Source organism: Duganella sp. FT27W (assembly GCF_009295655.1).
GTDB classification, from domain to species: Bacteria; Pseudomonadota; Gammaproteobacteria; order Burkholderiales; family Burkholderiaceae_D; genus Rugamonas; species Rugamonas zoogloeoides.
This window is the reverse complement of the sequence record NZ_WHIV01000003.1, coordinates 1-57,081: the sequence shown is the minus strand read 5'-3', so window position 1 is coordinate 57,081 and position 57,081 is coordinate 1. Positions and strand designations below refer to the sequence as shown.

At 62.6% G+C, this 57,081-nt stretch carries 51 protein-coding genes, 1 tRNA gene and 1 pseudogene (1 of these 53 only partly in view); 31 read left to right on the top strand and 22 right to left on the bottom strand.

All coding sequences use genetic code 11. From position 1 onward, the window contains the following. The 10 genes from F8197_RS12110 to F8197_RS12065 all read left to right on the top strand — a co-directional run. Positions 1 to 27 carry the 3' portion of a lipoprotein-releasing ABC transporter permease subunit gene (locus F8197_RS12110; RefSeq protein WP_152882105.1) on the top strand. 1,239 nt of this gene lie to the left of the window's left edge, so 27 of the gene's 1,266 nt are visible here — the last part of the coding sequence; its start codon lies beyond the left edge, outside the window; its stop codon occupies positions 25 to 27. Between the two features lie 18 nt (positions 28 to 45). Further along, complete coding sequence (locus tag F8197_RS12105) at positions 46 to 1,311, top strand: lipoprotein-releasing ABC transporter permease subunit (RefSeq protein ID WP_152882104.1); 1,266 nt, start codon at positions 46 to 48, stop codon at positions 1,309 to 1,311. After that, on the top strand, positions 1,304 to 2,059 hold the full coding sequence (lolD, locus tag F8197_RS12100) for a lipoprotein-releasing ABC transporter ATP-binding protein LolD (RefSeq protein ID WP_152882103.1): 756 nt from the start codon (positions 1,304 to 1,306) through the stop codon (positions 2,057 to 2,059). Before F8197_RS12105 ends, lolD begins: the two co-directional genes overlap by 8 nt. Before the next feature lie 28 nt (positions 2,060 to 2,087). Continuing rightward, on the top strand, positions 2,088 to 2,888 hold the full coding sequence (locus F8197_RS12095) for a TatD family hydrolase (protein ID WP_373996854.1): 801 nt from the start codon (positions 2,088 to 2,090) through the stop codon (positions 2,886 to 2,888). Positions 2,889 to 3,004: 116 nt separating this feature from the next. Beyond that, entirely contained in the window at positions 3,005 to 3,853 is an 849-nt protein-coding gene (locus tag F8197_RS12090; RefSeq protein ID WP_152882101.1) for a CsgG/HfaB family protein, read from the top strand. A 73-nt stretch (positions 3,854 to 3,926) separates the two neighbouring features. Then, positions 3,927 to 6,458, top strand: a complete 2,532-nt coding sequence (locus F8197_RS12085; protein WP_152882100.1) for a DNA internalization-related competence protein ComEC/Rec2 — start codon at positions 3,927 to 3,929, stop codon at positions 6,456 to 6,458. Positions 6,459 to 6,580: 122 nt separating this feature from the next. After that, positions 6,581 to 7,414 (top strand): alpha/beta hydrolase, encoded by an 834-nt coding sequence (locus tag F8197_RS12080; RefSeq protein WP_373996853.1) that lies wholly within the window; start codon positions 6,581 to 6,583, stop codon positions 7,412 to 7,414. A 54-nt stretch (positions 7,415 to 7,468) separates the two neighbouring features. After that, positions 7,469 to 8,035: a dCTP deaminase gene (gene dcd / locus F8197_RS12075; RefSeq protein WP_026637094.1), complete on the top strand. Its 567-nt coding sequence runs from the start codon at positions 7,469 to 7,471 to the stop codon at positions 8,033 to 8,035. 56 nt (positions 8,036 to 8,091) lie between these two features. Then, complete coding sequence (locus F8197_RS12070; RefSeq protein WP_152882099.1) at positions 8,092 to 8,823, top strand: bifunctional 2-polyprenyl-6-hydroxyphenol methylase/3-demethylubiquinol 3-O-methyltransferase UbiG; 732 nt, start codon at positions 8,092 to 8,094, stop codon at positions 8,821 to 8,823. 112 nt (positions 8,824 to 8,935) lie between these two features. Continuing rightward, entirely contained in the window at positions 8,936 to 9,307 is a 372-nt protein-coding gene (locus F8197_RS12065; protein ID WP_152882098.1) for a FlxA-like family protein, read from the top strand. Between the two features lie 111 nt (positions 9,308 to 9,418). On the opposite strand, the gene F8197_RS12060 is transcribed toward F8197_RS12065, so the two are convergent. Both F8197_RS12060 and F8197_RS12055 read right to left on the bottom strand, forming a co-directional pair. Continuing rightward, the gene (locus F8197_RS12060) at positions 9,419 to 10,966 is read right to left on the bottom strand and encodes a sensor histidine kinase (protein ID WP_373996852.1); all 1,548 of its coding nucleotides are present in this window, start codon (positions 10,964 to 10,966) and stop codon (positions 9,419 to 9,421) included. A gap of 4 nt (positions 10,967 to 10,970) precedes the next feature. Then, positions 10,971 to 11,663: a response regulator transcription factor gene (locus F8197_RS12055; protein WP_019920796.1), complete on the bottom strand. Its 693-nt coding sequence runs from the start codon at positions 11,661 to 11,663 to the stop codon at positions 10,971 to 10,973. 203 nt (positions 11,664 to 11,866) lie between these two features. Between F8197_RS12055 and F8197_RS12050 the strand changes: the two genes are divergently transcribed. Both F8197_RS12050 and F8197_RS12045 read left to right on the top strand, forming a co-directional pair. Beyond that, the gene (locus F8197_RS12050; protein ID WP_152882097.1) at positions 11,867 to 12,451 is read left to right on the top strand and encodes a Spy/CpxP family protein refolding chaperone; all 585 of its coding nucleotides are present in this window, start codon (positions 11,867 to 11,869) and stop codon (positions 12,449 to 12,451) included. 67 nt (positions 12,452 to 12,518) lie between these two features. Beyond that, a complete protein-coding gene (locus tag F8197_RS12045) occupies positions 12,519 to 13,409 on the top strand; it encodes an intradiol ring-cleavage dioxygenase (RefSeq protein ID WP_152882096.1) in 891 nt (296 codons plus the stop codon). A 53-nt stretch (positions 13,410 to 13,462) separates the two neighbouring features. Here F8197_RS12045 and F8197_RS12040 read toward each other — a convergent pair whose 3' ends face one another. The 3 genes from F8197_RS12040 to F8197_RS12030 form a co-directional block, all read right to left on the bottom strand. Beyond that, a complete protein-coding gene (locus F8197_RS12040; RefSeq protein ID WP_019920800.1) occupies positions 13,463 to 13,654 on the bottom strand; it encodes a YqaE/Pmp3 family membrane protein in 192 nt (63 codons plus the stop codon). Between the two features lie 135 nt (positions 13,655 to 13,789). Then, positions 13,790 to 16,042 (bottom strand): arginine/lysine/ornithine decarboxylase, encoded by a 2,253-nt coding sequence (locus F8197_RS12035; protein WP_019920801.1) that lies wholly within the window; start codon positions 16,040 to 16,042, stop codon positions 13,790 to 13,792. 217 nt (positions 16,043 to 16,259) lie between these two features. Continuing rightward, positions 16,260 to 16,745, bottom strand: a complete 486-nt coding sequence (locus tag F8197_RS12030; protein WP_152882095.1) for a dihydrofolate reductase — start codon at positions 16,743 to 16,745, stop codon at positions 16,260 to 16,262. A 195-nt stretch (positions 16,746 to 16,940) separates the two neighbouring features. Between F8197_RS12030 and F8197_RS12025 the strand changes: the two genes are divergently transcribed. After that, complete coding sequence (locus F8197_RS12025) at positions 16,941 to 19,832, top strand: insulinase family protein (protein ID WP_152882094.1); 2,892 nt, start codon at positions 16,941 to 16,943, stop codon at positions 19,830 to 19,832. 62 nt (positions 19,833 to 19,894) lie between these two features. On the opposite strand, the gene F8197_RS12020 is transcribed toward F8197_RS12025, so the two are convergent. The 11 genes from F8197_RS12020 to wrbA form a co-directional block, all read right to left on the bottom strand. After that, positions 19,895 to 20,596 (bottom strand): alpha/beta fold hydrolase, encoded by a 702-nt coding sequence (locus tag F8197_RS12020; RefSeq protein WP_152882093.1) that lies wholly within the window; start codon positions 20,594 to 20,596, stop codon positions 19,895 to 19,897. Continuing rightward, on the bottom strand, positions 20,593 to 21,564 hold the full coding sequence (locus F8197_RS12015; RefSeq protein ID WP_152882092.1) for a thymidylate synthase: 972 nt from the start codon (positions 21,562 to 21,564) through the stop codon (positions 20,593 to 20,595). Before F8197_RS12015 ends, F8197_RS12020 begins: the two co-directional genes overlap by 4 nt. 107 nt (positions 21,565 to 21,671) lie before the next feature. Further along, the gene (locus tag F8197_RS12010) at positions 21,672 to 23,213 is read right to left on the bottom strand and encodes a DEAD/DEAH box helicase (protein ID WP_152882091.1); all 1,542 of its coding nucleotides are present in this window, start codon (positions 23,211 to 23,213) and stop codon (positions 21,672 to 21,674) included. Positions 23,214 to 23,293: 80 nt separating this feature from the next. Beyond that, positions 23,294 to 24,382, bottom strand: a complete 1,089-nt coding sequence (locus F8197_RS12005; protein ID WP_152882090.1) for a low specificity L-threonine aldolase — start codon at positions 24,380 to 24,382, stop codon at positions 23,294 to 23,296. Between the two features lie 43 nt (positions 24,383 to 24,425). Next, positions 24,426 to 26,303, bottom strand: coding sequence for an ABC transporter transmembrane domain-containing protein (locus tag F8197_RS12000; RefSeq protein ID WP_152882089.1), 1,878 nt, complete (start codon positions 26,301 to 26,303; stop codon positions 24,426 to 24,428). A 28-nt stretch (positions 26,304 to 26,331) separates the two neighbouring features. Then, positions 26,332 to 27,423 carry a lipocalin-like domain-containing protein gene (locus F8197_RS11995; RefSeq protein WP_152882088.1) on the bottom strand — a complete coding sequence of 364 codons (1,092 nt, stop codon included), beginning with the start codon at positions 27,421 to 27,423 and terminating at the stop codon, positions 26,332 to 26,334. Beyond that, a complete protein-coding gene (locus tag F8197_RS11990) occupies positions 27,423 to 29,993 on the bottom strand; it encodes an FtsX-like permease family protein (protein ID WP_152882837.1) in 2,571 nt (856 codons plus the stop codon). The genes F8197_RS11995 and F8197_RS11990 overlap by 1 nt, the downstream gene beginning before the upstream one ends. Further along, a complete protein-coding gene (locus F8197_RS11985) occupies positions 29,993 to 30,454 on the bottom strand; it encodes a DUF4124 domain-containing protein (RefSeq protein ID WP_152882087.1) in 462 nt (153 codons plus the stop codon). Before F8197_RS11985 ends, F8197_RS11990 begins: the two co-directional genes overlap by 1 nt. Positions 30,455 to 30,465: 11 nt before the next feature. Continuing rightward, positions 30,466 to 31,884, bottom strand: coding sequence for an FAD-binding oxidoreductase (locus tag F8197_RS11980; protein WP_152882086.1), 1,419 nt, complete (start codon positions 31,882 to 31,884; stop codon positions 30,466 to 30,468). Beyond that, positions 31,881 to 32,288, bottom strand: a complete 408-nt coding sequence (locus F8197_RS11975) for a DUF2069 domain-containing protein (RefSeq protein WP_056148152.1) — start codon at positions 32,286 to 32,288, stop codon at positions 31,881 to 31,883. Before F8197_RS11975 ends, F8197_RS11980 begins: the two co-directional genes overlap by 4 nt. Before the next feature lie 11 nt (positions 32,289 to 32,299). Next, entirely contained in the window at positions 32,300 to 32,908 is a 609-nt protein-coding gene (gene wrbA, locus F8197_RS11970) for an NAD(P)H:quinone oxidoreductase (protein ID WP_152882085.1), read from the bottom strand. Between the two features lie 82 nt (positions 32,909 to 32,990). On the opposite strand from wrbA, the gene F8197_RS11965 reads away from it, so the two are divergent. Together F8197_RS11965 and F8197_RS11960 are read left to right on the top strand one after the other, a co-directional pair. Continuing rightward, the gene (locus tag F8197_RS11965) at positions 32,991 to 34,367 is read left to right on the top strand and encodes a YihY family inner membrane protein (RefSeq protein ID WP_152882084.1); all 1,377 of its coding nucleotides are present in this window, start codon (positions 32,991 to 32,993) and stop codon (positions 34,365 to 34,367) included. A gap of 187 nt (positions 34,368 to 34,554) precedes the next feature. Beyond that, positions 34,555 to 35,013: a CBS domain-containing protein gene (locus F8197_RS11960; RefSeq protein WP_056148144.1), complete on the top strand. Its 459-nt coding sequence runs from the start codon at positions 34,555 to 34,557 to the stop codon at positions 35,011 to 35,013. Positions 35,014 to 35,062: 49 nt separating this feature from the next. Here the strand turns inward: F8197_RS11960 and F8197_RS11955 are convergent, their stop codons facing one another. Further along, positions 35,063 to 37,369 carry an EAL domain-containing protein gene (locus F8197_RS11955; RefSeq protein WP_152882083.1) on the bottom strand — a complete coding sequence of 769 codons (2,307 nt, stop codon included), beginning with the start codon at positions 37,367 to 37,369 and terminating at the stop codon, positions 35,063 to 35,065. Between the two features lie 237 nt (positions 37,370 to 37,606). Here F8197_RS11955 and aroC point away from each other — a divergent pair, with 237 nt between their 5' ends. Then, a complete protein-coding gene (aroC, locus tag F8197_RS11950) occupies positions 37,607 to 38,704 on the top strand; it encodes a chorismate synthase (protein WP_152882082.1) in 1,098 nt (365 codons plus the stop codon). 6 nt (positions 38,705 to 38,710) lie between these two features. Here the strand turns inward: aroC and F8197_RS11945 are convergent, their stop codons facing one another. After that, on the bottom strand, positions 38,711 to 40,225 hold the full coding sequence (locus tag F8197_RS11945; protein WP_152882081.1) for an HDOD domain-containing protein: 1,515 nt from the start codon (positions 40,223 to 40,225) through the stop codon (positions 38,711 to 38,713). Beyond that, positions 40,222 to 41,958 carry a bifunctional diguanylate cyclase/phosphodiesterase gene (locus F8197_RS11940; RefSeq protein ID WP_227012220.1) on the bottom strand — a complete coding sequence of 579 codons (1,737 nt, stop codon included), beginning with the start codon at positions 41,956 to 41,958 and terminating at the stop codon, positions 40,222 to 40,224. The genes F8197_RS11945 and F8197_RS11940 overlap by 4 nt, the downstream gene beginning before the upstream one ends. Positions 41,959 to 42,218: 260 nt before the next feature. On the opposite strand from F8197_RS11940, the gene upp reads away from it, so the two are divergent. The 3 genes from upp (at position 42,219) to F8197_RS11920 (ending at position 43,765) form a co-directional block, all read left to right on the top strand. Further along, positions 42,219 to 42,869 (top strand): uracil phosphoribosyltransferase, encoded by a 651-nt coding sequence (gene upp, locus F8197_RS11930; protein WP_019920820.1) that lies wholly within the window; start codon positions 42,219 to 42,221, stop codon positions 42,867 to 42,869. 13 nt (positions 42,870 to 42,882) lie between these two features. Beyond that, entirely contained in the window at positions 42,883 to 43,242 is a 360-nt protein-coding gene (locus tag F8197_RS11925) for an Hpt domain-containing protein (protein WP_152882078.1), read from the top strand. Between the two features lie 319 nt (positions 43,243 to 43,561). Beyond that, entirely contained in the window at positions 43,562 to 43,765 is a 204-nt protein-coding gene (locus F8197_RS11920; RefSeq protein WP_008448165.1) for a cold-shock protein, read from the top strand. A gap of 106 nt (positions 43,766 to 43,871) precedes the next feature. Here F8197_RS11920 and F8197_RS11915 read toward each other — a convergent pair whose 3' ends face one another. Continuing rightward, the gene (locus F8197_RS11915) at positions 43,872 to 44,789 is read right to left on the bottom strand and encodes a LysR family transcriptional regulator (protein ID WP_152882077.1); all 918 of its coding nucleotides are present in this window, start codon (positions 44,787 to 44,789) and stop codon (positions 43,872 to 43,874) included. A 197-nt stretch (positions 44,790 to 44,986) separates the two neighbouring features. Here F8197_RS11915 and aceB point away from each other — a divergent pair, with 197 nt between their 5' ends. Continuing rightward, complete coding sequence (gene aceB / locus F8197_RS11910) at positions 44,987 to 46,582, top strand: malate synthase A (protein WP_152882076.1); 1,596 nt, start codon at positions 44,987 to 44,989, stop codon at positions 46,580 to 46,582. Positions 46,583 to 46,704: 122 nt separating this feature from the next. Here the strand turns inward: aceB and gloB are convergent, their stop codons facing one another. Next, entirely contained in the window at positions 46,705 to 47,511 is an 807-nt protein-coding gene (gene gloB / locus F8197_RS11905) for a hydroxyacylglutathione hydrolase (protein ID WP_152882075.1), read from the bottom strand. Between the two features lie 20 nt (positions 47,512 to 47,531). Here gloB and F8197_RS11900 point away from each other — a divergent pair, with 20 nt between their 5' ends. The 4 genes from F8197_RS11900 to F8197_RS11885 all read left to right on the top strand — a co-directional run bounded on the left by F8197_RS11900 (position 47,532) and on the right by F8197_RS11885 (position 49,737). Beyond that, positions 47,532 to 48,377 (top strand): class I SAM-dependent methyltransferase, encoded by an 846-nt coding sequence (locus F8197_RS11900; RefSeq protein WP_152882074.1) that lies wholly within the window; start codon positions 47,532 to 47,534, stop codon positions 48,375 to 48,377. Continuing rightward, complete coding sequence (rnhA, locus tag F8197_RS11895; RefSeq protein WP_019920826.1) at positions 48,370 to 48,819, top strand: ribonuclease HI; 450 nt, start codon at positions 48,370 to 48,372, stop codon at positions 48,817 to 48,819. The genes F8197_RS11900 and rnhA overlap by 8 nt, the downstream gene beginning before the upstream one ends. Positions 48,820 to 48,873: 54 nt before the next feature. Next, on the top strand, positions 48,874 to 49,590 hold the full coding sequence (dnaQ, locus tag F8197_RS11890; protein ID WP_152882073.1) for a DNA polymerase III subunit epsilon: 717 nt from the start codon (positions 48,874 to 48,876) through the stop codon (positions 49,588 to 49,590). Between the two features lie 72 nt (positions 49,591 to 49,662). After that, positions 49,663 to 49,737: transfer RNA gene (locus F8197_RS11885), tRNA-Val, on the top strand. 394 nt (positions 49,738 to 50,131) lie between these two features. Here F8197_RS11885 and F8197_RS11880 read toward each other — a convergent pair. Then, the gene (locus tag F8197_RS11880) at positions 50,132 to 50,380 is read right to left on the bottom strand and encodes an AlpA family transcriptional regulator (RefSeq protein ID WP_152882072.1); all 249 of its coding nucleotides are present in this window, start codon (positions 50,378 to 50,380) and stop codon (positions 50,132 to 50,134) included. A gap of 253 nt (positions 50,381 to 50,633) precedes the next feature. On the opposite strand from F8197_RS11880, the gene F8197_RS11875 reads away from it, so the two are divergent. From F8197_RS11875 to F8197_RS11845, 7 genes and pseudogenes are all read left to right on the top strand, one after another. Then, positions 50,634 to 51,134, top strand: a complete 501-nt coding sequence (locus F8197_RS11875) for a hypothetical protein (protein ID WP_152882071.1) — start codon at positions 50,634 to 50,636, stop codon at positions 51,132 to 51,134. Positions 51,135 to 51,138: 4 nt separating this feature from the next. Continuing rightward, positions 51,139 to 51,906 carry a DUF2971 domain-containing protein gene (locus F8197_RS11870; RefSeq protein ID WP_152882070.1) on the top strand — a complete coding sequence of 256 codons (768 nt, stop codon included), beginning with the start codon at positions 51,139 to 51,141 and terminating at the stop codon, positions 51,904 to 51,906. 208 nt (positions 51,907 to 52,114) lie between these two features. Then, positions 52,115 to 52,756, top strand: coding sequence for a hypothetical protein (locus F8197_RS11865; RefSeq protein WP_152882069.1), 642 nt, complete (start codon positions 52,115 to 52,117; stop codon positions 52,754 to 52,756). A 98-nt stretch (positions 52,757 to 52,854) separates the two neighbouring features. Further along, a complete protein-coding gene (locus F8197_RS11860; RefSeq protein ID WP_373996851.1) occupies positions 52,855 to 53,082 on the top strand; it encodes a transposase in 228 nt (75 codons plus the stop codon). A gap of 168 nt (positions 53,083 to 53,250) precedes the next feature. Further along, the gene (gene tnpB, locus F8197_RS11855) at positions 53,251 to 53,571 is read left to right on the top strand and encodes an IS66 family insertion sequence element accessory protein TnpB (protein WP_373996898.1); all 321 of its coding nucleotides are present in this window, start codon (positions 53,251 to 53,253) and stop codon (positions 53,569 to 53,571) included. Between the two features lie 29 nt (positions 53,572 to 53,600). Then, positions 53,601 to 54,672, top strand: a pseudogene (locus F8197_RS11850) (IS66 family transposase); the annotation flags it as partial. Between the two features lie 288 nt (positions 54,673 to 54,960). Next, positions 54,961 to 56,358, top strand: coding sequence for a hypothetical protein (locus tag F8197_RS11845; protein WP_152882066.1), 1,398 nt, complete (start codon positions 54,961 to 54,963; stop codon positions 56,356 to 56,358). The last annotated feature ends 723 nt before the right edge of the window (positions 56,359 to 57,081 follow it).

The following is a 57,081-nucleotide window of genomic DNA, read 5'->3' as shown; positions in this document are numbered from 1 at the left end:
CCGGCGCAGGCGCTGCGGTATGAGTAATCCTGGAATTAAAACACTATGAGCATCATGAAAAATTTGCCGTACGAATGGCTGGTTGGCCTGCGCTACACGCGGGCCGGCAAGCGCAGCGGCCGTAACAGCTTTATCTCGTTCATTTCGCTGATTTCGATGGCCGGTATCGGCCTCGGTGTGGCTGCGCTGATCATCGTGCTGTCGGTGATGAACGGCTTCCAGAAAGAGGTCACCGGCCGCATGCTGTCGGTGCTGGCGCACGTGGAGGTGTTCGACGCCAACGGCTCGATGCCCAACTGGCGCGAGCAGATCGCTGCCGCCCGCAAGAACCCGGCAGTGGTGGGCGCGGCGCCGTTTGCCGAAATGCAGGGCATGCTGGTGCGCGAAGACATCCTGCGGCCCGCCATCGTGCGCGGCGTGCTGCCGGACCTCGAGCCGACCGTCTCCGACGTGGCTGCGCAAACGCGGCGCGGCAGCTTCGCCCAGTTGCAGCCGGGCGCCTACAATATCGTGCTGGGCGTGGAGCTGGCGCGCTCGCTCCACGCCCAGCTTGGCGACAAGGTGACGCTCGCACTGGCGCAAGGCCAGGCCACGCCGGCCGGCGTGCTGCCGCGCATGCGCTCGTTTACGGTGACCGGCATTTTCGAGGCTGGCCACAGCGAATTCGATTCGTCGCTGGCGTTTGTGCACCTGACCGACGCCGAGAAGATGCTGCGTCTCGACGCCCCGGCCGGCCTGCGCCTGCGACTGGTGGACATGCACCGCGCGCCGCAGGTGGCGCAGGAACTCAAGCGCAGCATGGCGGGCGACCTGACCGTGCGCGACTGGTCGCAGCTGAACGCCACCTGGTTTGCGGCGGTGCAGATCGAAAAGCGCATGATGTCGATCATCCTGGCGCTGATCATCGCGGTGGCCGCCTTCAACCTGGTCTCGACCCTGGTGATGACGGTGACCGACAAGCAGGCCGATATCGCCATCCTGCGCACGCTGGGCGCATCACCGGCATCGATCATGAAGATATTCGTGATCCAGGGCGCGCTGGTGGGCATCCTCGGCGCCATGCTGGGCGTGGCGGGCGGCGTGCTGGTGGCGCTCAATATCGACGTCATCGTGCCATTCATTGAACATTTATTGGGAGTGCAGTTCTTGTCCAAGGATATCTACAGTAACAGCACCGTGCCATCGGACTTGCGCTGGCCGGACGTATTCAAGATCGGCGGCCTGGCCGTGGTGCTGGCCTTCCTGGCCACGCTTTACCCGAGCCGCTGGGCCGCGCGCGTAAAACCTGCGGAGGCGCTGCGTTATGAGTAATACCAATCAGCCGGTGGTTCTGTCTTGCCGCAACCTCGGTAAAACCTTCACCCAGGGCAGCTACTCGGTGCAGGTGCTGGCCGGCATCGACATCGACGTGCGCCGTGGTGAACGGGTAGCCATCGTCGGCGCCTCGGGCTCCGGCAAATCGACCTTGCTGCACCTGCTGGGCGGCCTCGATACACCCACCAGCGGCACCGTCACCTTGCTGGACCAGGACTTTGCCACCCTGAGCGAAACCGCGCGCGGCGACTTGCGCAACAAGTCGCTCGGCTTCGTGTACCAGTTCCATCACCTGCTGCCGGAATTCTCGGCGCTCGACAACGTGGCCATGCCGCTCCTGATCCGCCGTGTGAAACGCGCAGAGGCAAGCAGCGTGGCCCAGCAGATGCTGGCGCGCGTCAATCTCGCCAAGCGCGTGACCCACGTGCCGGGCGAACTCTCGGGCGGCGAACGCCAGCGCACGGCACTGGCGCGCGCGCTGGTCACGCAGCCGGCCTGCGTGCTGGCCGACGAACCAACGGGTAACCTCGACCAGGCCACCGCCCAGCAGATTTTTGATTTGATGCTGGAACTGTCGCAAACGCTTGGTACGGCATTCATCATCGTCACCCATGACGTGGAACTGGCGCGCCGCTGCGACCGCGTGCTGCGCCTGACCGACGAAGGGTTGCGGCCCTATGAGTCGGCCCCACCGGTAGCTCCGGCATCGGGCACGCCTGATACCAATTACCGGATCGTGGTGTAAAACGACGGTCCGGCTGAAGGAGCACATCGTGTGGATCGATACGCATTGCCATCTTGACGCCGGCGAGTTCGGCGACGAATCCATTGCCCAGGCGGTATTGGCGCAGCAGCAGGGCGTGGACATGATCGTCATCCCGGCGGTGGAAGTGGCCACCTTTGCCACCGTGGCGCAACTGGCCGCCGGCATTCCGAACGGCTGTTACGCGCTGGGCATCCACCCGATCTTCGTGCCGCACGCCAAAGACGACGACTTGCGCGTGATGCGCGAGCAAGTGGCCGCTGCCATGGACGATCCGCTGTTTGTCGCCATCGGCGAAGTGGGCCTCGATTTCTTCATCCCGATGCTGTGCGAACCGGCCATGCGCGAGAAGCAGGTCTTCTTCTTCCGCGAACAACTGCGCATCGCGCGTGATTTCGGTCTGCCGATCCTGACCCACGTGCGCAAGTCGCAGGACGTGGTGCTTAAGCACGTGCGCCAGATCACGCCGAACGGTGGCATCGCCCACGCCTTCAACGGCAGTTTCCAGCAGGCGCAGGGTTACATCGATGTCGGCTTCAAACTGGGTTTTGGCGGCGCCATGACCTTTACGCGCGCGCTGCAGATCCGGCGCCTGGCAGCCGAGTTGCCGCTGGAGGCTATTGTGCTGGAGACCGACGCACCCGATATCTCGCCGGCGTGGGTGCATCCGGGGCGCAATAGTCCGGATCAGATTCCCAGGATTGGCTCGGTACTGGCGGAGTTGCGGGGGATGTCGGTGGAGGACGTGGCGGTGGCCAGTACGGCTGCGGCCAGGGCGGTGTTGCCGAGGATGAAGCTGGCAGCCGATTGAGCGGTATCAAGGCCTGCCTGACGTCGGTATAAGCGCCACATTTGGCGCGCGTGGGCCGGAGCATAATGGTTCTTTGACTATTGTCATAAATGAATCATTGCTCACGGAAGACTCTCATGATCGCCTATCCCCGCCTGCTGCTCTGCCTGCTGTTCTGCTTGCTGCACCGTGTGTCGCGCTGCCTCCTGTGCAGCCTGTTGCTGCTACCCGTCCTGTGCCTGGCCGACCCCAGCGATGTCTCCGAACGCCAGATCGATGTCCCCAAGTGCGCCACGCCGGCGGCCAAGGTGGTTTTCACCGAATTCAAGTGCAAGTCTGCCGATTGCAGTTCGGGCGCCGGGCAGCAGGATCCGCGCCAGTATCGCTGGTGGCAGTCGGGCGGCACCGTCTCGCAGCCGCATTACACCGGGGTGGGTACCGGCATGACCGAAATGCTGGCGACCGCGCTCACGCAAACCGGCTGCTTCGACGTCCAGGAGCGCGCCGAGCTCGAGGAAATCCACCGCGAAATGGCGCTGATGGGTAAGCGGGTGGAGGCAGAAGCCGCCGATTACATGATCACCGGCTCGATCACTTCGCTCGGCTTCGAACAAAGCTCCACCGGCCTCGGTGGACTGAGTTTTCTCAAGGGGCCGCTCGGCCTGATAGCCGGCGCCGTGGACTACAAGCAGTCGAAAGTACATATGAACATCGACATTCGCGTGGTCGATGTGCGGCGCGCGCGCATTATCGCTTCCAAGACTTTTCAGGCGAACAACCAGAAGAACGGTTTCGGCGTCTCGGCCATGGGCTGGGGTGGTGGTACCGGCCTTGGTGGCAATCATGCCAGCATCAGCGGTTCACCGCTGGAGGAAGTCGCGCGCGATTTGCTGGTCAAATCGACGGCCTTCCTGACTGAGACCATCGCCGCCAGGAATATTACCGAGCACGTGGTGGTCAAGGCCGGGGAGGTGGCGGCGAAATAGCTCGCAGCACTTGACCCTGTGTTTGAGCTGATGGCTTCGAAGCCGACAATCCGTTGACTGACGGGGACGCGCGATGAGGACGGCAATCATCGGATTTGCCATCGGTACGGCCTGCTTGCAGCAGCAGGCAGCGCTGCCGGAACCCGCTGTCCTCGTCGCTGGCGTGGCTGGTTTAATAGTTTTCCTGGTCGCCGGGCATTGCCTGTTCAGGATACTGTCGCAGCATGGCAGCGCCTGGGCCGTGGTCTTTATCAGCCAAGGCAGCGCCGTGTGGCCCAGAGGTTTGATCAAGCTGGCGTCTGGCGTGGCGGGATTTATTGCCGGCTTTTTGTGGGCCGCGTGGCTGGCCCACCGCGCCATGGCGCCGTCGTTGGCGCCTGACGACGAGGGCCGCGACTTCATCGTCATCGGCACCATCGATAATCTGCCCTACCGTTTCGCCCAGGGCGTGCGCTTCAACTTTGCCGTGGAGCGGGTGGAAGATCGTAATGGCACCGCCATCCTGCCGAAGCCGGTGCCACCGCGCATCGCCATCTCCTGGTACAGCGGCTTTCGCGATCAACGGACCGACGTGGTCGGTGACGTGCAGCCAGGTGAGCGCTGGCGCCTGACGGTCCGGCTGCAACGCCCTCACGGCAACGCCAACCCGCACACCTTCGACTACGAAGCGTGGCTGCTGGAGCAGGGCGTGCGCGCCACCGGCTACGTGCGCGCCGACCGCGACAACCGCCGACTCGAGGCGTTTGTGGTCAGCGCCGGCAATCTGGTCGAGCGCAGCCGCGCGGCGTTGCGCTCGCGCATCGAGCTGGCCCTGGACGGCAAGCAGTACGCGGGCGTGATCGTCGCGCTGGTGGTGGGAGACCAGCGCGGCATCGGGCAATCGGACTGGCAGGTGTTCAACCGCACCGGCATCGGTCACCTGGTCAGCATCAGTGGCCTGCATATCACGATGGTGGCCGGGCTGTTCGCGCTGGTGGCCTTGACGCTGTGGCGGCACTCGTTTTTTACCGGCGCCCAGTTGCCGTTGCTGCTACCGGCGCAAAAGGTGGCGGCGCTGGTCGGAGCGGTCAGCGCGCTGTTGTACGTGCTGCTGGCCGGCTTTGGCGTGCCCGCGCAGCGCACGCTGTACATGCTGATCGTGTTGGCGGTGGCGCTGTGGTGCAACCGCTTGGCCGACTTTTCGCACGTGTTGTGCACGGCGCTGGGCGTGGTGATGGTCATCGATCCGTGGGCCGTGCTGTGGCCGGGCTTCTGGCTGTCGTTTGGTGCGGTGGCAATCATCGTGTATGCCACGGCGGGGCGGACCACGGCACGGCCAGTGCGCCTGCAACCGGGCGAGGCGCAGCCCGCCGAGCCGATTTACACGCGCGCACAGGCGTGGGTGAAACAGCTGTGGCCGGCGCTGAGGCTGGGCGCGCATACGCAATATGCCGTCACGCTTGGTTTGCTGCCGCTGACGATGCTGCTGTTCTCGCAGGTGTCCATCATCAGCCCGGTAGCCAACGCGGTGGCGATCCCGTTGATCAGCCTGATCATCACGCCGCTGGCGTTGGCTGGCAGCATGTTGCCGGCTGTGCTAGGTACGCCGTTGCTGGTGCTGGCGCATGCGCTGGTCGAGTGGCTGGCGGCTTGCTTGGTATGGTTCAGCGGACTGCGCTACGCGGTGTGGACCGCGCCGGTGCCGCCGTGGTGGCTGTTTTGCCTTGCCATGTCCGGTACCCTCTGGCTGCTGGCGCCGCGCGGCTGGCCGGCGCGCTGGCTGGGGCTGGCGACGTGGATACCGTTGCTGGCGGCCGAATCCGTGCATCCGGCACCGGGACGGATGACCGTCACCGCCTTCGACGTGGGGCAGGGCATGGCGCTACTGATCGAGACCAGCGGCCACCGGCTGCTGTACGACACCGGCCCCGCCTATGGCCCGGACAGCAATGCGGGCGGACGCGTGCTGGTGCCGTATCTGCGGGCGCGCGGCATCGGCAGGATCGATGGCATGGTGGTGAGCCATAGCGATGTCGATCATGCGGGCGGTGCGCTGGCGGTGCTGGACAATGTTCGCGCGGACTGGGTGCTGTCGTCGTTGAGTTCCGGCCATCCGATTGCCCAGGCGGCGCGCCGGCATGTGCGGTGCGCGGCTGGCCAGCGCTGGACCTGGGACGGCGTGCTGTTCGAAGTGCTGCACCCGTTGGCCGCCAGCCATGCGGATGCCGCGCTGAAATCGAACGCGCGCAGTTGCGTGCTGCGTATTACGGCAGCCGGTAGAGCGGTACTGCTGGCTGGCGATATCGAAGCAGCGCAGGAAGCGCAACTGCTGGCGCGCGACGCCGGACGATTGCGTGCCGACGTGCTGCTGGCGCCCCACCACGGCAGCGGCACCAGTTCCATGCCCGCATTCTTGCGGGCGGTACAGCCGCAGACGGCGATCTTCCAGGTCGGACGTCGTAATCGCTACCAGCACCCCAAAAAAGAAGTCTATGAGCGCTATGGCGAATTGGGCATCGAACGCCTGCGCACCGACCGCACCGGCGCGCTCACGCTCGACTTCGGCCCCAGGCTGGAGATCCGCGCCTACCGGCAAACCAACGCCCGCTACTGGCATGACCGATAGAATGGCATAGCTGGCGCACAGCGTCGGGGCAAGCGGCCGTTTAGAACCTTTCCACCAAGCAGGGCAGACATCCACCCGTTACAATTGGCAGCTAACATAAAAACAATCTACGGAGATCGCCCGTGAGCCTGCCCAAGCTTCATTTTGCCCACGCCAACAGTTACCCGGCCGGTGTGTATCGCCAGATGTTCGGCCGCCTGGGCGAACACTTCGACCTGCAGGCGCTGGACATGCACGCCCACAACCCGCATTACCCGGTCACCGACTGCTGGCCGCACCTGGTGGACGAGTATATTGCCGAGCTGGTGGCGCGCTACACCGAGCCGGTGATCCTGGTCGGCCATTCGCTGGGCGGCATGCTCAGCCTGTTGGTGGCGTACCAGCGGCCCGACCTGGTGCGCTGCGTGGTGATGCTCGATGCGCCCGTCGTGGCCGGCTGGAGGGCGCTGGTGTGGCGCCTGATCAAGCTCGCGGGCAAAGAGTACGACATGCCGCCAGCCAAGTTCTCCAAGCGCCGTCGCTTCGTCTGGCCCGATGCCGAGACCGCTTATCAACACTTCGCTGCCAAGGATATTTTTGCCGCCTGGGCCCCGGGCGTGCTGGCCGATTACATCGCCTGCGGCCTCAAGCCGCACCCGGATGGCGTGCAACTGCGTTATACGCGCGAAGTCGAAACCAAGGTGTATGCGACGCTGCCGCATCACCTCGGTGGCATCCTGCGTCGCGGGCTCAAGGTGCCGATCGGCTTTATCGGCGGCGCCGATTCGTGGGAAACCAGCCAGTCGGGCCACCAGCACACCAAGGCGCTGGTGGCATCGCACTTCCGCATCGTGGCCGGCGGCCACTTGTTTCCGATGGAGACGCCGCTGGTGGCGGCGGACGCCACCATAGAAATGATCGGCGAATTACTGATGGAGCAGCCTAAAAATATGTTGAAGGCCGGTGCTTTCGCGTAAAATCTCGTCCATTCGGCGCAGCCGCGCCCTCCCAGCACTCAGGATGACTTTGCGATGACGATTAAAAGCGATAAATGGATACGCCGCATGGCGCAAGAGCACGGCATGATCGAGCCGTTTTTCCCGGACCAGGTGCGCATGGAAGAAGGCCGCAAGGTCATCTCCTACGGCACCTCGTCGTACGGCTACGACATCCGCTGCGCCGACGAATTCAAGGTGTTTACCAACATTAACAGCACCATCGTTGATCCGAAGAACTTCGACTCGAACTCGTTCGTCGATATCAAGAGCGACGTCTGCATCATTCCGCCGAACTCGTTCGCGCTGGCCCGCACCGTCGAATACTTCCGCATTCCGCGCAGCGTGCTGACCGTGTGCCTTGGTAAATCGACCTATGCCCGCTGCGGCATCATCGTCAACGTCACCCCGTTCGAACCGGAATGGGAAGGTTATGTGACCCTGGAATTCTCCAACACCACGCCGCTGCCCGCCAAGATCTACGCCGGCGAGGGCTGCGCCCAGGTGCTGTTCTTCGAAAGCGACGAGCTGTGCGACGTCTCGTACAAGGACCGCAACGGCAAATACCAGGGACAACACGGCGTGACCCTGCCGCGCGCATAACTGTGCGCGAGCCTGCAATCGATTAAAATTTGCTTTTTAATTAATCAGGCGACCAGATGGCAACGCAAGGCGAGCACGAGTATTTCGAAAAAATTGGCCATGACGGCATGCAGCATGCCACGCACAAGCCGTGGTCCGATGCCGAATGCGGACTGTACCTGATGGAGCTTGGCGCCATGCTCGGCTTGATGCCGGAGCGCGGCCGCTTGCTCGACATGGGCTGCGGCACCGGGTGGACCAGCGTGATGTTCGCCAAGCGCGGCTACGATGTGGTTGGTACCGACCTGGTGCCGCAGGCGATTGCGGCCGGTTACCAGCTCAAGGAAAAGGAAGGTCTGGAAAACCTCCAGTTCGTGGCGGCGGACTACGAGTCGCTTTCTTTCCGTGAAGAGTTCGACGTGGTGGTGTTTTTCGACTGCCTGCATCACGCGGTGGACGAAGTGAGCGCCCTGCAGAGCGCCTGGCGCGCCCTGAAGCCGGGCGGTATCTGCATTACCTCGGAACCCGGTTTGGGCCATGCGCGTCGGTCTGCCGCTGTGATGGCGGAATTCGGCACGACCGAGCGCGATATGCATCCGGCCAAGATCATCCGTTCAGGCAAAAAAGCAGGCTTCCGCGAATTCAGCGTACATCCGCATGCCTCTTATCTCTACATTGCCTTGTACCGCCAGACCGCCAACAGCCGCCTCGGCAAACTGCTGCGAATACCCGGCATGCGTACCTTGGTCGGCTTGTTTACCGTGCTGCTGTCGAAGCACCAGGCAGGGATCGTGGTGCTGCGAAAATAAACGCCAGCGGCCGGCGGTCTTAACGCTGCTTTACATCGCTTTACATGACGCGGGCTTCGGCCCGCATTTGCTTTGCCGTTAACTGTTTAACAGAAACGTCAGGGAGCAAAAAATGGTATCAGCAGTAGGATCGAGCACGGCAGCGGTGAGCACGAGCGGCGCATCGTCGGAAAGCAGCACCATCGCCAACCTGCAAAAGCAGATGCAGGCGCTGCAGAAGGATTTGACGGAGGCGAACAAGGATACTTCCGAGACGGGCCAGGCCAAGGCCAAGCTGCTGCAAACGCAGGTGGACGCGCTCCAGCAGCAAATCGCCCAGTTGCAGGCGCAGGCCGCGCAGAAGGCACAGCAACAGCAGGCCGCATCGGCTGCCTCGGCCACAGCAGCCGATACCGCCACCACCGACACGGCAACCGCCACCAGTACCAGCGCCGTCAAGTCACGCTACGACACGCTCGGTTCCATCATCGATACGACGGCTTAAACTACACGCTCCATGACGGCGGCCACCAGCGCCGCCGACGCCCGGTACAACAGCACATGGCCGCGCAACAGCACCGTGGCGCAGGCGCGAGGCGAATGATTCATCCATGGCTCAAATCGGCTTGACCGGCAAGATGATCTCCACGCACAGCCCGCCACCTTCGCGATTGCTGGCACGGATGACACCGCCATGCGCTTCGATCACGTGCTGGGCAATGGCCAGGCCCAGGCCGTGGCCTTCGGTGCTGGCGTTGCTGGAACGGAAGAACGGTTGGAAGATGGTGTCCAGGTCGGCTGGCGCCACGCCGGGGCCACGGTCCAGCACGCGTATCGACAGGCGTTGCGCACCGGGCAGTGTCTGCACTTGCAGTTGCACCTCGCCACCCTCGGGGCTGTGCTTGATGGCGTTGCGCACCACGTTTTCGATGGCACGGCCCAGCAGGTCGGTCTGGCCGATCACGATCACGTCGGCTTCGCCGTGCTGCGTGACGCTGCGCTGCTGGCTGGTCGCTTCGAAGCGGGCGTCATCGGCAATCTGGTCGATCAGGTCGGCCATGCTGATTTCTTCCTGGCTGGCCTTGATGGCGCCCGCTTCCAGGCGGGCCAGCGTGAGCAGCTCACCGACCAGCTTGTCCATGCGTACGCTTTCGCGCTCGACTCGCTCCATCGACGCTGCCATCTTGTCGGGCTGCTGGTGGGCCAGGCCGATCGCCGCCTGCAGGCGCGCCAGCGGCGAGCGCAGTTCGTGCGAGACGTCGTGCAGCAGGCGGGTCTGGCCGTCGATCAGGCTGCGCAGGCGCGCGGTCATGCGGTCGAAGTCGCGGCCCAGGTCGTTGAGTTCGGTACCGCGCTTGCCGGTGGCATTGACAAAGCGCGGCGACAGATCGCCGCCGGCGGCAGCGTCGAACGCCTGGCGTAGCGCCTGGATCGGACGCGAAAAATACCAGGCCAGCAGGAACGAGAACAGCAGGCTGGCCAGCACGGCCGCCACCAGCGGCACCCACGGCGTGAGCGGCTGGAAGCGCGGGCCCATCGGTCCGCGCATGTCGCCGCCGGGCGGCCCGCGCAGCTCGGCGCTAGGCGCTCCACCCGGATTCATCTGGCCTCCTGGTCCGCCTTGACCGGTCCGGTTCGGTTGCCCCGGCTGCTCCCAGCGTGGCGGCGGCTGGCCACCGGGCATGCCCTCGCGGTTCATGAACATGCGCACGTCGCGGTCGTTAATACCAAGCAGCGAGCGCTCCTTGTCGTAGCCGCGCATCCGTTCCGACGACGGCAGGAACAGCAGGTAGCGGTTGCCTTGCGGATCATAGACATGGCGCACCACGCGGCGGCGCTCTTCGTCGCGCAGCAGGGCGCGCGATTCGCGCAGCATGGCGTCGCTGACGATGCGCCCCAGCAGCTCACGACCGGCATCGTTGACGGCGTACACGCGGCGGCGGTCCATGTTTTCCAGCATGCGCTTGAGGGCGTTGGCGCCGCCAAACTCGAGCGTGGCGGCAGCGGAATTGATTGCCATCTCCGCCGGCGGGCTGGTGTCAATGTCGGTTTGCTCGGCCTGCTGGTTGCGGTTCTTGAGCCACACCGCGCCGCCGATGCCCACGGTGGCCGCCAGTTGCGCCAGCAGGATGCACACGAAGAACTTCCAGAACAAACGGCCCACAGGCTTACTCCTTGATCAGCTGATAGCCCAGGCGGTACACGGTTTGCAGGCACGAGCGGCCGTCGGCGATGGTGCCGAGCTTGTGGCGCAGGCTCGAGAGGTGAACGTCGATGTTGCGGTCGAAGCGCGCCAGCGGGCGGCCCAGGCCCTGTTCCGACAGGGTGTTCTTGCTGACCGGGCGGCCGGCGTTGCGGGCCAGCACTTCGAGCAGGTTGAATTCGGTGCTGGTCAGCTCCAGCTTGCCGCCGGCCCAGGTGGCGCGCCGCTGTTCCGGCCACATGGTCAGCTGGCCCACCACGATGGCCGAGGCGTTGCCGCTATCGGCCGGCACGCTGTGGGCGCGGCGCAGGATGGCGCGGATGCGCGCAGTCAGTTCGCGTGGGGTGCACGGCTTGGCGACGTAATCGTCGGCGCCCAGCTCCAGGCCCACGATGCGGTCGGTGTCGTCGCCGCGGCCGGTCAGCATCAGGATCGGCAACTGGCTGTTGGTGCGGATGCGGCGCAGAGTTTCCAGGCCGTTCATGCGCGGCATCATGACATCGAGAATGGCGATCGCATAGGCACCGGTACTCGCCTCGATGGTGCCGGCCTCGCCATCGTGCACGGCCTTGACGTCGAAACCTTCCTGTTCCAGGTATTCCTTGAACATACCGACCAGTTCGATGTCGTCGTCTATCAGCAGTACTTTGCTCTTCATGTGCAGCGATTCTTTCTATGGGGATCGCCCATCATAACAGCGCCTTCGGCGTGCCAGCGCCGTTTTACCCGGTTTTACAACGCGTTACTTTGCGGAAATGGGCTATCAAAACAACATCTTTACCTTGTTTTACCGGAGCTTTACGGCACTTAAACCGGGGCGACCGGAAAATACTGGTTCGCTTAGCAACCATGGATGAACGCATGAAAAACTCCACGCACCGTTTGAACCACCTCCTGCTGGCTGCTGCTGTCGCGCTGCTATTGTTGTCCGTCACCAGCGCCGTGCGCTCGGCCGATATGAGTGCCGACCATCGGCCCGCCATGGAAGAAGGGCGGGGCGGCGGCCACGGTGGCGGTCCTGATGGTCCCGACGGCGGCGCCGGCGGCCGTGGTTCGATGGGCCCGCCGCCAGGCGCGGGTTTCAGCTTCGGACCTGGCCCCGGCCCAGGCTTCGGCCCGCAGGCGCCGCTGTTCCGTGGCGTCGAACTGACCGAGGCCCAGGAAGACAGGATCTTCGCCATCCTGCACGCCGAAAAACCGTACCTGCGCGAGCAGGCCAAGGCGGCCGGCAAGGCCCACGAAGCGCTGCGTGCCTTGGCCGAGACTGACAAGTACGACGACGCCAAGGCTGCCGCACTGGCCCAGGCGGCGGCCACGGCCAGCGCCAACATCGAATTGCAGCACGTGCGTACCCGACAGAAATTGCTGGCCGTGCTCACGCCCGAGCAGCGCAAGCAACAAGACCAGGAACGCCCCGACGACCGGCCACGCCGCCAGCGTCCCTGATCGCGCAGCCGTCGCAGCGAGCCACCTTCAGCAGAGCACATTAAACGAAAAACAGGGAGCAAGCCTCATGCATAACCACGATAGCCACGATAGCCACCACGACCACAGCCTGGCCGCCGACCTGGCCGCCATGCTCAACCTGAACAGCGACCGCCGCCAGACCTTGCGCTGGCTGCTGGCCGGCGCGTCGGCGCTGCCGATCCTCGGTTGCGGCGGTGGTTCGGATGGGGACACCTCGACCGGCACGACCACCACTACGCCGGCAACCGGCACCACCACCACGCCCGTGACCACTACCACGCCGACCGGTTCGTGCTCGGTGATTCCGGAAGAAACCGGCGGTCCGTATCCGGCCGACGGTACCAACAGCAACGCCAGCGGCGTAGTCAACGTGCTCACGCAGTCGGGCGTGGTGCGCAGCGATATTCGCAGCAGCTTCAATGGCGCCACCGGCACGGCGGCCGGTATCCCGCTGACCATCAAGCTGCAGATCGTCAATGTAAACGGCAGTTGCGCCACGCTGGAAGGCTTTGCCGTGTACCTGTGGCACTGCGACCGCGATGGTAACTACTCGCTGTACTCGAGCGGCGTGACCACGCAAAATTACCTGCGCGGTGTGCAGGTGAGTGACAGCAGTGGCAATGTGAGTTTTACGTCGATTTATCCGGGTTGCTACTCAGGCCGGGTGCCGCACGTGCACTTCGAGGTGTACCGCACGCTGGCTTCCGCTACCAGTGCCTCGAACCGCCTCAAGACATCGCAGTTCGCGTTCCCGGATGCGCCCAGCAATGCCGTTTACGCCACCACCGGCTACAGCGCCAGCGTGCGCAATATGGCGGCGATCAGCCTGGCGACGGACAATGTGTTCAGCGACGGCGCAACGCTGCAAACGGTGACCATCACCGGCGATGTCACCGATGGCTACGTGGCGACGCTGACGGTGGGTGTATCGGCCTGACGACGACTGAACTTCAGCAGCACGATAAAGGCAGCCGAGGCTGCCTTTATTGTTTACCGTCCGCCCATGGCGTTGCGGATTTTCTGGTCGGTCTTGTACTGGCTCAGCGCGTACACAGCCCAGATCGCGGCGGGCAGCCAGCCGATGACCGTGACTTGCAGGATCAGGCAAATGATGCCAGCCATCGGACGACCGATGGTGAAAAAGGTGAGCCACGGCAGCAGCAGTGCAATGATCAGGCGCATACGTTTATCTCTCTTGGCCTGCGAACGACAGGGGCGTTCGGACAACATGTCCGTAGAACCAATTTAGCATAAAAAAAGAGCGGCCGAAGCCGCTCTCTCTCGTGCAGTGTGAGGCAGTAAACACTGCCTGCTACATCACTGTTTCACGCAATCGACGAAGTAACCGCGCTTGCCGTCCACTTCGCGTTTCACCAGGCCGTGCACGTCGGTTTCGAAGCCGGGGAAGCGCTCGTTGAAGTCACGCGCGAAGCGCAGGTAATCGACGATGGTCTTGTTGAAACGCTCGCCCGGGATCAACAGCGGAATGCCCGGTGGGTAAGGCGTCAACAGGATCGACGTGATGCGGCCTTCCAGGTCTTCGATCGCCACGCGCTCGATTTCGCGGTGCGCCATCTTGGCAAACGCGTCCGACGGTTTCATGGCCGGGATCATGTCCGACAAGTACATCTCGGTGGTGAGGCGCGCCACGTCGTAGGCTTTATAGAAGTCGTGGATCTGCTGGCACAGGTCGCGCAGGCCCATCGACTCGTAGGTCGGGTTGGCCGCCGCGAACTCGGGCAGGATGCGCCACATAGGCTGGTTCTTGTCGTAGTCGTCCTTGAACTGCTGCAGCGCCGTCAGCAGCGTGTTCCAGCGGCCCTTGGTGATGCCGATGGTGAACATGATGAAGAACGAGTACAGGCCGCACTTCTCGATGATCACGCCGTGTTCGGCCAGGTACTTGGTGACGATCGATGCCGGAATGCCGCTGTCGGCAAACTGGCCGTCGAGCGACAGGCCCGGGTTGACGATGGTGGCCTTGATCGGGTCGAGCATGTTGAAGTTGGGCGCCAGGTCGCCGAAGCCGTGCCAGTCGTCTTCCGCCTTGATCACCCAGTCTTCGCGCGAGCCGATGCCTTCTTCGGCAAATTCCTGTGGGCCCCATACCTTGAACCACCAGTCTTTGCCCCACTCGGCGTCGATCTTCTTCATGGCGCGGCGGAAATCCAGCGCTTCGAGGATCGATTCTTCCACCAGTGCGGTGCCGCCCGGCGCTTCCATCATGGCAGCTGCGACGTCGCACGAAGCGATGATCGAGTACTGCGGCGACGTGGACGTGTGCATCAGGTACGCCTCGTTGAAGGCGTCGCGGTCGAGCTTGACCGACTCCGATTCACGCACCAGCACTTGCGAGGCCTGCGACAGGCCGGCGAGCAGCTTGTGGGTCGATTGGGTCGAGAAGATCATCGACTCTTTCGCGCGCGGACGGTCCTTGCCGATCGCGTGCATGTCCTTGTAAAAATCGTGGAAGGTGGCGTGCGGCAGCCAGGCTTCGTCGAAGTGCAGGGTGTCGATCTGGCCGTCGAGCAGCTCGCGCAGCGTTTCAACGTTGTACACCACGCCGTCGTAGGTCGATTGCGTGATGGTCAGGATGCGCGGCTTCTTGTTGACGGCTTCGCGCGCGAACGGGTTGGCTTCGATCTTGCGGCGGATGCTCTCCATCGAGAATTCGGCCAGCGGGATCGGGCCGATGATGCCCAGGTGATTCCGGGTAGGCATCAGGAACACGGGGATCGCGCCGCACATGATGATCGAGTGCAGAATCGACTTGTGGCAGTTACGGTCGACGACCACGATGTCGCCCGGCGCCACAGTGGAGTGCCATACCATCTTGTTTGACGTGGAGGTGCCGTTGGTCACGAAATAGCAGTGGTCGGCGTTGAAGATGCGCGCGGCATTGCGCTCGGACTTGGCCACCGGACCGGTGTGGTCGAGCAGCTGGCCCAGTTCTTCGACGGCGTTGCAGACGTCGGCGCGCAGCATGTTCTCGCCAAAAAACTGGTGGAACATCTGGCCGATCGGCGATTTCAGGAACGCCACGCCGCCCGAGTGGCCGGGGCAGTGCCACGAGTACGAACCGTCGTTGGCGTATTCCACCAGCGCGCGGAAGAACGGCGGCGCCAGGCCGTCGAGGTAGGACTTGGCTTCGCGGATGATGTGGCGCGCCACGAATTCCGGCGTGTCCTCGAACATGTGGATGAAGCCGTGCAGTTCGCGCAGAATATCGTTGGGGATGTGGCGCGAAGTGCGGGTTTCGCCGTACAGGTAGATCGGGATGTCGGCGTTTTTATGGCGGATCTCTTCGACGAACGCGCGCAGCGATTTGAGCGCCACGTCGGTTTCCTCGAACGAGCCGGCGCCGAATTCCTCGTCGTCGATCGACAGCACGAAGGCCGACGCGCGCGACTGCTGCTGGGCGAACTGGGACAGGTCGCCGTAGCTGGTCACGCCCACCACTTCCATGCCTTCTTTTTCCATCGCATCGGCCAGGGCACGAATGCCTAAACCGGACGTGTTCTCGGAACGGAAATCCTCGTCGATGATGACGATGGGGAAACGAAATTTCATGCATGTCTCCAAAAAAGCAAGCCGCCCAACTCTTTGTATAAGGGGCGGCCCTGGGCGCGACCACTGTAGTACAGCGTCGCCGAAAAAAATAAGAACGGGATTCTCGCAGAAATGCAGCCGCTGCGGGGAAAAAATATCATATCTAAATACGGCCAAACCCGGGCAGAATGCCGCACCGGTGTGACCGCATTGTTACATTATGCGGTACAAGCGGCATTTATCCGCGCCGGCTGTACGTGACAAACGCGTAGGGCAGGCCGGATGCGGCCGCAACATGGCTTTCGCGGGCGGTTTCCTGCCAGGCGGCGGCGTCGATTTCCGGGAAAAAGGCGTCGCAAGCGAAGGTCTGGCCGATTTCGGTGACGACCAGGGTGGTAGCCAGCGCCATCGACTGGGCGTAAATCTCGGCGCCGCCGATGACATAGCCGTCTGTGCCATCCAATAACGCTACTGCCTCCTCGAGCGAGGCGACCGTCTCGGCGCCGTCGTGGCGCCAGTCCGCGTTGCGGGTGACGACGACATTGCGGCGGTTGGGCAGCGGGCGGCCGATCGATTCGAACGTCTTGCGGCCCATGATGATCGGATGGCCGGTGGTGAGGCGCTTGAAATGCGCCAGGTCTTCCGGCAGCTTCCAGGGCAGGGTGTTGTTGATGCCGATGCCGCGTTGCTGGTCGGTGGCGACGATGATGGTCAGGTTACGCATGAAAATACCGGTTCTGGGATGGAATAGCCGACATTATCGCGGAAATCGGCGGGTGCGGCCATTCGACAGCGAGGCAGCTGCACCCGGTCGTACGCCTTGTCCGACGAGATTGCCGATCTGCGTTACACTGTGTGATACGTACCACCCTCTGAAATCCGGCTTTTTTAGCCTAACGAAAAGCCCAACCGAGTGCCTATGACGACGACTTTTGAAAAAATCGGCAGCCGCGTGATCCCCGCGCTGCAAGCCACCGTAGAAGAATACATTTCACCGCGCACCGGTGCGCGCCACATTCACCTCGCCAGCGACCAGGCTGAAAAGGTGTTTCTCGTGGCGTTCCCCACCGTGCCCGATGTCAGCGACGGCCGTGCCCACATTCTGGAGCACCTGTCGCTGTGCGGCTCGCAGCGCTACCCGGTGCGCGACCCCTTCTTCTCGATGATGCGCCGGTCCACGGCCACGTTCATGAACGCGTTCACCTACGCCGACCGCACCGTCTATCCGTTCTCGAGCACCGACAGCAAGGATTTCTACAACCTGCTCGACGTGTACCTCGACGCCACGTTCTTCCCCAACCTCGACTACCTGAACTTCCTGCAGGAAGGCTGGCGCTACGTTCTCAAGGACGGCAAGCTCGGTTACCAGGGCGTGGTGTTCAACGAAATGAAGGGCGCCTTCAACGATCCGATCCGCGCGCTGTACAGCGGCATCGAGCACACGCTGCTGGCCGGCACCACGTACGAAGTCGAATCGGGCGGCGATCCGTTGGTGATCCCGGAACTGACGCACCAGATGCTCAAGGACTTCCACGCCAGCCATTACCACCCGTCGCAAGCCGTGTTCATGACCGCCGGCGATATCAGCGCGGTGGAAGTGCAGCAGCAGATCGAGGAAAAAGTGCTGTCCAAGCTGCCGGCATCGACCGCGCCGCGCATGCTGCCCGAACTGGCCGCCGCCTGGACTGAGCCGAAATCGAACGAAGTGCGCATCCCGTCGCAAACCGCCAAGCCCGACGAGCACGGTGTGCAGCTCACGTGGCTGATGGGCGAATCGTCCGACATCGATGTGTTCTTCAATACCTACCTGCTGTCTTCCGGCCTGTTGGGCGACTCGTCGTCGCCGGTCATGAAGGCCATGGAATCGGCCGGCTTCGGTCGTCCGTCCGCGCTCAATGGCCAGGACAACGGTCCGCGCCAGATGATTTTCCACCTCGGCATGGAAGGCCTGACCGAACCGCAGATCGAAGAAGCGCGCGCCCGCATCTGGGCCGCGCTGGAGCGCGCCGCGGAAGAGGGCGTGCCGACCGAATCGTTGCAGGCGGCCTTGCGCGACGTGCGCTACAGCCAGCGCGATACCGCATCGGGCCGCATGCCCAACGCGCTGTCGCGCCTGCTGAACGCGCTGCCGATCTCGATGCGCGACGGCGACGTGTTCCTCGCCTTCGACAACGAAGAGCACCTGGTCAAGCTGGAACAGGCAATCGCGGATCCGGCTTACTTCAAGGGCCTGGTGCGCAAGCTGCTCGACAATCCTACCCGCCTGATCACCCGCGTGGTGCCGGACGCCGACTACTTCAAGAAGCGCGACGCGGTCGAGGAAGCCCGCCTGGAAGAGCGTACGCGCGCCCTGACCGACGCGGAGCGTGCCCGCATCGAGCAGGAATCGGCCCAACTCGAAGCGCACCAGCAGCTGCCGTCGAACTCCGACGTGCTGCCGCGTATCCGCCCAAGCGACGTCAGCGCCGAGCCGCGCGCTGCGTTGCCGCTGCCGTCGCCATTGGCCGACGCCGGCGACGCCATCGTGCTGCCGTTCGCGATTGCCTCCAATGGTCTGTCGTATCTGCGCGTCAGCTATGACGTTTCCGGCTTCGCGGTCGAAGACTGGCCGTGGCTGCGCCTGTGGGTGGACCTGGTCACGCAACTGGGCGTGGGCGACATGGACTACGAAGACGCCGATGCCTGGCGCCAGCGCATGGCCCCTTCGTACGACCTCAATTTCGACGCCACCCAGCACCCGGGCGGCCACCTGAGCATGGAACTGTGGTTCTCCGCCAGCGGCCTGCGCGAAGAACACGCGAACATCGCGCAACTGGTCTCGCGCAGCCTGGCCGAAGCGCGCTTCGACGAGCATGAGCGCCTGGCGTTCCTGATCGACAGCCAGGTGCAGGACCGCCTGAACGGCCTGGCGCAGTCGGGTAACCGCTACGCCATGCTCACTGCCGCTGCGCCATTGTCGGTGCTGCGCCGCTTCGAGGATATCGTCAGCGGCGCCGCCAGCCTGGCGTTCCAGGGCGAGCTGCTGGAACTGAGCAAAACGCCGGAAGGCCTTGCGCACATCGCCGGTCGCCTGAATGCACTGCACCAGCGCGTGATCGCCATCACTCCGACCGTGCTCGCTGCCGGCGCCGGTAATGACGGTGAAGCGCTGGGCCGCCTGCTCAAGTTGCCGGCCTCGCAAGCGGCCGTACCCGCCGTGGCGCCCAAGCTGGAAGCCATCGCGCTGGAAAACGCCGGCCTGCACGCGGTCAGCCAGATCAACCACTGCGTGGTGTCGTACCGCGCCCCGATGATGCAGGAAGATGGCGCCGCAGCGTTGGCAGTTGCCGCCGAACTGATGACCAACCAGCTGCTGCACGTGGCGCTGCGCGAAAAAGGTGGTGCCTACGGCGGCAACGCCGGCTACAACGGCGGCACCGGCACTTTCCTGATGGCGTCGTATCGCGATCCGCGCCTGGGCGAAACCTATGCCGACTTCGATACCGCCATCGACGACCTGCTCACCGGCGAGTTCTCGCAGGAGATGCTGGAAGAGGCGATCATCTGCGTGATCAAGGGCATGGACAAGCCCAACTCGCCGTACGACCAGGTGCTGCACGCCTGGGGCCTGAAACGCCGTGGCATCGACCAGGCCCTGCGCCAGCGCTTCCGCACCGAGGTGCTCACGTGCAGCATGGACCAGATCCGCACTGCGGTGCGCACCTGGCTCAAGAACGGCGAACCTAGCCGCGCGGCGTTTGTCGGCGATGTGACCAAGGATGTGGCGGGGTTGAAGGTCGTGGATTTGCTGAGCCTGGCCAAGAAGGCCTGATGTAATCAGGCCCGAAAAAAAAAGCCTGCGGTGATCGCAGGCTTTTTTCATGGTGCAGTCGTTCAGCGGTAGAACGCGTTCAGCAGGTCTGCCAGCGGCTCGGGCGCTTCCAGCGGAATCATGTGCCCTGTGTCTTGCGCAATCATCTCCAGCCGCGCAGCGGGCAGGCGTGAGGCCATGTCGCGCAGATCGGCTGCAGGTACCAGCTGGTCGCCGTCGGCGCCCACAATCAGCACCGGGAACGGCAACTCGTGCAGCCGGTCCATGTAATCGACGCGGTCGATGGTGGTGGTGAACTGCGCCAGCAGCACCTCTTTACCCAGGTCCACGGCCATTTGCTGGATCACGCCGGTGATCGACTCGTCGGCCATGTGAGCGGGATGCAGCAGCTCGCGCAGGCGCTGGCGCGTCATGCCCGAATAGGCATTCTTTTCCAGCATGGCGACAATGCGCTTGCGCGCTTGCGCTTCCGTCGGCAGCAAACCCTTGCAGGAGTTGGCGATCAGGACCAGCGTCCCGATGCGCTCCGGGTGCGCCACCGCGTATTCCACGGCCAGGTAGGCGCCCAGCGAAAATCCCACCAGGTTGGTTTTTGGGGCGCTGTGCGCGGCGATCAGTTCGCGCATCTGCTCGCGCGTGCGTGCCTTGTGCAGCGGCACGTGATTCAGGTCGAAACCGCCCAGCAGCGGCGCCACGCGCGACCACATGCGCTCGTCGCACAGCGTACCTGGGATCAGGTCGAGACGATTTTTCCGGTCCGTCATACCGCCATGGGCGCGGTGAGCGGCGCGTGGTGTTGGTAGCCTTCGAGCGAGAAGTCGGATGGTTCGATTTTTTCCAGCCATTCCGGCTCGTACTTGCCGGTGCTGGCGAAGTCCGGCACGCGGTCCGAGATGCGCAGCTGCGGCGCCGCGAACGGCGTGCGGGTGAGCTGCTCCTTGACCATGTCCATGTGGTTCTCGTAGATGTGCGCATCGCCGATGAAGTAGCTGAACCAGCGCGGCGTGTAGCCGGTGAGGCGGCCCACCAGGTGCATCAGCGCGGCGCCCTCGGCCAGGTTGAACGGCGTACCCAGTCCCAGGTCGTTCGAGCGCACGTACAGGCACATCGACAGCTCGCGCGTGGTCGGATTCGGGATGAACTGGTACAGCAAATGGCACGCGGGCAGGGCGACCGAATCGAGCACCGCCGGGTTCCAGCCGTGGAACAGGATGCGGCGGCTGCCCGGGTTGTTGATGATGGTGTCGAGGCATTCGCGCAGTTGGTCGATCGACTTATGCAGCAGCACCTTGGTCGCGCCGTTGTCTTCGAATTGCGAGATCAGGCGGAAGCCGTTCTTCTGGGCGTCGGCGATTTGCGCGTGCTGCTCCACGTCCAGCAGCTTGAAGCCGGGCCACTGGCGCCACTGCACGCCATACACGGGACCGAGGTCGTCTTCACCGAGGCGGTACGGATTATCGAGCCACTGCTGGTTTTCGTTGGCATTCTGATCCCAGACCTTGCAGCCCAGCGCGCGGAACTCGGCCGCGTTGCGCGAAGCGCGCATGAAGGCGCACAGCTCGCCGATCACGGACTTGAACGCCAGCCGCTTGGTGGTCACGGCCGGAAAACCCTCGCGCAGGTCGAAGCGCATCATGGCGCCGGGGACGCTGAGCGTGCGGATGCCGGTGCGGTTGTCCTGCCAGCTGCCGGTGTCGAGGATGGTTTGGATCAGGTCCAGGTATTGCTTCATTTGAATCTCCAACGTGGTGCGGAAGCACGCTTTGTCGGTGCCATCCCGGGGATCGGGAATACCCGAAGGCGGGTATTTTAGCAGGACCGCACCTCCAACGTCGAAGCTTAGCGTGGGCCAGCCTTGGGCTTGCGGCTTCCTGCCTGCGCCATGACCTTGCCGGCAGCGCGCGCCAGCGATTTGGCGCCGCGCCCTCCGGTGACCACGATGGCGCCTTGTGGCGCAGCCGCCTTGGCCGGCGACCGGGACCCAGGCTTGCTGCCACCAGCGGCCGGGCCGGACGGCGCGCGCGCCGCTGGCTTGCCACCGCCGGCAACCCCTTTGGCGCCGCCAGCCGATGCCGCTGCCTTGCCGTTGCGACCAGCCGCAGGCGAAGGAGCTGCTGAAGGCGCACGCGCCGCCTGCTTGCCACCCGCCGGCCCCGTAAACGGCCGCTTCTTCTTGCCCGGCGGCGCCGCAGCAGCTTTTTTAGCCGCCGCTGCCGCCGCTGCGGCAGGCGCGGTTTCCGGCACCCGGTGGTCGGCCTCGAAGCCCGGCTCCTCGAAGCGCGCGATCACCTGGCGTGTCATGGTTTCGATGGCTTTCAACATGTCCGCTTCATCGGCGCACACCAGCGAAATCGCTTCGCCTTCCAGTCCGGCACGGCCGGTGCGGCCGATGCGGTGGATGTAGTCTTCCGCCACCGAGGGCAGGTCGAAATTGACCACTTGCGGCAGCGCCTCGATATCGAGACCGCGCGCGGCGACATCGGTGGCCACCAGCAGCTGCACTTCGGCCTTTTTAAAACGGGCCAGTGCCTTGAGGCGCGCCGGCTGGGTCTTGTCGCCGTGGATGGTATCGGCCGTGACGCCGTGGTCGTGCAGGGTTTTGACCAACAGCTCGGCGCCCTTGCGGGTTTTGACGAACACCAGCACCTGGCGCCAGCCGAATTTGGCCAGCAGGTGCAGCAGCAATTCCGGCTTCCTGCGCTTGTCGGTCGGGATCAGCCATTGACGTACCGACTTGGTGATCGAGTTGCTGGCCTCGACCTGCACGGTGACCGGGTCCTTGAGCAGGCCCTTGGTCAGCTTGCGGATCTCGTCCGAGAACGTGGCGGAAAACAGCAAGGTCTGGCGCTGTTTCGGCAGGGCAGCGAGCAGGATATCGAGGTCGCGCTCGAACCCCAGGTCCAGCATGCGGTCCGCTTCGTCGAGCACCAGCGTTTGCAGCTGCTTGAAGCTCACCGCACCCTGGTCGAGCAAGTCGATCAGGCGGCCGGGCGTGGCCACCAGCACATCGAGCCCCTTGCGCAGCTTGGCGATCTGCGGCTCGATCGGCACGCCGCCGTAGGCGACAGCGGCGCGCAGCGGCAGGTTGCCGCCGTAGCTGCGGAAGCTCTCGAACACCTGTTCGGCCAGTTCGCGGGTAGGCGCCAGCACCAGGCAGCGCACGGCCGTGGGCGCATTTTCGCCTTCCAGGGTCAGGCGTTGCAGGATGGGCAGGGCGAAGCCGGCGGTCTTGCCGGTGCCGGTTTGGGCGGCGGCCATCAGGTCGCGGCCCGCCAGCACGGCGGGAATCGCCTGCTTCTGGACCGGCGTCGGCTGCTTGTAGCCCAGGGTGTCCAGCGTTTGCAGGAGGGGGGCGATCAGGCCCAGTGCTTGGAAAGTCATGGTATGTGCAGTGATATCGTTCAACAGCGCGCAGTGTAGCCGGTCAGGCCCCATTACGCGAATAAAGATCGGAAGCCACGTTATTGATCGGCCAGGGCTTGGGACCACAGGGCAAGGATCTCGTGCACCCGCGCGTCCGGCAGGTACAGCAGGTTGTCGCCCACGTACAGCTCCACATAACAGCGCCCGGGCAGCGCCGCATGCTGGGCGCCGTTGAACAGCCACACGCCGTGCTGGCCGGCGATGCGGTTGCGGATGTCGAGTGCATGGTCGCGCGCCACCGGCAAATGCAGGTGCAGCATATTGGCGTGCGGGCGCGCCGGATTCGGTACCAGCAGTGGGTACTTGCGCAACTGCTGGTACAGCCATTCGGTGCGACGGAAGTAGTCGGGCATGGCGGCCAGGCGGGCGTCGAACTGCATGGCGGCGGCCACCACGTACGGCGTGCGTTGATAGACATTGCCACCCTGGCGACGGAACCACTCGCGGGCGCGGTCGATGAAGGCGGCATCGCCCGCCAGCATGGCGCCGGCCATGCCGCCGATGCCCTTGTACAGCGACACATAGACGGTGTTGAAACCGGCGGCAATCTGCGCCACGTCTCGGCCGTAGGCGGCTGCCGTCTCCCACAGCCGGGCGCCATCCATGTGCAGGTGGATGCCTTGATCACGGCAGTAATCCTTGATGGCGGCCAGTTCATCCCATGCCGGGCACTGGCCGCCGATTTCGCGCATCGGCAATTCCAGCAACGCCGCGCCCAGCTTGTCGGGTACGCCTTGCAGGTCCTCCACCGACCATGGCCGGTGCGGGTCACCGATCTGCAGCGCCTGGAAGTGGTCGAACAACTGGTGATTGCCGCGTTCGTGCCTGAGGATGTGGGCAGTGGGGTGCAGCGCCACCAGCCGGCTGCCGCGTTCCATGCAAGCCAGGCGCAGCGCGGTCGCCTGCGCCATGGTGCCGGTGATGCAGAACAGCGCCGACTCGAAGCCCAACAGGCGCGCTACTTTCGCTTCGAACTCCTGGATCAGCGGTCCGCAGCCGTAAATATCATGGGTGACGTCATTGGCATTGCACCACTCGGACATGGCGGCGAACAGCTGCGCCGGCGTCGGTTGGCGGTGGCCGGGCAGCAGGGTGTGGCAGGTCTGGCGCAGTTCCGTGTCGTTCAAGGGGTTCCCCTTCGAGATCGGGCAATCCCCGCATGATACCGGATCAGTGGACCGTGTGAACGTTGTGAAATTGCAGCGCCGCCAGGTTGGCGTAGATGCCGCCCAGCGCCACCAGCGAGGCATGGGTGCCGGTTTCGACGATTTTGCCGTCTTCCATGACGATGATGCGGTCGGCGCGCTGCACGGTAGCCAGGCGGTGGGCGATGATTACCGTGGTGCGGCCGATCATGGCCGCTTCGAGCGCGCTTTGCACCAGGCGTTCCGACTCCGCATCCAGCGCGCTGGTGGCTTCGTCGAGCAGCAGCAGCGGCGGGTTTTTCAGCAGCGCGCGGGCAATCGCGATGCGCTGGCGCTGGCCGCCGGAGAGGCGCACGCCGCGCTCGCCCAGGAATGACTGGTAGCCCTGCGGCAGGCGTTCGATAAATTCGTGGGCGGCAGCCATGCGGGCGGCGGCGATCACTTCGTCGTCGGTGGCGTCGGCGCGGCCGTAACGGATATTTTCCATGGCGTTGGCCGAGAAGATCACCGTGTCTTGCGGCACGATGCCGATGGCGCCGCGCAGCGTGTGCAGATCGAGCTGGCGGATGTCCACGCCATCGAGCTTGATGGCGCCGTGCTGCGGATCGTAAAAGCGCAGGAACAGCTGGAACAGCGTGGTCTTGCCGGCGCCCGACGGGCCGACCACGGCCACGGTTTCACCGGGCTGGATGTCGAGCGAGAGGCTGGTCAACGCTGCCGACTCGGGTCGCGACGGATACAGGAAGGTCACGTCCTCGAGGCTCAGCGATGCGCCGTTGGCCGCGCGCGGCGGCAGCGCCAGCGGTTTGACGGGCGCCTCGATGGCCGACTTGACCGCCATCAGTTCCAGCAGGCGCTCGGTGGCGCCGGCTGCGCGTTGCGCTTCGCCCATCACTTCCGACAGCGCGCCGATGGCGCCAGCCACGATCGACGCGTACAGGATGAACTGGCCCAGATCGCCGCCCGTCATTTCGCCGTTGATCACCGCGTGGGCGCCGAGCCACAGCACGAACACGATGGCGCCGAACACCAGCACGATGGCGATCATGGTCAGCATGGCGCGCGCGCGGATGCGGCGCATGGCGGTCTGGAAGGCGCCTTCCACCGATGCGCTGAAGCGGTTCGATTCGATCTTTTCGTGGGTAAAGGCCTGCACCGTGGGCATGGCGTTGAGGATCTCGCCGGCCATGGCGGAGGCGTCGGCCACGCGGTCTTGCGAATCGCGCGAAAGCTTGCGCACGCGGCGGCCGAAAATGATGATCGGCAGGACGGTGAGTACCAGCAGGCCGATGATGATGGCCGAGAGCTTGGGACTGGTCACGAACAGCATCACCAGGCCGCCGATGAACAGCAGCGAGTTACGCAGCGCCATCGAGATGCTGGTGCCCACCACGGCCTGGATCAGCGTGGTGTCGGTGGTGATGCGCGAGAGGACTTCGCCGGTTTGCGTGGTTTCGAAAAACTCGGGGCTTTGCTTGACCACGTGGCTGTAGACGGCGTCGCGGATATCGGTGGTGACGCGCTCGCCGAGCCACGACACGGTGTAAAAGCGCGCGGCCGTGGCCAGCGCCAGCACGGTGGCCAGGCCAAACAGCGCCAGGAACACCAGGTCCACGTGCTTGATGCTCTTCTCACCGACTGCGCCCGGCACGCTGGCGGCGCTGCCGAAACCGAGGTCGATCATCTGCTTGAAGGCGGCGGGAATGGCCAGTGTGGCGGCGGCAGCGACCAGCAGCGCCAGGCCGGCCATGACGAACTGCCGCTTGTACGGCGCCAGGAACGGCAGCAGGCCGCGCAGGGTGGCAATGCTGCCTTTTTCGGCGATGCGCGCGGTGGAAGGCGCGGTGGACTGCGCGGGGGCGGGCTTGCTGTTGCCAGTGCTGGCGGTGGTGCTATTGGTCATCGTGTGGCTTATCTGGTTATTCCAACTACTACAATTTCATGGGGCGGACATAGCCCGTCAGTTCGAGGTACGCGCGGCCGACGCGCCGGCCGTCGCGGCGAAGCAGCACCGCGCCTTCCCAGTACACGGCGCCAGTCGAGCGGCGCGAGTCGAGTTCCTGGTCGTCCTGTAGCGGTTCCACCTGCCAGATGGTGGCGCCGGTGGTCAACCGCAAGGCCACCGGATATTCTGCCTTGGTACGTGGCGAACGCCAGCGCCGCTGCGGTGTGAAATCCACCTGTTCCGGCGCGAACTGCGTGATCTTACCGGAAGCGTCGCGCCATGTCGCGTGGGCCCATAGTTTACCACCTGTCTTGCTGCGGATCTGGAAAGCCATCAGGGCGCCCCCGTCGTCGAGATTGGCGCCGATCCATTCCCAGCCCGCCGCCTCGGCATCGAGCACCTGCGACGACCATTCGTGGTCCAGCCACGAGGCGCCCTTGACCGCCATCGCCTTGCCGGCGCGGGTGATGGTTCCGGTGGTGGTGAGCTGCGGTTCGCTGTAATAGTAGCTGGCCTGGGCGGGGCGCGGTCCCTTGCGCGAAAAGCCGCCCACGCCTTGCACCAGTACCGGCTGCGACGGCGCCAGCTTGAGCTGCAAAGTAAAACCGGAAGCCTCGACGTGGACCGCGTAGCTGCCATCAGGCTGGCGCGCCATGCGCCAGTCTTCGAGCTTGATGTCGGTGTCGCCGACCTTGGCCCAGGCCAGGCCCAGGCCCTCGCGGGCGCTGCGCTGGTCGTGCAGCAGCTTGCCGTTGCCGGTGTCGGACAGCGCCGCGTGGCCGATGATCAGCTGCTTGGGTGCGAACTGGCTGGGGTTGGCGCGGTCATGGTCGCTGGCGCTGCGGAAGAACGTGACCTGGTAGCCGAGCGACTTGCCGTCCGCGGTCTCGACCCAGCCGGTCACGTACCACCATTCGGTCTTGTAGTCGGGGTGGGCGCCATAATCACGCGGGAATTGCAATGCCGTGCCGGGCGCCAGCGGGGTGACGGTCGCGAACTTTGGCGCGGCGGCCCATGCGGGAACAGTACCAGCCCACAGCAGCGCCACCATGGCCAACAACAATCGTACGAGCGGCATCACCAGTCCTCCCTGACGGCGCGGATCGGACCACCGGACAGCGATTGCCGGCCCGCCAGCAGCGCCGTCAACGCGGCAGCCGACAGCAGCAGCGCAGCGACGGCAGCCAGCAAGCCCCACGGCAGGTGCAGCTGCATGGTCCAGTGGAACGACTGCGGATTGACCACGAAAACCAGGATCAGGCTGATCACCCAGCCCAGCACGAAACCGGTGGCGATGCCGAGCGCGGTGAGCGACCCGCCTTCGATGGCCAGGATGGCCAGGATCTGGCGCCGCGTCACGCCCACGTGGCGCAGCATGCCGAACTCCTTGGCGCGCGCCAGTGTCTGCGCCGAAAAATTAGCGGCCACGCCAAACAGGCCGATGACGATGGCGATCGCTTCCAACAAATAAGTGATGGCGAAGCTGCGGTCGAAAATCTTCATCGACATGTCGCGGATATCCGACGGGGTGCTGATGTCGAGGGTGGCGGCGAACGGCAGCGCCTTCAAGGCCCGTTCCACGCCGGCGTGGCTGGTGCCTGGCGCCAGCCACAGCGCCACGCTGCTGGCGTCCCGGTCGCCGGTGATGGCGCGGTAGTCAGCCAAACGCATCTGGATCGAGCCGGTGGGCCGCGCATAGTCGCGCCACACGCCGGCCACCGTGAACGGCTGCTGGCGGCCTGCCAGCGGCAGTTCGATGCGGGCGCCCACCTGCATGCCGTACAAATCGACTATTGCTTCCGAAATCCACACCGGCGGCGGTTCGCCTGACACTGGCGGACGGATATCTCCGACCATCGCCAGCACCTTGCCGGGGGCATTCGCATCGACGTCGCGCGCAATCAGCGCCACGGCGGGCCGGTCGGCCGCCAGCGCGATGGCCTGCACGCGCAGGAAATCGGTGCCATCGACGCCGGGCAGCGCCGCGATGGCCTGCTGTTCGGCCGGCCGCAGCCCGGCCGTGGTGCCACCGCTGACGGTGCTCACGTAGATATCGGCCGGCAGGATGTGGCGCATCCAGTCGTCGAGCGACACCCGGAAGCTCGACACCATGATCGCCATCGCCACCATCAGGCTAAAGCTAGACAGCACGCCGCCGAGCGCAATGCCAGCCTGGCTCGACGCATTGGCCAGCCGCGCCAGCGTGAGTGTGAGCACGGGCGAGGCGCCCGGCCGGCTGGCGACGACCGCGCTCCAGCGCCGGTGCGCGGCGCGAAACACGCCGGCGGCCAGGCGTGGCATCAGCGCGATCACGCTCACCAGCAGCAGTGCGATCGACAGGTAGCCGAAGATGGGCAGCTCGAACACGGGCGGCGCCTGCGACAGCAGCGCCGCCACCGCAATGCCGGCCAGCGGCGGCCACACGGTGGCCAAACGTGAGATTGCTGCTTCCTCGGTGCCGGACTTGAGCGCCACGGCCGGCTTGGCGCGTGCCGCATCCCAGGCCGGCGCGGCGCAACCCAGCAGCGCGACAACGACGCCCAGCGCAAAGTACACGCCAGCGGCCACCGGGGTGAAATGCACGGTCGGACGCACGCCGGAAAAGAAGCCGGCGCCCAGGTCGGCGCCCATGAAGTGCAGGGCAGTGGCCGCCAGCGCGTAACCGGCAGCGATGCCGAGGGCGGAACCCAGCACGCCCAGGCACAGGCCTTCGAGCAGGATCTGGCGCAGCAACTGGCGCCGCTCCATGCCCAGCACGCGCAGCAGCGCAAACTGGCTGCGGCGCCGGATCACCGACAGCGCCTGGGTGGAAAATACCAGGAAGGCGCCGGTAAACAGCGCGACCAGCGCCAATACCGTCAGGTTGACGCGGTAGGCGCGACTCATGCCCTCGTTGCGGCTGCTCTGGTCTTCGTCGTTGGGCTGGTTGACCAGGAAACGGCCCGGGTAGTCGCTGTGCAGGCGCTGCTGCAGCCGGGTTTTGAATACGTCGCGGTTGACGCCGGCGCGCAGCTTGAGGTCCACGCGCGACAGCTTGCCCAGCCGGTCGAAGCGCCACTGCGCCGCGCCGATGTCCATCACGCCCAGGCGCTGGCCGGCGCGCGCGCTTTGCAGGGCGCCCGCGTAGCGCAGCGCCACCGTGCCCACGCCAAGCTGGAAGGGCAACGGCTGGTCTGGCTTTGCCGAGAGCCACTGCTGCGCGGCTGGCGACAGAAAAATCGCGTCGTCGGCGAGGGTGTCCTGCAAGTGTTCTTCCGAGGGGGCGCCCACCAGGTCGGGCGAGATGAAGCCGGCGCGGAACACGTCGATGCCGATGATCTTGAGCGCGCTGCGTTGGCCCGGAATCGAGGCTTCCACTTCCAGGATGGGCGAGGCGACCGCCACTTCCGGCAGGGCGGCGAGCACCGGGTAGACCGCTTCATCGAAAGTGGGCTCGGTGCCGCGTACCTGCACATCGGCCACGCCGGACAGGCCCTTGATGGCCGACGAAAATTCGTTGAAGGCGGCAGCGTTGATCAGGTGGATGGCAAAGCCAAGCGCGATGCCGATGGCAATTGCCGCCACCGCCACCAGCGTGCGCACCGGGTGCGCACGCCATTCGCCCAGCAGCAGCCAGCTTCCCAACCGTCCCGGCGCCAGCACCGTCATCAGCGGTTGCACTCCAGGGCCAGCAGTTCGGCGGCGCGGCGGGCCTTGAGGCGGGCGGCATCGACCGTGGCGGCCGTGGCGCGGCGCGCGTCATCATCGGCCCACTGGCGATTGAGGCGCAGCTTGCCGCATTTGCGCTCGTGCGTGGCGGCGACCTGCGCGGCCCTGGCGTCGAGCTTTGCTTCGCGCTCCTCGCGCGCTACGCGGGTCTTTTCCAGCGCCGCTGCTTCCTTGCGGGCCCGGGCCAGGCTGGCTGCGGCTGCTGGATCGACTCGCGGTGCCGCCGGCCGGGCAAGGGTGCTGGCCGAGGTGGCCGTGGCAGGGCAGGGCGTGTCGCCGTAGCTGACCTTGCCGTCGATAACGCATTTGTGGATGTCTTGCGCATGCACCGTATGCAGGGTGGTCGCGCATAACAGGGCCGTGGTCATCACGCTGACCGGCCCGTAAAGATGAGGTTGCATGGCTGTCCCGTTCACAAAATTTTCCCGGGATTCATGATACCGAGCGGGTCCAGCGCACCTTTGATGGCCCGCATCATGTTCAGCTCCACCGCCGATTTATGGTGCACGAGCTCGTCTCTTTTCAGCACACCGATGCCGTGCTCTGCCGAAATCGAGCCGCCAAAAACTTCCACGCTGTCATACACCACGCGGTTGACCTCGTCCTGTTTGTGCAGGAATTCGTCGTTGGACACACCGTCGGGCGGCGCCACGTTGTAGTGCAGGTTGCCGTCGCCGAGGTGGCCGAAGCACACCAGCTGGCAGCCGGGGAAGGCGGCCTCGAGCTTCGGCCCGGTGGCGGCGATAAAGTCGGCGATGCGCGAGACCGGCAGCGAGATGTCGTGCTTGATGTTCTTGCCGGCCTTGGCCTGCGCCAGCGGGATATGCTCGCGCAATTGCCACAGGCCGGTCGATTGGGCCATCGACGTGGCCACCACGGCGTCGTCGATCACGTTGCCGTCCAACGCCGCGCCGATGGCCCGTTCCAGCAGGCCCACGGCATGGGCTTCGGACTCGCTGCTCGAGAGTTCCAGCAGCACGTACTGGGCATGCGGCGTTTTGAAAGGCTGCGGCAGTTGCGGGAATTCGCGCGCCACCAGCGCCAGGCAATACTGCGACATCAGCTCGAAGCCGGTCAGGCTCGCACCGCAGTGATCCTGCATCAGGTTCAGCAGCCGCAGCGCGTGGACCGGCGAGGGCAGCGCGGCCAGCGCGGTAATCGCGGCTTTCGGCTGCGGGTACAGCTTCAGTACCGCGCCGGTGATCACGCCCAGCGTGCCCTCGGCGCCGATGAACAGGTCGCGCAGATCGTAGCCGGTGTTGTCCTTGCGCAGCCCGCGCAAGCCGTTCCATATCTCTCCCTGCGGCGTGACCACTTCCAGGCCCAGGCACAGGTCGCGCGTATTGCCATAACGGAGCACGGCGGTGCCGCCCGCGTTGGTGGCCAGGTTGCCGCCGATGGTGCATGTGCCTTCGGCCGCCAGCGACAGCGGGAACAAACAGCCTTGCGCGGCGGCCGCTTCCTGCGCGTGTTGCAGGATGCAGCCGGCATCGACGGTCATGGTGCGGTTGACGGCATCGACCTGGCGCACGGCATTCATGCGCGCCAGCGACAGCACCACGGCGCCGCCTTCGGCGTCGGGCACGCTGCCCAGCACCAGTCCGGTGTTGCCACCCTGCGGCACGATCGGCACGCGCCACTGCGCGCAGACGCGCACCAGGGCCGCAACTTCGGCCACCGTGGCGGGCCGCAGCACGGCCAGTGCCCGGCCCGTGTAGCGTCCGCGCTGGTCGGTGAGGAACGCGGCCTTGTCGGCGTCGAGGTCGAGGACGTAATCCGCGCCAACGATGGCGCGGCACTGGTCGAGGAAAGCGCTAAGTGTCTCCGTCATTTGACCGTGGTGACCTTTACTTTGTCGAGCAGTTCCTTGGCCAGTTTTTTCGCCGCCCGTTTATACGGGCGCAGATACAGCAGCGCGCAGGCGAAATACACGCAGACGATGATCGCCTCGCCCCAGCCCAGCCAGGCCGAGTCGCGGTCGGCGTCGCTCCAGCCGCGCACGATGCCCTCGGTGAAGTACAGCAGTATCATCATCGACGTCCACTGCAAGGTGTAGATGTCACGCTTCCACACGCCGTACAAAGGCAGCAGCAGCGGCGCGGCCTTGAGGACCAGCCACGAACCGCCCGGTTTCAGCGGTGCGATCACCATCTCCCACAACACGCACCACACGATCAGCAGGCCCAGGCTGCCGACGGCGCCCCAATGAAAATACTTGTGCAAGGTGGTGTGCATGGAGTCGTCCTCTAGCGGGTTGCGAGCTTGACGGCTGTTTCGGCCAGGCGCCGGCCCTGGGCGATGGCCAGGCGCTTTTCGTCGTCGGTGATCGGACGGGCGCCATCGAGACCGGCCCAGTGGCTGGCGCCGTACGGCGTGCCGCCGCTGGCGGTGGTCATCAGTTCCGGGTTGGTGTAGGGCAGGCCCAGCACCATCAGGCCGTGGTGGAACAGCGGCACCATCATGGTGAGCAGCGTGGATTCCTGGCCGCCGTGCAGGCTGCCGGTGGACGTGAACACGCAGGCCGGCTTGCCCGCCAGCGCGCCGGACAGCCACTGGCTCGACGTGCCATCCCAAAAATACTTCATCGACGCGGCCATATTGCCGAAGCGGGTGGGCGAACCGACGGCGATGCCGGCGCATTCGGCCAGGTCGTCAAGTTCCACGTACGGCGCGCCGTCAAGCGGCACCTCGGGCGCCGTGGCTTCGGTGACGGTGGAGACGGCGGGCACGGTGCGCAGGCGCGCATCGCAGCCCGGTACGCTCTCGATGCCCTGGGCGATCAGCTCCGCCAATTTGCGCGTGGCGCCGTGACGCGAGTAGAACAGGACAAGAATAATCAGATTGGGTTGGCTCATCGCAGGTATTATAGGGGGTTAAAGCGGGCGCGGGCGGTGTGAAAAATCGGCCGCCGCCGCTCCTGAAATCCGATTATCGCTCATGTTCCAAAAATATATACAACCGATTTTCTTCTACCTGCTGCGCAGCTGCCGCAACGGCGTTAATACCGTGCGCGCGCTGTCGTGGTCCGAGGTGCGCGACCTGGTGCTGTTCGCCCACCGCCGCCTGCGCGAGGAAAGCCTGCCGCAAGTGGCTGGCAGCCTCACTTTCACCACCGTGTTCGCGCTGGTGCCGCTGCTCACCATCGCGCTGGCGATCTTCACCACCTTCCCGATGTTCAATACCTTCCGCGCGTCGCTGGAAGCGTATTTCGTCCAGAGCGTGATGCCCAAGACAATCTCGGCCACCATCCTCAACTACCTAACCATGTTCGCGTCCAAGGCCACGCGGCTGTCGGCGGTGGGCGCGGTGGCGCTGATTTTTACGTCGATCGCCATGATGAACCTGATCGAGCGCGTGTTCAACCGCATCTGGCGCGTGCGCGGGGAGCGTAGCTGGACTCGGCGCATCCTGGTCTATTGGGCCATTATCACGCTCGGGCCGCTGCTGATCGGCGTCTCGCTGACGCTGTCGTCCACCGTGTTCATGGCCACGTCCGACCTGTTCGAGCAGTTCCCGGTGGTGGGCGCCATCGTCTACACGTTCGCATCGCTGGCCGTGACCACCGCCAGTTTTACCTTGCTGTACGTGGCGGTGCCCAATCGCGACGTGGACTGGTACGACGCCGCCTGGGGCGGCCTGGTGGCCGGTGTGGCGTTCGAACTGGCCAAGCGCGGCTTCGCCATTTTCATCACGCAGTTCCCCACGTATTCCAAGATCTACGGCGCGCTGGCGGCCTTGCCGCTGTTCCTGGTGTGGATTTACGTGTCGTGGGTGATCACCCTGATCGGCGCCTTGCTGGTGGCCGCGCTGCCGGTGGTCAAATACGAGCGCTGGTGGCACGAGGCCAAGCCTGGCGGCGAATTTGTCGATGCCATGGCGATTCTGAAAGTGCTGTTCCTGGCCTGCAAATGCGGCGACACGGCACTGGTCAGCGCCGGCACCATCCGCACCCGTACCCGGCTGGGTTTTGACGAGATGGATACCCTGCTTGAAAAAATGCTGGCCGAGGGCTGGGTGGGGCGCGTCAACGTGCCGGCGCCGCGCCGGGTGCAGTGGGGCAAGCGCGTGTCCGACGGCAGCGACCACTGGGTATTGCTGGCCAATGTAGAGAAACTGACGCTGGCCGAGGTGTACCGGCTGTTCGTGTTCGGCGGCATGGCGGTCAATGCCGGCGTGGTGGACGATGACACGGACGAGCGCGACAAGCTGTCGGCGCGCGAAGCGGCGCAACTGGCGCGCGAAGTGGAAAACGCCGTCGAAACCGGGCTCGGCAAAAGCCTGGCAGACCACTTCGGCCCCATCGATTGCCGTTAATAACCACGCTTTGGTTGCGGTGCAGCATAAGAGTGTTGCAACACTCTTATCAAATTCTTGCGATATCGTGGGGCGTGGCGCTGGATTTTTCGCCATGCATAGGCTACATTCGGCTTAGGCTTAAACATTAAAATTAATAATGACATCATCTACCCACGAAGCCTCTCAGCGGACAGGACGGTCAAATATGAAAGTCTCCGAAATCCTGCAGGTCAAAGGCAGCATTCTCTACACCATCTCACCCGACCAGCCGTTGGCCGAAGCGGCCGACATCATGGCGGAAAAAGACATCGGCTCGCTGGTCGTCATGGAATTCGGCGACCTGGTTGGCATGCTCACGTTCCGCGAAGTGCTGCGCGCGTTGCATACCAACGAGGGCAATGTCGGCGCCGGCACGGTGCGCAAGCACATGGACGACTACCCGATCACGGTCACGCCCGATACCGAAGTCAACGAAGTGCGCCGCATCATGCTGGAAAAACATGCGCGCTATCTGCCCGTGATGAACGCCAAGACCATTCTCGGCGTGATTTCGTTCTACGACGTGGCGCGCGCGGTGCTGGAAGCGCAAAGCTTCGAAAACCGCATGCTCAAGGCCTATATCCGCGACTGGCCCGGCGACCAGGCCGAGCCGCATCCGGACTGACTCTCCCGCGCTCCCTGCGCCCGGCGTGACCGGGACAGGGAGCTACCTTTTATTTTTCGCCGTTGAGCCACACCTGCAGCGCATCGGCCTTCATCGGCCGCGCGAACAGGAAACCTTGCGCCAGCGGACAGCCCAGCGCGTGCAGGATCTGCGCCTGGCGCTCGTCTTCCACCCCTTCCGCGATCACCGTCAGGCCCAGGTTGCGGCCCAGTTGAATTACCATCTCGGCAATGCTGCTGCCGCGTGCCGAGCCGGTAATTTCGGTGACAAACGCGCGGTCGATTTTCAGGCGGTCCACTTGCAGGCGCTGCAAGTACGACAGCGACGAAAAACCGGTGCCGAAGTCGTCGATCGCGATCGAGACGCCGGTCTGCTTGATCTGGTCGAGCATCTTGATCAGCAAATCCGGTTCTTCCATCGCCATCGATTCGGTGATTTCCAGTTCGACGTTCTGCGGCGGCGCGCCGGTTTCCTCCAGCGCGCGGCGCAGCATCTCGAGGAAGTGCGGGTGGCGGAACTGCACCTGCGAGACGTTGACCGACATGACGAAGTCGAGGTGGCCGGCCGCGCGCACGGCCATCAGTTCGCGGCACGCGGTGCGCAGCACCCATTCGCCGAGGTCGATGATCAGGCCCGAATATTCGGCGATCGGGATGAAACGGTCGGGCGAGACGAAGGTGCCGTCTTCGGTCTGCCAGCGCAGCAGCGCTTCGGCGCCGACCGGCTGCCGGGTTTCGAGGTCGATCTGCGGCTGGTACATGACGAACAGCTGGCGCTGGCCAAACGCGGTGCGCAGCGCGTGCATCATGCGTACCCGCTCGCGGATTTCCACGCCCATCGAGCGCGAAAAATAGCAGTAGCCGGCGCGCTGCTGGCTCTTGGCGCGCTTTAAGGCGATGTCGGCATCCTTGAGGGCGTCGCCGCCGCTGCCTTCATGTTCTTCCAGGCGCACCAGTCCCAGCGTGGCCGACAGTTGTACATCCTGGCCGTCGATGCGGAACGGCTGCTGGAACAGCGCCAGCAGCGCGGCGGGCGTGACCAGGTTGGCGTCGCCCAGCAGCGCGAAAATATCACCGCCAATGCGCGCCACCGTCACTTGCCGCCCCAGGTCCGCCTGCAGGCGGTTGGCGACTGACACCAGCAGCAGGTCGCCGAACTGGTGGCCCAGCGCGTCATTGGTTTCGGCAAAGTGGTCGAGATCGACGAGGGCCAGCGTGGCCTGTTGGTCCGCTGGCGCCACCGTACTGGATGCAGCCAGCCGTTCTTCGAGCATTTCGAGCAGGCGAGTGCGGTTGGGCAGCTTGGACAGCTGGTCGTAGAACGCTGCGTTGTGCAGATGGCTGACCAGTTCCACGTTGTCCAGCCCCACCGCCACGTTGCCGCAAAAGACGTCGAGCAGGCGTTCGTTGATGTCGGAGGGCGGCGTTGCAACGTCGAGGTAGGCGACGAAGTCGCGGCTGGCCTTGCCGGCGAAGTACAGGGTGATGGAATCGGGACCGTACACATTGCCGCGTTGTGCCAATGCCTGCTCCATGACCGCCCTGATGCGGGCGTCGGCCAACGGTGCGTGATGGACGTGGCGGGCGTGGGCATGGGCGCCGTGGTCGAGGTGAGTATGCTGGCCGCAGGCCGCCATCACCATCAGTTCGTGGCAACCGCCGTCGCCAGGGCAGTCCTTGACGCACAATACGCCGCTGGCGGGAATGCCCAGCAGGTCGCCGATCTGCGTCAGCACGCCGGAGGCGAAATTCTGCACGCCGTGCAGCGCCATCAACTCGGTGCTGGCGTGGACGATCTGGTTCAGGCCGCGGCGGCTGTCGTCGATCTTGCGGATCTGTTCATACGAACGGATGGCCGACGTGACGGTGGTATAGAGCTTGATGCGCGTGAGCTCGGACTTGGTCTTGTAGTCGTTGATGTCGAAATCGCGGATGGCGTCGATTTCGGGCGCGTAGCCGGGCTGGCCGGTGCGCAGGATGATGCGCACATCGACAAGCTTGAGCGTTTCGCGGATATGGCGCACCAGGTGCAGGCCGGCGTCGTCCTGCTCCATCACCACGTCGAGCAAAATCACGGCGATGTCGGTTTCGGTGGCGAGCAACTGGCGCGCCTGGGTGGCGGAATAGGCGTGGACGAATTCCAGCGGCCTGCCTTGCATGTCGAGGTTGCCGAGCGCGAAGGTGGTAGTGGAATGGACGTCCTCGTCATCGTCGATGATCATCACGCGCCATACGCCGGTGGTGCTGGTGTCTGTCGTTGCCGCCGGATGTTCTTCCAGGAATACCAGGTCGTCTTGATCATCCTTGGCCACAGACGTAAGCTGTCGGTAGCCAGGAGGGGTGATCGGTTGGGGCATGTGTCGCGTCTCCAGGATTGCTCGGTGTTCTTCTGGGTAAGTATATAGCGAATTGTTAAAATGAACTCGAATTTCCCCTGCGATGGTCCACCGGCCGTTGCGTTGCCGTTGCACATGCGTCTGTATTGCAACAAAGAATCGACCAGGCCTAGGGATGGGCCATCGCCCCGGCACGCGCCGGGCGTGCGGTAGCTGTTAGAATATAGAAATCCCTATAATTCCAAAGATTCTCTTCCTATGTCCGGTAATACATTTGGTAAATTGTTTTCTGTAACTACTTTCGGTGAATCGCACGGTCCCGCAATTGGCTGCGTGATCGATGGCTGCCCGCCGGGCCTGGCCTTGTCCGAGGCAGATATCCAGCCGGAACTCGACCGCCGCAAACCGGGCACGTCGCGCCACGTGACCCAGCGCCAGGAATCGGACACGGTGGAGATCCTGTCGGGCGTGTACCAGGGTGTGACCACCGGTACCCCGATCGCGCTGCTGATCCGCAACGAAGACCAGCGCAGCAAGGACTACGGCAACATCGCCGAGAGCTTCCGCCCGGGCCACGCCGACTACACGTATTGGCACAAGTACGGCGTGCGCGATCCGCGTGGTGGTGGCCGCTCGTCGGCGCGCCTGACCGCGCCCATCGTCGGCGCCGCCGCCGTGGCCAAAAAGTGGTTGCAGCAGCAGTACGGCACCACGTTCAAGGGCTGCATGAGCCAGCTGGGCGACATTCCGGTGCCGTTCCAGGACTGGACCCATGTGCACGACAATCCGTTTTTTGCCGCCAGCGGCGATGCCGGCCTGATCGCCCACATGGAAGCGACCATGGACGAACTGCGCAAGGCTGGTGACTCGATCGGCGCACGCATCGACGTCATCGCCCAGAATGTGCCGGTGGGCCTGGGCCAGCCGATCTACGACAAGCTCGATGCCGACATCGCCTACGCGATGATGGGCATTAATGCGGTGAAGGGTGTGGAAATTGGCGCCGGCTTCAAGTCGGTGGCGCAAAAGGGCACCGAGCATGGCGACGAACTGACGCCGCAAGGCTTCGTCGGCAATAACGCCGGCGGCGTATTGGGCGGCATCTCCACTGGCCAGGACATCACGGTGTCGATCGCCATCAAGCCAACGTCGTCGATCCGCACCCCGCGCCATTCGATCGACAAGGAAGGCAACCCGGTGCTGGTGGAAACCTTCGGGCGCCACGACCCGTGCGTGGGCATACGCGCCACGCCGATCGCAGAAGCGATGCTGGCGCTGGTGCTGATCGACCACGCGCTGATGCACCGTGCCCAGTGCGGCGATGTCAAGGTGGCTACACCCGACATCTCCCGGTAAGCTTCTTCAGGCGCGGGTGGGGGCGGTGATGGTGGCCACCGTCTCCTGCTTGTGGCGCCGTTCGGCGGCGCGCACCACCATCATGCGGATGTCGTTGAGCAGCGAGAACTCGGTGGGGCTGAGCTGGATCGGCGGGAAGGTGTCGTCCCAGTCGCCATACAGGAAGCCGGCCGCCTGGCCGTTGTACGACAGCGGAATGATGACGAAGCTGTGCGCCTCCGACAGCGAGGTTTTCCACCACTGCGGCAGCTTGGCCGCGAACTTGGCGTCGCGCGCATTTTCGATGAAGATCACGCGGTCGCTGTTGAGTGATGCGTGGAACACGTTCGGTTCGTAGGCGTCGTCAAAGCTCATCGCCGCCAGCAGCTCGCGGCTGTCATTGCCGAAGCAGATGCGCGCTGCGTACAGGCTTTCGCGGCGGTTGCGCACGAACGCGATGGCGCGCGAAAACTCCAGTCCCTTGTAAATGGTCTCCAGTGCGATCTGCACCATCTGGCCGGGGCTGGCCGTGTCCAGCACGTCGCGCATATCGGCCAGGCCGCTGAGCAGGATCTTGTTGCCGGCCGCGCGCTGGCGGTTTTGCGCCTGCGCCTTCGCGCGTCGCTCGGCCGGGCGCGAAAGCGGGGCGATGGTCAGATCGTTGGCCGCTACCACCTTGGCCTGCTCGATGGCGATCATCAGGTTGTCCGCTTCCATGCCCAGCAGCGACGAATAGCTCTCGGTCAGCGCCTGCACCTCGGCTGCGCCGACGGCGTCGTCGTGCCACAGCGATTCGGCGCACATGGCGGACATGGTAGACAGGCCCGCCACCCAGTCGGCCGGCTCGATGGCGGCGCCTTCTTCGGGCGGATCCATGCGGCGCATGCCGTCGACCAGCTGCGCGGGCAGGCGCCAGTGTAGGGCTGCGGCGTGGCCCAGCTGCTCCATGCTCAGCCCCAGCATGTCGGGGGCAACCGCTTCGATGCTGGTGCCGTCGTCGTCGGCGCGGCGTTGCAGCTCGAGCCAGCGCTCGGGCATGTAAAAGGTGAGCATCATGCGGCCCAGCGTGTGCAGCATCGAGCACACCACGGCTTCTTCGCCGCGCGGGTTGTGGGCGGCCGTGGCGATCTGCTGCGCCACGATGCCTGCCAATACCGCTTTTTCCATTTCGATGTGCGCCACCGTGGCTTCGCCATCGGCCGTGTCGGCGCCCATTTCCTCGATCAGTTTGAGCCCCAGCGCCAGGTGGCCGATGGCGTCGGTACCCAGCACCACCACGGCTTTCGAAACCGTGTTGACGTGCTGGCCAAAGGCCGAATACATGCTGCTGTTGGCCAGCCGCAGGACTTTTTGCGTGAGCACCGGATCGGACAGCACGGTGCTGGTCATGTTGAATGCCTGGTCGTCCTCGCCGCGCATGGCGCCCAAGATCGACGTGATGGCCTTGGCGAAGCCGGGCATGTCGCCGCGCCGGCGCGTGCACTCCCACAGCTTCGCCAGGGTCTTCTCGCCTTGCTCTCCAATGACTTCCAAGTCGGTCATGGCGTCACCTGCATGGCCTGGGCCGGCACTGCATGCGGTAGCAGCTTGGCGTGGATGCTTTCGCGCAGCGCCGCCATGGCGACATTGGCGGGCATGGGTTTGCCGGTCAGGTAGCCCTGGATGTACTGACAGCCCCGGTCGTTGAGCCAGCCCATCTGCTCTTCGGTTTCCACGCCTTCGGCCACCACGGACAGGTCCAGGTGGCGCGACAGGTCGAGCACCGTGCTGCAGATCGCGCCATCCTTTTGTGAGCCGGGCAGGTCGCGGATGAAGGCGCGGTCGATCTTCAGCACGGAAATCGGGAAGCGCTTGAGATACGCCAGCGACGAATAGCCGGTGCCGAAATCGTCGATGGCGATGCGCGCGCGGCGCTCGGCCATCTTGGACAAGATGGATTCCGCGTGGACCGGGTCGATCATCAGCGTTCCTTCGGTAATTTCGAGCACCAGCTGTTCGCCGGGCAGGCCGGAAAAGGCCAGGGCGTCGTCGAGCACGTCGAGGAATTTATCGTTGCGGAACTGGCGCGGGCTGATATTGACCGATATGTACAGGCTGCGGCGCGCCACTTCCTCGAACTGGCGCAGCTGCACGCACGCCGCCTTGAGCGCCCAGGCGCCCAGCAGGTTGATCAGGCCATTGGCCTCGGCGATCGGAATGAAGCGCACCGGCGGCACCATGCCGAGCGTGGGGTGCTTCCAGCGCATCAGCGTCTCGAAGCCCTGGATTTCGCGCGTGGGCGCATCGACGATGGGCTGGTAGTACAACAGGAATTCGCCTTCGCGCACTGCCTGGAACATCGCCGCCTCGAGCGAGATATCGTGCTGCGGCGGTCCCGCATGCGAGGGGCTGTAGACCACGCAGCGCGCCTTGCCGGTTTCCTTGGCGCGCGACATGGCGGCATCGGCCAGCGCCACCAGGCGTACCTCGTCCTCCGCGTGCAGCGGGTAGATCGACACGCCGACCGAAGCGCCCACGTAAATGGTGTGCTTGCCGATGTCGAACGGCGACTGCAGCGAGGCGATCAGGCGCCCGGTGACCAGCTTGATCTGCGCCTCGGTATGGGTGCCGGGCAGGATGGCGACGAATTCGTCGCCGCCCACGCGCGCCAGCGTATCGCTGTCGCGCAGGGTTTTACGCAGGCGCGCGGCGGCCATTTGCAGCAGCGCGTCGCCCACCGGGTGGCCGAGGCCATCGTTGACTTTCTTAAAACTGTCGAGGCCGATGGTGGCCACCGAGAAGCCCTGGCCGGAACGGCGCGCGTTGGCGATCACCATGCGGATGCGGTCCGACAGCAGCAGGCGGTTGGGCAATTCGGTGAGCGCGTCGTGGGTGGCCAGGTGGCGCAGGCGCTCTTCGGTGGCTTGTTGTTGCGACATGTTACGGCCCACCACCAGCATGCCGCCCGTCTGCGGCAGGAAGGAAACGCGTAACTCGTGCCAGACTTCGCTCTCGGGCGCCTTGATGCGCACTTGCAGCAGCTGCGGCGTGTGCGTGGCCTGCGCTTCCGCCAGCGCCGCCGTGATCGATGCATGATGATCATCGCTGACCAGCCGCGCCAGCGACAGGCCGGCAAGCGGCGCCAGGCGCCCGATCAGCGTGGTGGCGCGCTTGCTGGCAAAGGCGACCGCGCCGGCGGCATCGAGGCGAAACACCACATCGCCAGCTTCTTCCATGAAATGGTCCAGCTCGTGGAGCAAATCGCGTGGCGTTTGAGGTGTGGAGGGCTGTTGCATTGCAAAAATCTAAGCTTTCTAATTTGTATATGTGACACGCGGATTATGTGAATCTTGCAAATCCATAAAGCACTTTATCACTTCTGCGCGGGGTTTTACATGGTTAAAGACAACATTCTGTTGGGTTTCATTAATTTCTCTTGAGAAATCTCTAAAACCGCACAGATAGTTGTTTCGCCATGTTGCCACGGCTGCACCGCCGCCGCGCGAGCGCCGCTTGTATAATGGCGTGCATAAACGTCTTCATAGAGCAAACAATAATGAAACAAGATCCGCGCTTCCCGAACCTGTTCATCACCGACCATCCGTTGATCCAGCACAAGCTGAGCCATATGCGCGCCAAGGATACGTCCACCCGGACTTTCCGCGATCTGCTCAAGGAAATCACGCTGCTGATGGGCTATGAGATCACGCGCGACTTGCCGCTGACTACCCGCACCGTCGAAACGCCGTTGATGACCATCGACGCGCCGGTGATCGCCGGCCGCAAACTGGCCATCGTGCCGATCCTGCGTGCCGGCATCGGCATGAGCGACGGCTTGCTGGACCTGGTGCCGTCTGCGCGCGTGGGCCATATCGGCGTGTTCCGCGACCCGGCCACCCACTTGCCGGTGGAATACCTGGTGCGCTTGCCGGACACCGTCGAGCGTACCTTTATCCTGTGCGACCCGATGGTTGCCACCGGTAACTCGGCCGTGCATGCGGTTGATGTCCTCAAAAAGCGTGGCGTGACCGACGAGCAAATCATTTTCCTGTCGCTGGTGGCGGCGCCGGAAGGCGTGGAAGTGTTCCAGAAATCGCACCCGGGCGTGAAGCTGTATTGCGCCTCGCTCGATTCGCACCTGGACGACCATGCCTACATCATCCCGGGCCTGGGCGATGCCGGTGACCGCATCTTCGGCACCAAGTAATCGCCGCATATATATGAACGCCTCGACCGATCCTGATTTTCGCGCCCGCCTGGCGGCGCTCAACGCCAAGTTCGCCGCCACCGTGCCAGGGACGATGGACAAGATTGCGCAGGCGCTCGCTGCCTGTCGCGATAGTGACGTGGGCGCCGCGCCCTCCGCAGCAGCGCTGCACCAGTTGCACGAACTGCTGCACGGCGTGGCCGGTTCGGCCGGCACCTTCGGATTCGCGACGTTGGGGCAGGAGGCGCGCCGTATCGAGCAGCAAGTGCGCACGGTCATGAAAGAGGGCGCCGACTGGGAGCCTATCCCAGCTCAGGTGGAGCGCTTGCTGGCATGGGCGGCGCGCGACGCGAGTGCTGCCGAATACGATTGAAACACGTAGTCCACTTGATCTATCGCAAATCGGTTATGATCTAGTTGTCTATAATGACATGTACGCTTTGAACGAGAGAGTTGCTGTTCATGAGCAGCGGTAGGCGAAGCGAAAAACGGAAGATTGTTCACGCTGTCTTCCGGCTTTTTCTACCAAAAAATGCGGTCTTTTGCATTTATTTTTGTGAACACGTGCTTTTCTCTAGTAAATGGGTATAATACGGAATCGTTTAGATTCAAGAGTACTGCAGTTTGTATGTCTTTCTTGCCTCAAACGATATCACGGGCGCAAGCCCAACTTAACTGAAATAGGAATTGTAATGGCAACTGGTATCGTAAAATGGTTCAATGATTCGAAGGGCTTCGGCTTTATCACCCCTGACGAAGGCGGCGAAGATCTGTTCGCTCACTTCTCGGCGATTCAGTCGGCAGGCTTCAAGTCGCTGCAAGAGAACCAACGCGTTTCTTTTGAAGTGACCGCTGGCCCTAAGGGCAAGCAAGCTTCGAACATTCAGCCTCTGTAATACGCTGGATCTAACGAAATAAAGAAATCCTCGGTAACCGAGGATTTTTTTTCGTCTATACGTTTGGCAAACCGCAAGTCTCAGCGCGGTTACGCCTTCCTCATGCTCACTGCTGCAAAGGTTTACGCCGCCAGTAGTCGGGCTGCGCATACGCCCGCCGCAAAAAATCCACGAACGCCCGCACCCGTAGCGGCAAATGCCGGCGCTGCGCGAACACCGCGTGGATATCGTTGCCCGGCGCCGCAAAATCGGCTAGCACCGTGCGCAATTTGCCTGCTTCGATCTCGCTGCCCACTTCCCACATCGACCGCCATGCCAGCCCCTTGCCAGCCAGCGCCCATTCGTGCAGCACCTGGCCGTCGTTGCAGCCCATATTGCCTCCCACTTTCAGCACCACGTTCTTGCCGTTTTCCCGAAAAGTCCAGCCGCGCTGGCTGCCTTCGCTGCTGATCGCCAGGCAGTTGTGACGCGCCAGGTCGGCCAGGGTTTCCGGCGTGCCGTGGCGCTTGAGATAGGAGGGCGCCGCCACCACCACCCGTTCGTTATCGGCCAGCTTGACGCTGACCAGGCTGGAATCGGCCAGGCTGGCGATGCGGATCGCCACGTCGATGCCTTCGCCGACGATGTCGGTCACGCGGTCGGTCATGTTCAGGGTGGCGGTGAGGTCCTGGTGCTCGGTCAGGAATGATGGCAGCAATGGCGCCACGTGCTGGCGGCCGAAACCGGCGGGCGCCGAGATCATCAGGTGGCCGGTGGCGCGGGCGCTGCGTTCGGCCACGGCTGATTCGGCTTCCTCGAGCTCGGCCAGGATGCGCTGACAATCCTCGAGAAATGCCGTGCCCTCGTCGGTGAGGGCCAGTTTGCGCGTGGTTCGTTGCAGTAATTTGACGCCGAGGCGCGCTTCGAGCGCATCGAGCCGGCGGCCAATCATGGCCGGCGCAATGCCTTCCGCGCGCGCGGCAGCCGACAGGCTGCCCCTGGCCACGACCTCGACAAAGGTGGAAATCTGTCTGAATTGGCCCATCGTGAACTCTCTATCTGTGACAAAAACGCATGGATGAAGTGATATTTAGTCTCGTTTGCGTAACTAAAGAGTGAATATACTGGAAAAAAGACCATGGTGTCACCGAGCCGACACACTAAAAAAGAAACCGGCGTGCGCACTGTGGCGATGCTTATAATTTGGTATGGAAGTTAACTTTTCTCTTGGAGATCTTGCACATGACGCTGTCCATCAATCTGCCCCAGGACATGGAAATTACCGGTGACATCAAACCCGGTTACGAAGCCATTCTCACCACCGAGGCGTTGAGTCTCGTGGTCAAGCTCACGCGCGAATTCGAGGCGCGTCGCCAGCAATTGCTGGCCGTGCGGGTGGAGCGCGCCAAGCGTCTGGACGCCGGCGAACGTCCCGACTTCCTGCCCGAGACCGCAGAAATCCGCAACGGCGACTGGACCATCGCACCGATTCCCGCTGCGCTCGAATGCCGCCGCGTGGAAATTACCGGCCCGGTCGAGCGCAAGATGGTGATCAACGCCCTCAACTCGGGCGCCGACAGCTATATGACCGACTTCGAGGATTCCAATACGCCCAACTGGGACAACCAGATTACCGGCCAGATCAATATGAAGGATGCGGTACGCCGCACCATCTCGCTCGAGCAAAACGGCAAGTCGTACAAGCTCAATGACAAGGTCGCCACGCTGGTGGTGCGCCCGCGCGGCTGGCACCTCGATGAAAAACACGTGCTGGTCGATGGCAAGCGCATTTCCGGTGGCATCTTCGACTTTGCCCTGTTTATGGTGCACAACGCCAAGGAGCAACTGGCGCGCGGCGCCGGCCCATATTTTTACCTGCCGAAAATGGAATCGCACCTGGAAGCGCGCCTGTGGAACGACATTTTCGTCATGACGCAAAACGAGTTAGGCCTGCCGCAGGGCACCATCAAAGCCACCGTGCTGATCGAAACCATCCTGGCCGCGTTCGAGATGGACGAGATCCTGTACGAGCTGCGCGAACACAGCTCGGGCCTGAACGCCGGCCGCTGGGATTACATCTTTTCGTGCATCAAGAAATTCAAGCTGGACAAGGACTTCTGCCTGGCCGACCGCGCCAAGGTGACGATGACCGCGCCGTTCATGCGTGCTTACGCACTGTTGCTGCTCAAGACCTGCCACAAGCGCAATGCGCCGGCCATCGGCGGCATGGCGGCGCTGATTCCGATCAAGAACGATCCTGAGAAAAACGATGTCGCCATGGGCGGCGTGCGCAACGACAAGGCGCGCGACGCTACCGACGGCTACGACGGCGGCTGGGTCGCACATCCGGGCCTGGTCGAACTGGCAATGGGCGAATTCACCAAGGTCCTTGGCGACAAACCCAACCAGATCGACAAGCAGCGCCCCGACATCGAGGTCACGCGCGAACAACTGCTCGACTTCAAGCCCGAAGCGCCAATCACCGAGGCTGGCCTGCGCTACAACATCAATGTCGGCATCCACTACCTGGGCAGCTGGCTGGCAGGCAATGGCTGCGTGCCGATCCACAACCTGATGGAAGATGCTGCGACGGCCGAGATCAGCCGTTCGCAAGTGTGGCAATGGATCCGTTCCGACAAGGGCGTGCTGGAGGACGGCCGCAAGGTCACGGCCGACATGGTGCGGGCGATGATTCCGGAAGAGCTGGCCAAGGTGCAGCGCGATGCGCCTGGTGGCGATGGCCCGACCTATCCGCGCGCCGCGCAAATCTTCGAAGAGATGTCCACCTCGACCGAGTTTGCCGAGTTCCTGACCTTGCCGCTGTACGAAGAAATCTGATCCGGATCGACAACCTTCAAGTCATCGTCCCCGCGCACGCGGGGATCCATGCTGAGTACGCAGATACGCCACACATGGATCCCACTGGCGTGGCGGTCTTCCCCGCACTCGCTGCAGTCACCTCAAAAATCGTTCTTCCACAAGCGCAAAGCCGTAAACGTCGCCAGCGGCGTGTCGATCTTGTCGAGCTTGCCAGCCTTTACCAGTTCCTTTGCGATTGCCGGTTCGCGATAGCGCAGGAACGGGTTGGTGGCCTTTTCGATCGCGATCGTGCTGGGCACGGTGGGCAGGTTGTGCTCGCGCTTGTCGGTCTCTACTTTTACCCTTTCCTGCAGCGCCACGTTATCGGGCTCGACCACGCGCGCGAAGCGCAGGTTGGATAGGGTATATTCATGGGCGCAGTACACCTTGGTATCATCGGGCAGCGCGGCCAGCTTGCCGAGTGAGCTGATCATCTGCGCGGGCGTGCCTTCGAACAGTCGTCCGCAGCCACCTGCAAACAGAGTGTCGCCGCAGAACAGCCAGGTGGGCTCGGCATCGAGCGGTGCGCGCACGTAGGCGATGTGGCCCATGGTGTGACCCGGCACATCGAGTACGCTCACGCGCAGCGCCAGGCCCGGCACGTCGATCTGCTTGCCTTCACCGACGGGCAGGGTGACGGTGGCGATGCTCTCGTTGCGCGGTCCATAAACGGGAACCTGGTAATGCTGTAATAATTCGGGAACGCCGCCGATGTGGTCAGCGTGATGGTGGGTCAGTAGAATGGCGGTGAGCCTGAGGCCGTGTTCCTTGAGCGCGGCCAGGACCGGCTTGGCTTCACCGGGATCGACGACGGCAGCGTGTACGCCGTCATGGATCAGCCACAGGTAGTTGTCTTTGAACGCTGGAATCGTAAGAACACTGAGAGCTTGTTGAGAAGATATGGTCATTGGATCGCTAAAGGCTGGACATGGATAAAGCAGGTTCGGAGCAATCCATTATAGCGCTGGAAGGCTGGCTGCAAACGCCCGCCGGTGTGTACATGCGTGCGTGGGAACAAACGTGTCTTGATAATTTAACGGTAGATATTTTCGGCTACAACGCGGTGCAGATCGGCCTGCCGCAGATTGACGCGCTGGCAGCCAACCGCATGCCCAACAAGTGGTTGGTGGACCGCAAAGTACGGCCGGAAAACATCGTGCCAACCTCGCTGTCCGCGCCTGCCGGTACGGCGGCCACGATGACCGCGCCGGTGATTGCCATACCGCCGGCGCGGCCCGTCTCGCTCACCTGTGATTTCACCGAACTGCCGTTCGCCTCGCACAGCCTGGACCTGGTGGTGCTGCCGCATGTACTCGAGTTTTCTACCGATCCGCACCAGGTGCTGCGCGAAGTCGAGCGCGTGCTGATACCCGAAGGGCAGGTGATCATTTGCGGTTTCAATCCCACCAGCCTGTGGGGGGCGCGCCATGTGCTGCGACGCGTGGGTGGCGCCTCGTTCCTGCCGCCTACGGAATCGTTGATTACCATGCCGCGCATGAAGGACTGGCTGAAATTATTGAATATGGGTGACAGCCACAGCCACCTCGGCTGCTACGCGCCCGCCTGCCGCACAGAAAAATGGCTGCAACGCTACGCATTCATGGATAATGCCGGTCCGCGCTGGTGGCCGTTCTTTGGCGGCGTGTACGTCATCCAGGCCATCAAGCGCGTGAAAGGCATGCATCTGATCGGCCCGGCGTGGGCCAAGAAATCGGCAACGGCCCCGGCGGTCGTGCCGGCAACCAACAAAAGACGGGAACAGCAGGATGGATAAGGTCGAAATTTTTACTGACGGCGCATGCAAGGGCAACCCTGGCCTGGGCGGCTGGGGCGCATTCCTGGTGGCCGGCAACTCCGAGAAGGAAATCTGCGGCGGCACGCGCGACACCACCAACAACCGCATGGAATTGCAAGCCGTGATCGAAGCCCTGAGCATCCTCAAGCGGCCCTGCGACGTCGTGCTGCACACCGACAGCCAGTACGTGCAAAAGGGCATTAGCGAGTGGATCCATGGCTGGAAAGCACGCGGCTGGAAAACCGCTTCGAAGGAACCGGTCAAGAACGAAGACCTGTGGAAGGCGCTCGATATCGCGCAAGCGCTGCACACGGTGGAATGGCGCTGGGTGCGCGGCCACAACGGCCACCCCGGCAACGAGCGCGCCGACATGCTGGCCAACCGCGGCGTGGAAGTGGCGCGCGCCGCCAGTAAAAAGTAAAACCGGCAGGCCTGTTATACTAGTCTGCTTGTCTGTAGCAATCACCGAAACACTATGCGCCAAATCGTACTCGATACCGAAACCACCGGCATCAACCCCAAACTGGGCAACCGCATCATCGAGATCGGCTGTGTCGAACTCGAAAACCGCATGCTGACGGGGAACAACTTCCACGTCTACATCAATCCCGACCGCGATTCGGAAGAGGGCGCGCTCAACGTCCACGGCCTGACCACCGAGTTCTTGAGCGACAAGCCGCGTTTCCACGAAATCGTCGAAGACTTGCGCGCCTACATACAGGGCGCCGAAGTCATCATCCACAACGCGCCGTTCGACCTGGGGTTCCTGAACCACGAATTCAAGCTCCTTAACCTGCCGGACTTCAGCAGCCACATCGGCAGCGTGATCGACACCCTGGTGCAAGCGAAAGAACTGCACCCCGGCAAGCGCAACTCGCTGGACGCACTCTGCGACCGCTACGGCATCTCCAATGCCCACCGCAAACTGCACGGCGCGCTGCTCGACTCGGAGTTGCTGGCCGACGTCTACCTGGCCATGACACGCGGCCAGAACAGCCTGGGCATGGATGTGGAAGAAGTCAAACCGGCCGGCAGTGAATTGCTGGCGCCAGTGGCCATGGCCGACATCATCTTCCTGCCAGCGTCGGACGACGAACTGGCAGCGCACGTGGAAGCGCTGGCCGGCCTGGACAAGGCGGTCAAAGGACAATGCATCTGGACCGCCGCGATGGCGCCGCAATTATCGGCGTGAGAGACAACGGAAGAATTTTCACGTTGACCCTTCCATTTTGCCTGGGACGTATCGTATAATTCGCCTCGCTTCGGGAGGTTAGCTCAGGGGTAGAGCACTGCATTCACACTGCAGGGGTCGCAAGTTCGAAACTTGCACTTCCCACCAAGATTTCGTTTTATATCAAAGGCTTACGCGATTTTCTGCGTAGGCCTTTTTTGTTTGGTATGAAAAAAGTATGAAAAACTTCACGGGATTTTCGTGGCTTTTAGTAGCTTCTGGTGGACAGAAAAATTTTTGACTTCGTCGCGATTTCACGACGTTCAAGACATGCCCCACGTTGCTGGCGGAAATCAGGTGAGGGAATTGGCTACGAGAGTGAGCGGCGGTGAATGGCGGCAGGCAAACCGCCTCCGAGCCGGCCATGGCGACTTGCGCGCGGGACGGCCGGCCAGTTGCCCAGTTACGTCTGACCGCGATTCATAATTCGGGTCAACAGTATTGCAGCAGTTACGATTGGCCATCGTGTGCTTCTCACCGCAGCTAGTTGCGGTTAAGCTGCTCAGTCTGGCTTGATGCCTTTTCGGCGGCTGATCGCGATACGCTGCTGAACCCATGCATCGACTTCCTCCTTCACCCAGGCGCTTGCGCGCCGTGTGAGCTTAACGGGCGGAGGAAATGTGCCCAGCTTAATCGCGCTATAAATGCTGGCCCTAGAGAGCCCACAGATGCGCTTTACTGCCTCGAGTTTGATGAGGTTTGGCTCGGTGAGGCGTGGTTGAGTTCGCCGTTCTTTCGTTTGACTGTCCATGATGGCCTCCTTGCTCTAGTTTGAGAAGGCTGAGTTCGCGGGTCCTGCGGCGGCTCAATACTGGCAACGCATTTCTTCATGGAAGATAATGGCTCACTGTCGTTGGTGACACTTGGCGGAGGTAGCTCACACCTTGCACGAGCTAATACGATACCGAGATTTTGCGCTGGTGGAAGATCAGACTGGAGCCGTTGTCGATTTTCCAGCGGGGGGGAAGACGTGCTAAGCTTTTTCAAACTTCTCAGAGGTAAAGATGGTTGAAAATAATCAAGCATTAGAAGCGTACAAAGTGTGGCTCAACGCCAGTGAAAAGTACGACTATCACATCGTCGGTATTGCAGGTGCGCTCACCGCGTGGGGTGTGCAGACGCTTCAGTTGAAAGCGTTGGACTGGACCGTCGCTGTTGAAGTTGCAGGTTTAGCGGCGCTTGCAACTTCCGCCGCTTTAGGTCTGTATCGTATCGAGCGCTCAATACTTATTCACAGCCTTTCGCTACAAAAAGCGCAACTCACAATAAAGTCTAACGAGAAGTGTGCGCGCGAGCGACGGAACCAAGAAGAAATCGGTAGCGCGGATTACGTTGGAGTCGAAAAATGGGAGGCTAAGCTACGCGAAGTCGACGGGCTGCTAGCAAAGCAAAAACCAGTTGCACTTCGTCTCTATAAGTGGCGCAACTTCACGCTCATCGCAGGGCTGGTAGCCTATTCCGGCGGCCGCGTCGCTCATCAGTTGTTGCACTTTACACCTACCTAGCGTTATGCACCGCCCCGCATTTTTGTACAAATATCGTAAAGACGAGTACTACTCGCTTGACGCCTTGTTTTCCTGCAAAGCCATTTTCGGCGGGAGGAAAGCTTTTAATGACACATTCGACGCGAGAGTTGCACTTGTTGCGCCGACAATCGAAGAACTTAAGCGTATCGATTCCTCAAACCTGCGGTCGCTCCACCCATTGGCTCGAGGAACTCCAACATTAGTAGACTACCAAGGCATCACGCGGAAGGGGAAGAAGTATCTACAAAACTTCTACAAAAGCACAGAAGCACTCATTGACTCATACCGATTCTATTGCCTATCTGCCAATCCTATATCTACGCCGATGTGGTACCACTACTGCGCTGACCACACCGGATTTTGCATTGAATTTAAATCAGAATTCATAGGCGGCGATAAAGTAACTTACAAAGACGAGCTTCCCGAAATTCGCTTAGCGGAATTCTTGCTAGACTACCGGCATCAGTTCGGTATCGATATTTGGGAAGCGCTTCGAACAAAGCACACGGACTGGGCACATGAAAAAGAGTATCGCATCCAGACTGGCAATGGGATGGCACCGCGATTAGTCTTCATCAATGAAAATACCGATTCTGTTCATTACGAGCCGGTTTGGGTAGAGGCCATAATTTTCGGGAAGGATATGCCCGATGAGCGAAGACGCGACATAGTCGCGAAATACCAATTCCCAGTAAAATTTAAGCAAGTGGTGGTTGGGCGCGGTGCCTTGGAAATTATTGATTTTCTGTAGTGACAAACCCGGCGCACGAATGTAACCGGCGCCAACACCCAAAGAATAACAAGCTGCGCAAGAAGGCTTTGCGTTGACACTTACGTTCTACAGGTGCCCGGTTCCAAAAAAAGGGATAATGCGAATCGCCCTGTTATACTGTATGCATGCACAGTAAATGGGGGGTGTAGTGAGGGTATGGGTCTGGAGGCGGCGTGATGGCGGGGCGATGTTGTCAGTGGCCGAGCAAATTGGCGATTCTGGACACTCGCTCGAGCTGGTGGTGGTCGAAGTGACCGACCAGGGGCAGCGCAGGCCCACGAAAGTTGCGCGCCTGATTCCGCCGGGCAGCCGGGTTGCGGTGTCGGAACTCGCCGCGCCGAAACTGACCTGGTTCCGGAACGACACGTTCGTGCTGAGCGGGGAAGAGTCTTTAACTTGGGATAGCAAAACAATGCGCGCCTCCCAGTCGTGGTTATGCCGATTTGACCTGCCGGGCTGCGAAGCGCAGTTCAAGGTATGGACAAGCCATCAGGAAGGCGTTGAAATGTCGCGCCATCGCGTGCTCAATACGGGCCCCAATCTCACTGCGTCGAGGATTGCGCTGAGCAACGTAATGCACGAACAATTGGGGCGCCACACCACGCAAGCTTCGGTCAGGCGCACCACCACCACCCACCTGACGCTGCTGGACTGTGACATTGCTTGGATGTCCGAAGAGCGTTTTTGTTTGACGGGATTTCAGCATTATCCGGAAAGTGGACAAGGGCCGGCGCGCTTGCTCAAGCAAGGCTGGTTTTGTGAACCCGACATCCCGGTCGCGCTCCACGCTGTATCGGAGCGCCTGCTGCGCAAGATGTCTTTGCGGTAAGGTGTTGGACGCCGCGTAAGCGTCTTCCTTGCACCGTCTGTTCGTAGCGAGTAGCGTCTGCCAAAGTAGTTCCCGTTACTTTTTTGGCGGGAACTACTGTGGACACTGAAGTGGTGTCGGGTAATCGTAGAGGGCGACCAAACTACTCGCCGGAGTTTAAACATCGCCTGGCAGTGGCGGCCTGCGATCCCGGTGTGTCGGTATCGAAGCTGGCCCAGGATCACGGCATCAACACCAACATGTTGTTCAAATGGCGTCGCGATCTGCGCTCAGGTCTGCTCACTGGACCGCTACGGATGAAATGCGGCTGCTCCCGGTGGTGCTGAAACCGTCCTCGCCAGCAAAAAAGCCGGCAAGCGGCGCCGCGCGCGGGAGCGCTATTGAAATCACCATTGCCGACGCTACCGTGCGTGTCTGTGCTGGCACGGACGCGGCGTTGCTGCGGCTAGTATTGCAAATTTTGCGCGCATGATCGGCTTCCTGCTGGCACCCGGATCTGGCTCGCCGCCGGCATCACCGATATGCGCGCTGGCATGAACGGGTTGGCGGCAAGAGTGGAGATGGCGCTAGCTGAAGATCCTTTCAGCGGCCACGTCTTCGTGTTCCGTGGCCGGCGCGGCGACATGCTCAAAGTGCTGTGGTGGACCGGCGACGGCCTGTGCTTGCTGGCTAAGCGTCTTGAGCGCGGACGTTTCGTTTGGCCGCAGGCCGACAGTGGCAGCGTGGCGCTGACGCAAGCCCAGCTCTCGATGCTGTTGGAGGGAATCGACTGGCGTCGTCCAGAGCGAACCTGGCGGCCGACGTCAGCCTTGTAAACGTCATCGGCCTCGCGTAAACTCGCCTCATGCTGACCGTCGCCGACCTCCCTGACGATATCGCCGCCGTCAAGGCATTGCTATTGGCAAGCGAACGTCGCGTTCAAGAACGCGATGACCAGGTGGCCGGACTGGAAGCGCAGTTGAACACGCGCGCCGCAGAGATCGAGCATCTCAAGCTGTGGATCGCCAAGCTGCGGCGCATGCAGTTCGGCCGCAAGTCCGAGAAACTGGACCACCAGATCGAGCAGCTGGAACTGCAGCTGGAGGATCTGCAAGCCGATGAAGGCGAGGTGACGAAGGCGATACCTGAAACTGACCGGGCACCACGCAACAAGCCCGTACGCAAGCCGCTGCCTGAGCACCTGCCGCGCGATGAAAAGGTCCACATGCCCGCCGCCGACGCGTGCCCGTCTTGCGGTGGTGGACTGCGCTTTCTGGGCGAGGACGTGGCCGAACAGCTCGAATATATACCGGCCAGCTTCCGAGTAATTCGCCATGTACGCCCCAAGCTCGCTTGCAACTGCTGCGACGCCATCGTGCAAGCGCCTGCGCCGAGCCGCCCGATCGAACGCGGCATCGCCGGTCCAGGTTTGCTGGCGCATGTCCTGGTGGCGAAGTTCGCCGACCACTTGCCGCTCTACCGCCAGAGCGTGACCTATGCACGCGAAGGCGTGGACCTGGATCGCGCATTGCTGGCAAGCTGGGTTGGCGCCGCCAGCGCCTTACTGCGTCCGCTGGTCGAGGCTATCCGGCACCACGTGCTGGCCTCCACCAAGCTGCATGCCGATGACACTCCGATCCCGGTGCTCCGCTCCCGGCAATGGCAAAACCAAGACTGCCCGGCTGTGGACATACGTGCGCGATGACCGGCCAAGCGGCGACACCACCCCGGCCGCCGTCTGGTTCGCCTACTCGCCGGATCGCAAAGGCATCCATCCGCAAACCCACCTGGCCGGTTTCAGCGGCGTGCTGCAAGTCGACGCCTATGCTGGCTTTAACGCGCTCTACGAAAATGGCGCGATTGAAGAGGCCGCATGCTGGGCCCATGCGGTGCGCAAATTCTATGACCTGCACGAAGCGCGGCCATCGGCGCTGACCCCTTGGGCAGACGCTTACCGCTTATATGACAATGTGTGATTTTCTTCGCTTGATATTTCGCTATACTCAGCGGCTACTATCGGCAAAGAACCGATGCTGCCCCTGGCTGCGCTTCATTAGTTAGAGTGATGAGCGGATGCCGAAATATTCTGATGGGGGATCCATTGGTTGCCGCGTGCTCGCACCTATCACGGAGCTCAGGCTGCGGAACGTCGACAGCTACCGAACTACTTACGCGCAGTTGCAGGGAAGTTGAAGTGGAAACATAAGTTTTCAAAGGAGAAGTCTTTGTCAAGCCAAACCATAGCGTCTTACTTACCTGACAGCCAGCTGATAAAACTTGGAGTCAATTTGCCTGCCTTCTGTGACCCAGAGAATCCGAGAGGCTTCGTGGGAGGCCATGAGCTGGCGTATATACTTCACGAGTGGACGCACTACCTACACAATGTGTCGACTATCCACGGACTATCTTCGTTCGCCAATCTAATTCATCTTTGGAGTGTCTTCCGTAAAACTATCGGACCTGATGGCTTCAGCATGGGGTCATCTGCTAATCCCGAAGTAATCCAGGCGCACTTCAGGCAAAAAAACGCATTTATCCAGATCACTCGAAATCGGCGACCAAACAATATACCTGGCAAATTGTCCGCCGAGCTCATAACAGTTACTGGGGTATCAGAGCGCTCTCAGACCCTGCCGGGCCTAGACATCGCTACTCGTGCTATCGTCTGCGCGTTAAGCATCAGAAATGACCAAGGCGATTGCTATACAGCCTCAGCCGAAATCGGATCTCATGAAATCGTTGAATCGGTCGCGTACATGTTGGAAGCACGCTTCACGGTTCGTGCTGGCGGGAAACCTGTAGACGTGCCTTTCTCTCCGTATCTACTTTTAAAGATGCTAGCGAATCATGCAGCACCGACCTTGAGAGACGAACTGGTCATTGCTTGTGGGATAGCATCCCTACAGAACTCCGATCCGCCGTCGTCACTACTGCACCTACTTGCTATGGCCGAGGCCGAGATGCAGAAAGGTGGTGATGTCTTTGCCATGCTGCAAGAACATCAGCGCCAAGAACTTCATGAAGCCAGTGAGTGGATTGAAGATCAACTTAAGGTGATCGAGGATGTTTTCCCCATAGAAGAGCCAATGGCTCGTGCAGTCAGAAAGACTGTCAGTACTATGCGCTCGAACTTTGAGGTTCGTAAGCAACTTCCTTTCGTTGAGCTTGCAATAATTGAGCAGATCATTCAGAACAACGGTAACCTCACTCCGATCGTGAGTGCCTTCGGTGCCTGCGGCATCCTCCAACAACGTCAGGGAGGCGAAGATGACCTTCAGCGCGACGTGCTGTATGAGTTCGTGCTCGACGACGAACGGGACCCGTTGCTGGATGAAGGCCGACGCCTTATGCATGCCGCGTTCGACTTTGTTCGCCTGCACTCAAGCAAGGGGGAGATCGTGCCAACGTTACAGCTCCCAAAGTCTCGAAGGTATATGTGTCCGTTTTACACGGTCTGCGCGGAAGAGACGCGCAGGGTAACCTCCCTAATTTGCGCAGAAGAGCCATGGCAGACGGCTCATCGTGCGACAGCTGACCTTTGCTGGTACGGCCGAGCGGTGCGTCTCATATCTCCGCCTGAAGTTGCCAAAGAGCTTGAGAAACAGTACCCGCGCGAAGAATGAGCAACATACTGTTGCCCTGGAACTGCGCTGCGCAGCTCCCTTCGGCTTAAACAACACGCCGCTTCCCAGCGGTGTGATGCCATCATCTTCTAATTCATTGACGGGCTCAAGACGGCGCTGGCTTGACGCTTACGACGCCGCCTCCATTCGAAGCCATCGATCAACGTCGGCAATTCATCTTTACATGAGTCGGTGAGACGGGATTGGAGGTCGATTTGCGCAGCCGCCGTTGGCGGGTGTGGGCACCAGATCGGTGGTACTGTGTTTCCCTTGCAAAGATCAATAGTTGCCTGGATCTAGCACTTTCGAGCTCGTTTCCTCCTGTTGCGCTGCGCTCTGTCCACTGCGTTTCCGGACCGGCACTGCATGCCGCCTCCAGTCCTTCTCTCGCAACACCCGCTCCACAAGGGGATGCTGCGCAACCCCTTGGCCGCGCGGCGCATCCCGCAACCCCAACATCTACCCCACGCGATGCGCTACGCGCAACGCTGCCCCCTTCGCATCTATGGCACGATAGCCGCCTCGATCTCGTTGTTAGTTGGGTTGCGCTGGATGATCACTCGGGCGGCGAGGATGGGTGAGTCGTTTCCCGCCGGTGTCAGCAGCGGTTGTAAACTGATACAAGCAGCGATTGAAAACTGATACACCGTTTTGAGATGATGGCTGCTTTGCGGAGCAGCCTTGAAACCCAACGAGGTGTACGTGGAAATTCAGTTATTGAGC

What these genes read in the sequence shown, in the direction of transcription:
- F8197_RS11940 (WP_227012220.1), bottom strand. Translation starts at nt 41,958, where the DNA reads ATGCAACAGCCCTCCACACCTCAAACGCCACGCGATTTGCTCCACGAG.
- wrbA (WP_152882085.1), bottom strand. Translation starts at nt 32,908, where the DNA reads ATGAGCCAACCCAATCTGATTATTCTTGTCCTGTTCTACTCGCGTCAC.
- F8197_RS11995 (WP_152882088.1), bottom strand. Translation starts at nt 27,423, where the DNA reads ATGCCGCTCGTACGATTGTTGTTGGCCATGGTGGCGCTGCTGTGGGCT.
- upp (WP_019920820.1), top strand. Translation starts at nt 42,219, where the DNA reads ATGAAACAAGATCCGCGCTTCCCGAACCTGTTCATCACCGACCATCCG.
- F8197_RS12090 (WP_152882101.1), top strand. Translation starts at nt 3,005, where the DNA reads ATGATCGCCTATCCCCGCCTGCTGCTCTGCCTGCTGTTCTGCTTGCTG.
- F8197_RS11955 (WP_152882083.1), bottom strand. Translation starts at nt 37,369, where the DNA reads ATGCCCCAACCGATCACCCCTCCTGGCTACCGACAGCTTACGTCTGTG.
- dnaQ (WP_152882073.1), top strand. Translation starts at nt 48,874, where the DNA reads ATGCGCCAAATCGTACTCGATACCGAAACCACCGGCATCAACCCCAAA.
- aceB (WP_152882076.1), top strand. Translation starts at nt 44,987, where the DNA reads ATGACGCTGTCCATCAATCTGCCCCAGGACATGGAAATTACCGGTGAC.
- F8197_RS11960 (WP_056148144.1), top strand. Translation starts at nt 34,555, where the DNA reads ATGAAAGTCTCCGAAATCCTGCAGGTCAAAGGCAGCATTCTCTACACC.
- F8197_RS12030 (WP_152882095.1), bottom strand. Translation starts at nt 16,745, where the DNA reads ATGCGTAACCTGACCATCATCGTCGCCACCGACCAGCAACGCGGCATC.
- F8197_RS12070 (WP_152882099.1), top strand. Translation starts at nt 8,092, where the DNA reads ATGGCAACGCAAGGCGAGCACGAGTATTTCGAAAAAATTGGCCATGAC.
- F8197_RS12065 (WP_152882098.1), top strand. Translation starts at nt 8,936, where the DNA reads ATGGTATCAGCAGTAGGATCGAGCACGGCAGCGGTGAGCACGAGCGGC.
- F8197_RS12000 (WP_152882089.1), bottom strand. Translation starts at nt 26,303, where the DNA reads ATGACCAATAGCACCACCGCCAGCACTGGCAACAGCAAGCCCGCCCCC.
- F8197_RS12015 (WP_152882092.1), bottom strand. Translation starts at nt 21,564, where the DNA reads ATGAAGCAATACCTGGACCTGATCCAAACCATCCTCGACACCGGCAGC.
- F8197_RS12020 (WP_152882093.1), bottom strand. Translation starts at nt 20,596, where the DNA reads ATGACGGACCGGAAAAATCGTCTCGACCTGATCCCAGGTACGCTGTGC.
- F8197_RS11865 (WP_152882069.1), top strand. Translation starts at nt 52,115, where the DNA reads ATGTTGTCAGTGGCCGAGCAAATTGGCGATTCTGGACACTCGCTCGAG.
- F8197_RS12035 (WP_019920801.1), bottom strand. Translation starts at nt 16,042, where the DNA reads ATGAAATTTCGTTTCCCCATCGTCATCATCGACGAGGATTTCCGTTCC.
- F8197_RS11875 (WP_152882071.1), top strand. Translation starts at nt 50,634, where the DNA reads ATGGTTGAAAATAATCAAGCATTAGAAGCGTACAAAGTGTGGCTCAAC.
- gloB (WP_152882075.1), bottom strand. Translation starts at nt 47,511, where the DNA reads ATGACCATATCTTCTCAACAAGCTCTCAGTGTTCTTACGATTCCAGCG.
- F8197_RS11975 (WP_056148152.1), bottom strand. Translation starts at nt 32,288, where the DNA reads ATGCACACCACCTTGCACAAGTATTTTCATTGGGGCGCCGTCGGCAGC.
- F8197_RS12045 (WP_152882096.1), top strand. Translation starts at nt 12,519, where the DNA reads ATGCATAACCACGATAGCCACGATAGCCACCACGACCACAGCCTGGCC.
- F8197_RS11915 (WP_152882077.1), bottom strand. Translation starts at nt 44,789, where the DNA reads ATGGGCCAATTCAGACAGATTTCCACCTTTGTCGAGGTCGTGGCCAGG.
- F8197_RS11870 (WP_152882070.1), top strand. Translation starts at nt 51,139, where the DNA reads ATGCACCGCCCCGCATTTTTGTACAAATATCGTAAAGACGAGTACTAC.
- rnhA (WP_019920826.1), top strand. Translation starts at nt 48,370, where the DNA reads ATGGATAAGGTCGAAATTTTTACTGACGGCGCATGCAAGGGCAACCCT.
- F8197_RS12050 (WP_152882097.1), top strand. Translation starts at nt 11,867, where the DNA reads ATGAAAAACTCCACGCACCGTTTGAACCACCTCCTGCTGGCTGCTGCT.
- F8197_RS12055 (WP_019920796.1), bottom strand. Translation starts at nt 11,663, where the DNA reads ATGAAGAGCAAAGTACTGCTGATAGACGACGACATCGAACTGGTCGGT.
- F8197_RS11990 (WP_152882837.1), bottom strand. Translation starts at nt 29,993, where the DNA reads ATGACGGTGCTGGCGCCGGGACGGTTGGGAAGCTGGCTGCTGCTGGGC.
- F8197_RS12105 (WP_152882104.1), top strand. Translation starts at nt 46, where the DNA reads ATGAGCATCATGAAAAATTTGCCGTACGAATGGCTGGTTGGCCTGCGC.
- lolD (WP_152882103.1), top strand. Translation starts at nt 1,304, where the DNA reads ATGAGTAATACCAATCAGCCGGTGGTTCTGTCTTGCCGCAACCTCGGT.
- F8197_RS11945 (WP_152882081.1), bottom strand. Translation starts at nt 40,225, where the DNA reads ATGACCGACTTGGAAGTCATTGGAGAGCAAGGCGAGAAGACCCTGGCG.
- dcd (WP_026637094.1), top strand. Translation starts at nt 7,469, where the DNA reads ATGACGATTAAAAGCGATAAATGGATACGCCGCATGGCGCAAGAGCAC.
- F8197_RS12085 (WP_152882100.1), top strand. Translation starts at nt 3,927, where the DNA reads ATGAGGACGGCAATCATCGGATTTGCCATCGGTACGGCCTGCTTGCAG.
- F8197_RS11925 (WP_152882078.1), top strand. Translation starts at nt 42,883, where the DNA reads ATGAACGCCTCGACCGATCCTGATTTTCGCGCCCGCCTGGCGGCGCTC.
- aroC (WP_152882082.1), top strand. Translation starts at nt 37,607, where the DNA reads ATGTCCGGTAATACATTTGGTAAATTGTTTTCTGTAACTACTTTCGGT.
- F8197_RS11985 (WP_152882087.1), bottom strand. Translation starts at nt 30,454, where the DNA reads ATGCAACCTCATCTTTACGGGCCGGTCAGCGTGATGACCACGGCCCTG.
- F8197_RS12010 (WP_152882091.1), bottom strand. Translation starts at nt 23,213, where the DNA reads ATGACTTTCCAAGCACTGGGCCTGATCGCCCCCCTCCTGCAAACGCTG.
- F8197_RS12025 (WP_152882094.1), top strand. Translation starts at nt 16,941, where the DNA reads ATGACGACGACTTTTGAAAAAATCGGCAGCCGCGTGATCCCCGCGCTG.
- F8197_RS11920 (WP_008448165.1), top strand. Translation starts at nt 43,562, where the DNA reads ATGGCAACTGGTATCGTAAAATGGTTCAATGATTCGAAGGGCTTCGGC.
- F8197_RS11900 (WP_152882074.1), top strand. Translation starts at nt 47,532, where the DNA reads ATGGATAAAGCAGGTTCGGAGCAATCCATTATAGCGCTGGAAGGCTGG.
- F8197_RS11980 (WP_152882086.1), bottom strand. Translation starts at nt 31,884, where the DNA reads ATGACGGAGACACTTAGCGCTTTCCTCGACCAGTGCCGCGCCATCGTT.
- F8197_RS11880 (WP_152882072.1), bottom strand. Translation starts at nt 50,380, where the DNA reads ATGGACAGTCAAACGAAAGAACGGCGAACTCAACCACGCCTCACCGAG.
- F8197_RS11965 (WP_152882084.1), top strand. Translation starts at nt 32,991, where the DNA reads ATGTTCCAAAAATATATACAACCGATTTTCTTCTACCTGCTGCGCAGC.
- F8197_RS12040 (WP_019920800.1), bottom strand. Translation starts at nt 13,654, where the DNA reads ATGCGCCTGATCATTGCACTGCTGCTGCCGTGGCTCACCTTTTTCACC.